Annotated in this window: 47 protein-coding genes and 2 pseudogenes (2 of these 49 running past the window's edge); 22 read left to right on the top strand and 27 right to left on the bottom strand. The window is 70.8% G+C overall.

What is annotated here, in order from left to right:
• The 3 genes from sufD to IE142_RS28330 all read right to left on the bottom strand — a co-directional run.
• Window positions 1–507, bottom strand: the beginning of a protein-coding gene (gene sufD, locus IE142_RS28320; RefSeq protein WP_043374307.1) for a Fe-S cluster assembly protein SufD. It extends 684 nt beyond the left edge of the window; 507 of the gene's 1,191 nt are visible here — the first part of the coding sequence; its start codon is at window positions 505–507; its stop codon lies off the left edge, out of view.
• 83 nt (window positions 508–590) lie between these two features.
• Entirely contained in the window at window positions 591–2,012 is a 1,422-nt protein-coding gene (gene sufB, locus IE142_RS28325) for a Fe-S cluster assembly protein SufB (RefSeq protein WP_191888374.1), read from the bottom strand.
• Complete coding sequence (locus IE142_RS28330) at window positions 2,009–2,767, bottom strand: helix-turn-helix transcriptional regulator (protein WP_191888375.1); 759 nt, start codon at window positions 2,765–2,767, stop codon at window positions 2,009–2,011. The genes sufB and IE142_RS28330 overlap by 4 nt, the downstream gene beginning before the upstream one ends.
• A 160-nt stretch (window positions 2,768–2,927) precedes the next feature.
• On the opposite strand from IE142_RS28330, the gene IE142_RS28335 reads away from it, so the two are divergent.
• The 4 genes from IE142_RS28335 (at window position 2,928) to IE142_RS28350 (ending at window position 6,570) form a co-directional block, all read left to right on the top strand.
• Complete coding sequence (locus tag IE142_RS28335) at window positions 2,928–3,716, top strand: AAC(3) family N-acetyltransferase (RefSeq protein WP_191888376.1); 789 nt, start codon at window positions 2,928–2,930, stop codon at window positions 3,714–3,716.
• Between the two features lie 97 nt (window positions 3,717–3,813).
• Window positions 3,814–4,737, top strand: a complete 924-nt coding sequence (locus tag IE142_RS28340; protein WP_191888377.1) for an ABC transporter ATP-binding protein — start codon at window positions 3,814–3,816, stop codon at window positions 4,735–4,737.
• A complete protein-coding gene (locus IE142_RS28345) occupies window positions 4,734–5,507 on the top strand; it encodes an ABC transporter permease (RefSeq protein ID WP_191888378.1) in 774 nt (257 codons plus the stop codon). The genes IE142_RS28340 and IE142_RS28345 overlap by 4 nt, the downstream gene beginning before the upstream one ends.
• 7 nt (window positions 5,508–5,514) lie before the next feature.
• On the top strand, window positions 5,515–6,570 hold the full coding sequence (locus IE142_RS28350; RefSeq protein WP_191888379.1) for a COX15/CtaA family protein: 1,056 nt from the start codon (window positions 5,515–5,517) through the stop codon (window positions 6,568–6,570).
• On the opposite strand, the gene IE142_RS28355 is transcribed toward IE142_RS28350, so the two are convergent.
• The 3 genes from IE142_RS28355 to IE142_RS28365 all read right to left on the bottom strand — a co-directional run bounded on the left by IE142_RS28355 (window position 6,557) and on the right by IE142_RS28365 (window position 9,185).
• Window positions 6,557–7,714, bottom strand: a complete 1,158-nt coding sequence (locus IE142_RS28355; protein ID WP_191888380.1) for an amidohydrolase family protein — start codon at window positions 7,712–7,714, stop codon at window positions 6,557–6,559. The genes IE142_RS28350 and IE142_RS28355 overlap by 14 nt on opposite strands.
• A 98-nt stretch (window positions 7,715–7,812) precedes the next feature.
• Complete coding sequence (locus tag IE142_RS28360; RefSeq protein WP_043374287.1) at window positions 7,813–8,145, bottom strand: hypothetical protein; 333 nt, start codon at window positions 8,143–8,145, stop codon at window positions 7,813–7,815.
• Between the two features lie 86 nt (window positions 8,146–8,231).
• Complete coding sequence (locus IE142_RS28365; RefSeq protein WP_100047424.1) at window positions 8,232–9,185, bottom strand: heme o synthase; 954 nt, start codon at window positions 9,183–9,185, stop codon at window positions 8,232–8,234.
• Window positions 9,186–9,558: 373 nt separating this feature from the next.
• Here IE142_RS28365 and tkt point away from each other — a divergent pair, with 373 nt between their 5' ends.
• From tkt to pgl, 5 genes are read left to right on the top strand one after another with little or no spacing between them, the layout of a single operon-like run.
• On the top strand, window positions 9,559–11,646 hold the full coding sequence (gene tkt, locus IE142_RS28370) for a transketolase (RefSeq protein ID WP_191888381.1): 2,088 nt from the start codon (window positions 9,559–9,561) through the stop codon (window positions 11,644–11,646).
• A 34-nt stretch (window positions 11,647–11,680) separates the two neighbouring features.
• On the top strand, window positions 11,681–12,799 hold the full coding sequence (tal, locus tag IE142_RS28375; RefSeq protein WP_191888382.1) for a transaldolase: 1,119 nt from the start codon (window positions 11,681–11,683) through the stop codon (window positions 12,797–12,799).
• Window positions 12,800–12,802: 3 nt separating this feature from the next.
• Window positions 12,803–14,326, top strand: coding sequence for a glucose-6-phosphate dehydrogenase (zwf, locus tag IE142_RS28380; RefSeq protein WP_191888383.1), 1,524 nt, complete (start codon window positions 12,803–12,805; stop codon window positions 14,324–14,326).
• A complete protein-coding gene (opcA, locus tag IE142_RS28385) occupies window positions 14,323–15,393 on the top strand; it encodes a glucose-6-phosphate dehydrogenase assembly protein OpcA (protein ID WP_191888384.1) in 1,071 nt (356 codons plus the stop codon). Before zwf ends, opcA begins: the two co-directional genes overlap by 4 nt.
• Window positions 15,390–16,172, top strand: coding sequence for a 6-phosphogluconolactonase (gene pgl / locus IE142_RS28390; protein ID WP_191888385.1), 783 nt, complete (start codon window positions 15,390–15,392; stop codon window positions 16,170–16,172). Before opcA ends, pgl begins: the two co-directional genes overlap by 4 nt.
• A 54-nt stretch (window positions 16,173–16,226) precedes the next feature.
• Here pgl and IE142_RS28395 read toward each other — a convergent pair whose 3' ends face one another.
• From IE142_RS28395 to IE142_RS28415, 5 genes are all read right to left on the bottom strand, one after another.
• Entirely contained in the window at window positions 16,227–17,066 is an 840-nt protein-coding gene (locus tag IE142_RS28395) for a carbohydrate ABC transporter permease (protein WP_191888386.1), read from the bottom strand.
• Between the two features lie 10 nt (window positions 17,067–17,076).
• Window positions 17,077–18,441 (bottom strand): ABC transporter permease, encoded by a 1,365-nt coding sequence (locus IE142_RS28400; protein ID WP_191888387.1) that lies wholly within the window; start codon window positions 18,439–18,441, stop codon window positions 17,077–17,079.
• A 6-nt stretch (window positions 18,442–18,447) separates the two neighbouring features.
• A complete protein-coding gene (locus tag IE142_RS28405) occupies window positions 18,448–19,776 on the bottom strand; it encodes an ABC transporter substrate-binding protein (RefSeq protein WP_191888388.1) in 1,329 nt (442 codons plus the stop codon).
• A gap of 36 nt (window positions 19,777–19,812) precedes the next feature.
• A complete protein-coding gene (locus IE142_RS28410) occupies window positions 19,813–21,435 on the bottom strand; it encodes a glycoside hydrolase family 13 protein (RefSeq protein ID WP_191888389.1) in 1,623 nt (540 codons plus the stop codon).
• Window positions 21,436–21,620: 185 nt separating this feature from the next.
• A complete protein-coding gene (locus IE142_RS28415) occupies window positions 21,621–22,886 on the bottom strand; it encodes an ABC transporter substrate-binding protein (RefSeq protein WP_191888390.1) in 1,266 nt (421 codons plus the stop codon).
• Between the two features lie 159 nt (window positions 22,887–23,045).
• Between IE142_RS28415 and IE142_RS28420 the strand changes: the two genes are divergently transcribed.
• Genes IE142_RS28420 through IE142_RS28430 form a run of 3 tightly spaced genes read left to right on the top strand, consistent with a single transcriptional unit; the run spans window position 23,046 to window position 26,935 of the window.
• Window positions 23,046–23,561: a PadR family transcriptional regulator gene (locus IE142_RS28420; RefSeq protein ID WP_191888391.1), complete on the top strand. Its 516-nt coding sequence runs from the start codon at window positions 23,046–23,048 to the stop codon at window positions 23,559–23,561.
• Entirely contained in the window at window positions 23,558–24,325 is a 768-nt protein-coding gene (locus tag IE142_RS28425) for an ABC transporter ATP-binding protein (protein ID WP_191888392.1), read from the top strand. The genes IE142_RS28420 and IE142_RS28425 overlap by 4 nt, the downstream gene beginning before the upstream one ends.
• Window positions 24,326–24,376: 51 nt before the next feature.
• Window positions 24,377–26,935 carry an FtsX-like permease family protein gene (locus IE142_RS28430; protein ID WP_191888393.1) on the top strand — a complete coding sequence of 853 codons (2,559 nt, stop codon included), beginning with the start codon at window positions 24,377–24,379 and terminating at the stop codon, window positions 26,933–26,935.
• Window positions 26,936–26,968: 33 nt separating this feature from the next.
• On the opposite strand, the gene pgi is transcribed toward IE142_RS28430, so the two are convergent.
• From pgi to uvrC, 11 genes are all read right to left on the bottom strand, one after another.
• Entirely contained in the window at window positions 26,969–28,621 is a 1,653-nt protein-coding gene (gene pgi, locus IE142_RS28435) for a glucose-6-phosphate isomerase (protein WP_191888394.1), read from the bottom strand.
• Between the two features lie 92 nt (window positions 28,622–28,713).
• Window positions 28,714–29,001 (bottom strand): RNA polymerase-binding protein RbpA, encoded by a 288-nt coding sequence (locus tag IE142_RS28440; protein WP_043374262.1) that lies wholly within the window; start codon window positions 28,999–29,001, stop codon window positions 28,714–28,716.
• A gap of 266 nt (window positions 29,002–29,267) precedes the next feature.
• Window positions 29,268–29,498, bottom strand: a complete 231-nt coding sequence (secG, locus tag IE142_RS28445) for a preprotein translocase subunit SecG (protein WP_019331045.1) — start codon at window positions 29,496–29,498, stop codon at window positions 29,268–29,270.
• 130 nt (window positions 29,499–29,628) lie between these two features.
• Window positions 29,629–30,405 (bottom strand): triose-phosphate isomerase, encoded by a 777-nt coding sequence (gene tpiA / locus IE142_RS28450; RefSeq protein ID WP_191888395.1) that lies wholly within the window; start codon window positions 30,403–30,405, stop codon window positions 29,629–29,631.
• 5 nt (window positions 30,406–30,410) lie between these two features.
• On the bottom strand, window positions 30,411–31,622 hold the full coding sequence (locus IE142_RS28455) for a phosphoglycerate kinase (protein ID WP_191888396.1): 1,212 nt from the start codon (window positions 31,620–31,622) through the stop codon (window positions 30,411–30,413).
• A 142-nt stretch (window positions 31,623–31,764) separates the two neighbouring features.
• Window positions 31,765–32,772 carry a type I glyceraldehyde-3-phosphate dehydrogenase gene (gene gap, locus IE142_RS28460; RefSeq protein WP_191888397.1) on the bottom strand — a complete coding sequence of 336 codons (1,008 nt, stop codon included), beginning with the start codon at window positions 32,770–32,772 and terminating at the stop codon, window positions 31,765–31,767.
• Between the two features lie 227 nt (window positions 32,773–32,999).
• Window positions 33,000–35,954, bottom strand: a complete 2,955-nt coding sequence (locus tag IE142_RS28465) for a M14 family metallopeptidase (protein ID WP_191888398.1) — start codon at window positions 35,952–35,954, stop codon at window positions 33,000–33,002.
• 211 nt (window positions 35,955–36,165) lie between these two features.
• On the bottom strand, window positions 36,166–37,158 hold the full coding sequence (gene whiA, locus IE142_RS28470) for a DNA-binding protein WhiA (protein WP_043374250.1): 993 nt from the start codon (window positions 37,156–37,158) through the stop codon (window positions 36,166–36,168).
• Window positions 37,149–38,240 (bottom strand): gluconeogenesis factor YvcK family protein, encoded by a 1,092-nt coding sequence (locus IE142_RS28475; protein WP_191888399.1) that lies wholly within the window; start codon window positions 38,238–38,240, stop codon window positions 37,149–37,151. The genes whiA and IE142_RS28475 overlap by 10 nt, the downstream gene beginning before the upstream one ends.
• Entirely contained in the window at window positions 38,237–39,253 is a 1,017-nt protein-coding gene (gene rapZ, locus IE142_RS28480; RefSeq protein ID WP_191888400.1) for an RNase adapter RapZ, read from the bottom strand. The genes IE142_RS28475 and rapZ overlap by 4 nt, the downstream gene beginning before the upstream one ends.
• On the bottom strand, window positions 39,250–41,391 hold the full coding sequence (gene uvrC / locus IE142_RS28485; RefSeq protein ID WP_191888401.1) for an excinuclease ABC subunit UvrC: 2,142 nt from the start codon (window positions 41,389–41,391) through the stop codon (window positions 39,250–39,252). The genes rapZ and uvrC overlap by 4 nt, the downstream gene beginning before the upstream one ends.
• Window positions 41,392–41,888: 497 nt before the next feature.
• Here uvrC and IE142_RS28490 point away from each other — a divergent pair, with 497 nt between their 5' ends.
• Entirely contained in the window at window positions 41,889–42,839 is a 951-nt protein-coding gene (locus IE142_RS28490; RefSeq protein ID WP_191888402.1) for a hypothetical protein, read from the top strand.
• Window positions 42,840–42,863: 24 nt separating this feature from the next.
• Here the strand turns inward: IE142_RS28490 and IE142_RS28495 are convergent, their stop codons facing one another.
• Window positions 42,864–43,289 (bottom strand): Rieske (2Fe-2S) protein, encoded by a 426-nt coding sequence (locus tag IE142_RS28495; protein WP_191888403.1) that lies wholly within the window; start codon window positions 43,287–43,289, stop codon window positions 42,864–42,866.
• A 259-nt stretch (window positions 43,290–43,548) separates the two neighbouring features.
• On the opposite strand from IE142_RS28495, the gene IE142_RS28500 reads away from it, so the two are divergent.
• Window positions 43,549–44,613: a LacI family DNA-binding transcriptional regulator gene (locus tag IE142_RS28500; protein WP_191888404.1), complete on the top strand. Its 1,065-nt coding sequence runs from the start codon at window positions 43,549–43,551 to the stop codon at window positions 44,611–44,613.
• The gene (locus IE142_RS28505) at window positions 44,610–45,518 is read left to right on the top strand and encodes a carbohydrate kinase family protein (RefSeq protein WP_191888405.1); all 909 of its coding nucleotides are present in this window, start codon (window positions 44,610–44,612) and stop codon (window positions 45,516–45,518) included. The genes IE142_RS28500 and IE142_RS28505 overlap by 4 nt, the downstream gene beginning before the upstream one ends.
• A gap of 152 nt (window positions 45,519–45,670) precedes the next feature.
• On the opposite strand, the gene uvrA is transcribed toward IE142_RS28505, so the two are convergent.
• Entirely contained in the window at window positions 45,671–48,688 is a 3,018-nt protein-coding gene (uvrA, locus tag IE142_RS28510) for an excinuclease ABC subunit UvrA (protein ID WP_191888406.1), read from the bottom strand.
• A gap of 223 nt (window positions 48,689–48,911) precedes the next feature.
• Here uvrA and IE142_RS28515 point away from each other — a divergent pair, with 223 nt between their 5' ends.
• Together IE142_RS28515 and IE142_RS28520 are read left to right on the top strand one after the other, a co-directional pair.
• Window positions 48,912–49,598 (top strand): maleylpyruvate isomerase family mycothiol-dependent enzyme, encoded by a 687-nt coding sequence (locus tag IE142_RS28515; protein ID WP_191888407.1) that lies wholly within the window; start codon window positions 48,912–48,914, stop codon window positions 49,596–49,598.
• Between the two features lie 49 nt (window positions 49,599–49,647).
• A complete protein-coding gene (locus IE142_RS28520; RefSeq protein ID WP_191888408.1) occupies window positions 49,648–50,301 on the top strand; it encodes an MBL fold metallo-hydrolase in 654 nt (217 codons plus the stop codon).
• A gap of 181 nt (window positions 50,302–50,482) precedes the next feature.
• Here IE142_RS28520 and IE142_RS28525 read toward each other — a convergent pair whose 3' ends face one another.
• Both IE142_RS28525 and IE142_RS28530 read right to left on the bottom strand, forming a co-directional pair.
• Complete coding sequence (locus tag IE142_RS28525) at window positions 50,483–51,193, bottom strand: PspA/IM30 family protein (RefSeq protein WP_191888409.1); 711 nt, start codon at window positions 51,191–51,193, stop codon at window positions 50,483–50,485.
• 44 nt (window positions 51,194–51,237) lie between these two features.
• Entirely contained in the window at window positions 51,238–53,280 is a 2,043-nt protein-coding gene (locus IE142_RS28530; RefSeq protein WP_191888410.1) for a TPM domain-containing protein, read from the bottom strand.
• A gap of 493 nt (window positions 53,281–53,773) precedes the next feature.
• On the opposite strand from IE142_RS28530, the gene IE142_RS28535 reads away from it, so the two are divergent.
• The 4 genes and pseudogenes from IE142_RS28535 to IE142_RS28550 all read left to right on the top strand — a co-directional run.
• Window positions 53,774–54,037 (top strand): WGxxGxxG family protein, encoded by a 264-nt coding sequence (locus tag IE142_RS28535; RefSeq protein WP_191888411.1) that lies wholly within the window; start codon window positions 53,774–53,776, stop codon window positions 54,035–54,037.
• 12 nt (window positions 54,038–54,049) lie between these two features.
• Window positions 54,050–54,325, top strand: a complete 276-nt coding sequence (locus tag IE142_RS28540; RefSeq protein WP_191888412.1) for a hypothetical protein — start codon at window positions 54,050–54,052, stop codon at window positions 54,323–54,325.
• Window positions 54,326–55,035: 710 nt separating this feature from the next.
• On the top strand, window positions 55,036–56,136 hold the full coding sequence (locus tag IE142_RS28545) for a YihY/virulence factor BrkB family protein (protein WP_370466430.1): 1,101 nt from the start codon (window positions 55,036–55,038) through the stop codon (window positions 56,134–56,136).
• Between the two features lie 572 nt (window positions 56,137–56,708).
• Window positions 56,709–56,798 (top strand): annotated as a pseudogene (locus IE142_RS28550) (hydrolase); the annotation flags it as partial.
• Window positions 56,799–57,079: 281 nt separating this feature from the next.
• Here the strand turns inward: IE142_RS28550 and aroQ are convergent.
• A complete protein-coding gene (aroQ, locus tag IE142_RS28555) occupies window positions 57,080–57,553 on the bottom strand; it encodes a type II 3-dehydroquinate dehydratase (protein ID WP_191888414.1) in 474 nt (157 codons plus the stop codon).
• A gap of 104 nt (window positions 57,554–57,657) precedes the next feature.
• Here aroQ and IE142_RS28560 point away from each other — a divergent pair.
• Window positions 57,658–57,671 (top strand): annotated as a pseudogene (locus IE142_RS28560) (S66 family peptidase) (it continues 1,034 nt past the right edge of the window).

Genomic DNA, 57,671 nt, shown 5'->3' on the forward strand with positions numbered 1-57,671 from the left:
CACGGCGTCACCGGTGTGGTCGATGACCACGACGGCCTCGGCGAAGGCGCCGAGCTCGATGACCTGGTGGGCGTAGGCCGTGCCGCCCTCACCGTGCACGGAGATGCGGACGGGCTCGGTGAGAACCGTCTCCTTGGGGACGGTGATCACGCCGGCCTGCTCGAAGGCCGAGTACGCCTGGGCGGCGACGCGGTCCACGGGCTTGCCGGTGCGGCCGAGCCGGGCGTCGTCGCGGCCGACGGTCTCGACGGTGACGCCCTCGGGGGCCTCGACGGCGACCTTGACGCCCTCGCCGGTGGCGGTGGCGGTGCCGTCGTGCAGGCCGCGCAGCCGCTCCAGCGGGGTGAAGCGCCACTCCTCCTCGCGGCCGTGCGGGACCGGGAAGTCCGCCACGTCGAAGGACGGGGGCGCGCTCATGCGCGTGGCGACGGTCGAGTCGGCCTCGGCGGCCACCGCGATCGCACCGGCGGTCGTGGAACCGACCGGGATGTTCTGAGCCTCAGCCATGGCTGTCGTAGTGCTCGCTTTCCGTTACGTATGGGGCTGGATGGGAAGGCGGGGCGGCCGGCGGGCCGCCCCCGGGCCGGTGATCAGCCGACCGCGCCTTCCATCTGGAGCTCGATCAGCCGGTTGAGTTCGAGCGCGTACTCCATCGGCAGCTCCTTGGCGATCGGCTCGACGAAGCCGCGCACGATCATCGCCATCGCCTCGTCCTCGGAGAGGCCGCGGCTCATCAGGTAGAAGAGCTGGTCCTCGGAGACCTTGGAGACGGTCGCCTCGTGGCCCATGGACACGTCGTCCTCGCGGACGTCCACGTAGGGGTAGGTGTCCGAGCGGGAGATGGTGTCCACGAGCAGCGCGTCGCACAGCACGTTGGACTTGGCACCCGGGGCGCCCTCGCCGATCTCGATCAGGCCGCGGTACGACGTACGACCGCCGCCTCGCGCCACCGACTTGGAGACGATGTTGGAGGAGGTGTTCGGGGCCATGTGGACCATCTTGGCGCCGGCGTCCTGGTGCTGGCCCTCGCCCGCGAAGGCGATGGACAGCGTCTCGCCCTTGGCGTGCTCGCCCATCAGGTAGACGGCCGGGTACTTCATCGTCACCTTGGAGCCGATGTTGCCGTCGATCCACTCCATGGTCGCGCCCTCGTACGCCACGGCACGCTTGGTGACCAGGTTGTAGACGTTGTTCGACCAGTTCTGGATGGTCGTGTAGCGGCAGCGGGCGTTCTTCTTGACGATGATCTCGACCACGGCGGAGTGGAGCGAGTCCGACTTGTAGATCGGCGCGGTGCAGCCCTCGACGTAGTGCACGTAGGCACCCTCGTCGACGATGATCAGGGTCCGCTCGAACTGGCCCATGTTCTCCGTGTTGATGCGGAAGTAGGCCTGGAGCGGGATCTCCACGTGCACGCCCTTCGGCACGTAGATGAAGGAGCCGCCGGACCACACGGCCGTGTTCAGCGCGGCGAACTTGTTGTCACCGGCCGGGATGACGGTGCCGAAGTACTCCTTGAAGAGCTCCGGGTGCTCCTTCAGCGCCGTGTCGGTGTCGAGGAAGATGACGCCCTGCTCCTCCAGGTCCTCGCGGATCTGGTGGTAGACGACCTCGGACTCGTACTGGGCGGCGACACCGGCGACGAGGCGCTGCTTCTCGGCCTCCGGGATGCCCAGCTTGTCGTAGGTGTTCTTGATGTCCTCGGGCAGGTCCTCCCAGGACTCCGCCTGCTTCTCCGTGGAGCGCACGAAGTACTTGATGTTGTCGAAGTCGATGCCCGACAGGTCCGAGCCCCAGTTGGGCATGGGCTTCTTCTCGAAAAGCTTGAGGCCCTTGAGGCGGAGCTTGGTCATCCACTCCGGCTCGGACTTCTTGCCGGAGATGTCCCGGACCACGTTCTCGTCGATGCCGCGCCTGGCAGAGGCGCCGGCCGTGTCGGAGTCGGCCCAGCCGTACTCGTACTTGCCCAGGCCCTCGAGCTCAGGGTGAGCAGTCTCCGTGGGGAGAGTCATGCGGGGTTCCTCCCGGCCGTGCTGGCAGATGCGTTATCGGTGTTCGTGGCCGCGCGCGACGTGTCCGCCGCGTGCGAGGTCTTGGGAATGAAGGTGGTGCAGACCCCGTCGCCGTGCGCGATGGTCGCGAGCCGCTGCACATGCGTACCGAGCAGCTCGGCGAAAAATTCCGTCTCCGCCTCGCACAGCTGCGGGAACTGCTCGGCGACATGGGCGACCGGGCAGTGGTGCTGACACAGCTGCTCGCCCTGCTGGGGCCGGGGTGCGCTCCGCGCGGTAGCAGCGTACCCGTCCGCGCTCAGGGCCTTGGCCAGCGCTTCCGTGCGCAGGTGCGGGGGCGCCGACTCGACGGCCTTGCGGTACGCGCCCGCCTGCCCGGCGATCCTGGCGCGGGCGAAGGCGGCGATCGCCTTCTCCCCGCCCTCCCGCTCGGCGATCCAGCGCAGGGCGTCCGCGGCCAGCTTGTCGTAGGACTGGTCGAAGGCGTCCCGGCCGCAGTCGGTGAGCGCGAAGACCTTGGCCGGCCGCCCGCGCGTGCGCGTGCCGTAGACCCGCTGCTCACGGGCTTCGACCACGTCGTCGGCGACCAGCGCGTCGAGGTGGCGCCGCACGGCGGCCTGGGTCAGGCCCAGGCGCCCGGCGAGCTCGGCGACGGTCGACGGCCCGTGGTCCAGGATGGAGCGCGCGACGCGGTTGCGGGTGGACCGCTCACCGGTCGCGAGTTCCTCCTGCGGAGCCTCGCCAACGTTTTTCACAACGCCATTGTTGCGTAATTCCTCGGAGCCGGGCAAGCCGCGTCCGGACCGCCGGACGGTGCCCTGCGTCACTTAGGCATACCTAATCCGACCTGCGGAAACGATCTTTGATCGATCAATCCGGTGGCGTCCGGTACCGGGTTGCGGAACACTCCCCGGCATGCCCGCACCCCCTCCCACCGGCCCACTCGTCACCCGCGGCACCATCGCCGCCGGGCTGCGCGAGCTGGGCGTGCGCAGCGACGACACGCTCCTCGTGCACTCCTCCCTCAGCTCCCTCGGATGGGTCTGCGGAGGGCCCGTCGCGGTCGTCCAGGGACTGCTCGACGCGCTCGGTCCGGACGGCACCCTGGTGGTGCCCACCCAGACCGGCGACCTGTCGGATCCCGCGTTGTGGCAGAACCCGCCGGTGCCGCGGGAGTGGTGGGACACCGTCCGCGCCGCGATGCCCGCCTACGACCCCCAGATCACGCCCTCGCGCGGGGTCGGCGTGGTCCCCGAGACCGTGCGCACCTGGCCGGGCGCCCTGCGCAGCGCGCACCCCCAGACGTCCTTCGCCGCCGTCGGCCCCCGCGCCGCCGTGGTCGTCGCCGGACACGCGACGGACTGCCGGCTGGGCGAGCGGAGCCCGCTGGCGACGCTGGAGCGGATGGGCGCCCGGGTGCTGCTGCTCGGCGCCGGCTTCGAGGCGTGCACCGGCTTCCACCTCGCCGAGTACCGGATTCCCTCCCCGCTGGTGGAGGTGGGGCGGCCGGGGCCGGTGGGGTGGGAGCGGGTGACGGAGGTATCGATCACCTCGGAACGGTTCGACGAGCTGGGGCACGACTTCGAACGGGACCGGCCCGTCGTGCGCGGGCGGGTCGGCGCGGCGGTGGTCCGGCTGTTCCCGCTGGCGGACGCGGTGGCCTACGCGGCGCGGTGGCTGCCGCTGCACCGACCCCGGCAGTGAGCACGCCCCTCGGCGGCTACGGCCCGCGTCCCCGTGGGAGGGACTTCCCGCCACCCCCGGGCCCGGGCACTTCCCCGCCTACCTAGACTCGTGTCCCATGCGAAGCGAGCCCGTGGTCCAGGTCCAGGCCCTGGTGAAGCGGTACGGCACGAAGACCGCGGTGGACGGCCTCGACCTGGTGGCCCGGGCGGGTGTCACCGCCGTACTCGGCCCCAACGGAGCCGGCAAGACGACCACGGTCGAGACCTGCGAGGGGTACCGGAGGCCGGACTCCGGCACGGTGCGCGTCCTGGGCCTCGACCCGGTACGGCAGGCCGGTGAGCTGCGGCCCCGGATCGGCGTGATGCTCCAGTCCGGCGGCGTCTACTCCGGCGCCCGCGCGGACGAGATGCTGCGCCACGTCGCGAAGCTGCACGCCCACCCGCTGGACGTCGACGCCCTGATCGAACGGCTCGGGCTCGGCTCGTGCGGCCGGACCGCGTACCGCAGGCTCTCCGGCGGCCAGCAGCAGCGGCTCGCCCTCGCGATGGCCGTGGTCGGCCGACCCGAGCTGGTGTTCCTGGACGAGCCGACCGCCGGCCTGGACCCACAGGCCCGCCGCGCCACCTGGGACCTCGTGCGGGACATGCGCACCGACGGCGTGTCCGTCATCCTCACCACCCACCACATGGACGAGGCCGAACAGCTCGCCGACGACGTCGCCGTCATCGACGCCGGCCGGGTCATCGCGCAGGGCTCCCCCGAGGAGCTGTGCCGCGGCGGCGCCGAGAACACCCTGCGCTTCACCGGCCGCCCCGGACTGGACGTCGCCTCGCTGCTCAAGGCCCTGCCCGCCGACTCCTCGGCCGCCGAGCTGACACCGGGCTCCTACCGGGTCAACGGCAAGGTCGACCCGCAGCTCCTGGCGACCGTCACGTCCTGGTGCGCCCAGCACGGGGTGATGCCGGACCGGATCTCGGTGGAGCGGCACACCCTGGAGGACGTCTTCCTGGAACTCACGGGCAAGGAACTGCGCTCATGACGACGAGCACCGGTACGTACACGCCGAAGCCCGGGGCGGCGCCGCTCGGCCGCATGATCGCCGCCCAGGCCGCGCTCGAGACGAAGATGCTGCTGCGCAACGGCGAGCAGCTGCTGCTCACGGTGATCATCCCGACGCTGCTGCTGGTGCTGTTCAGCACCGTCGACATCGTCGACACCGGGGACGGCGAGGCCGTCGACTTCCTCGCCCCCGGCGTCCTCGCGCTCGCGGTGCTCTCGACGGCGTTCACCGGGCAGGCCATCGCCACCGGCTTCGAGCGCCGGTACGGGGTGCTGAAGCGGCTGGCCGCGTCCCCGCTGCCGCGCTGGGGCCTGATGACCGCGAAGACGGTGGCCGTGCTGGTCACCGAAGTGCTCCAGATCGTGCTGCTGGCCGTGATCGCCTTCGCGCTGGGCTGGTCGCCGCAGGGCAACCCGTTCGCCGTGCTGCTGCTTCTGATCCTCGGCACGGCCGCGTTCTCGGGGCTCGGGCTGCTCATGGCGGGCACGCTGAAGGCCGAGGCGACGCTGGCCGCCGCCAACCTGGTCTTCCTGCTGCTGCTCGTCGGCGGCGGGGTGATCGTGCCGTTGGACAAGTTCCCGGACACGGCACGGAGCGTGCTGGGGCTGCTGCCGATCTCCGCCCTGTCGGACGGCCTGCGGGACGTCCTCCGCAACGGCGCCTCGATGCCCTGGGGCGACCTGGGCATCCTCGCCGCATGGGGTGTCGTGGGAATCGCGGCCGCCGGGAAGTTCTTCCGCTGGGAGTAGGGACGCGATGCCTGGAACCGACCCTCGTGAAAGCGTGCACAAGCAGGCGCCTACGATGGGCGGCGTGCCAAACGTGACCCGCGCCGACGCCGCAGCCGCCGTGCGCAACCCTCTCGCCTTCATCGCCGCACTCTGGACCCCGGATCCCCGGACGGTCCGGCGGGCGGCCCTCGCGCCGCTCGTCATGTCGGTGATCATCGTGGTCACCGGTGGTGCCGTCCGGCTCACCGGTTCCGGACTGGGCTGCCCGACCTGGCCCAAGTGCACCGACGACTCGCTCACCGCGACCAGCGAGATGGGCCTGCACGGCGCCATCGAGTTCGGCAACCGCATGCTGACGTACGTGCTGTGCGCCGCAGTCGGCTGGGCGATCATCGCCGCACGGTCCGAGAAGCCGTACCGGCGCAGCCTCACCCGGCTGGGGTGGGCGCAGTTCTGGATCGTGATGAGCAACGCCGTGCTCGGCGGGATCGTCGTGCTCGTCGGCCTCAACCCGTACACGGTCGCGGCCCACTTCGTGGCGACCACTGCGCTGATCACCGTGGCCGCGGTGATGTGGCAGCGCACCAGGGAGGGCGACGCGGCACCGCGCCCCCTGGTCGGCAAGGCCGTCCGGCAGCTGGTGTGGGTGCTGATCGCCGTCTCCGCGCTGCTGGTCCTGGTCGGCACGGTGGTCACCGGTGCCGGGCCGCACGCGGGTGACTCCAGCGACGTCCCGCGGATGCCGGTCGACTGGGAGACGGTGAGCAAGGTGCACGCGGTGCTGGCGTGGGTCGTGGTGACGCTGACGTTCGCGCTGTGGTTCGTGCTGAAGGCGGTCGACGCGCCGAAGGGGCCGCTGGCCCGTACGCGGGACCTCTTCCTGGTGCTGCTCGCCCAGGGCGTCATCGGCTACGTGCAGTACTTCACCGACCTCCCCGAGGTCCTGGTCGGGCTGCACATGTTCGGTTCGTGCCTGGTGTGGATCGCGACGCTGCGGGTGCTGCTGGCGTTGCGCGAGCGGCCGGAGGAGTCGGCCGTCGCGCCCGGCCCGGCGGTCGAGGCGACGCTCACCCGGGCCTGAGCGGACTCACGTTCCCGGCGAACCGCGCCGGGGCGCGCTCCTCCAGGCCGTACACCCGCCCCGCGTTCCCCGCCGCGATCATCCCCGCCACCCGCTGCGCGTCCCCCAGGGACCACGCCCCCTCGGCCACCCAGGTGCCCAGCACCCGTCCCAGGGCCTCGCGGAACAGGCGGGCGGCGACCACGTGCAGCTCCGGCAGGCCCTGCGCGCCGCTGGAGAACAGGATCTTGCCGAAGGGGGCCAGCTCCAGGATCTCCGCGAGGACCGTCGCCGCGCGGGCGCCGGTGCGCACCAGGGCGGCGCCCGAGTCGGCGTAGACGTGCGGGAAGACGCCGGCCAGGTGGGCGGCGTGGCGGTGGTACGGGTAGCCGTGCAGCAGGACCAGGTCGGTGCCGAGGCCGGCGGTGGCCCGCACGAAGTCGGTGAGCAGGACCGGATCGGTACGGTCGATCCGCAGGCCGGGCTCGCCGAGGCCGGCGTGCAGCTGGACCGGCAGTCCGGAGGCGACGGCGATCCACAGCAGGTGCCGCAGCAGCACCGGGTCGCTCAGCTCCCCGCCGACCTCGCGTCCGCTCAGCCAGCGGGCGGCGGCACCGCGCACCTCCCCCGGCCCCGGTGGCTCGGGCGCCAGCGCCAGACCGTGCCGTACGCCCGCGACCGAGGTGAAGGCGACCGCGTGCGCGGCGGCGCCGTGCACGGCCTCGGCGAGGTTGGCGAGGAAGGACTCGACGGTGCCGGAGGTGTCGGCGACCTGCTCGGCCAGCAGCTCCAGACGGACGGTCTCGTGGGCGTCGGCCGCCGCGGCCGAGGCCATCTCGTCGGGTCCGGTGAGGTCGCCGGGCAGGCCCGCGTCGACCAGATACGTCGTGATGCCGCTGCCGCGCAGCAGCCGGCGGTCGGCCTCCATGACACCCAGCTCGCGGCGCCGGGCCAGGTAGCGGGCGGGCGGGCAGTGCGGTTCCAGACCGAGCAGGGGCGGGCACCAGCGGCGTACCGCGAAGCCGGTCTGCGTGTCGAAGAGGGTGGTGCCCGGGGCGGGCGGACCCTCGGTGCGGGCCAGCTGGGCCTCGAAGGTGCCGAGGCCCAGCTCCGTTCTCAGGACGCCGTGGCAGTACTGGTCCACCAGGGACGGCGTTTCGATCATCCGGACTCCCCGTGCTGGGACCGTGCGCCACATGGCCTGTGCGCCTCACGGCTCGTAGGCCTTGCGGCTCTCTACGGTCCTAACGGGTGAAGCCGGTCTCAGGTGTTGCTCGGCCCGCCGACCTGGATGCCCGCCATGCGCGACCACTCGTAGCGGCCGGTCTCCACCTTGGCCGCGAACTCGCCGTCGAAGTCTTCGTGCACGGTGATCCCGGACTTCTCCACGGCCTTGAGCGCCGTCTCGTAGGAGCGCGCGACCAGGTCTCCCCAGGCGCCGTCCTCGCCGACCAGCACGATCCGGGCACCGCGCTCACCGAGGTAGGCCACCTGGCCCTCGGCACCGCGGTGCGCCTTGGAGAAGGAGTCGATCCGCCGGACGAGTCGCGCCGTCTCGCGCTCGGCCTTCGCGTCAGCCTGCTGCGTGTCTGCCATGGACAGGATGCTACCGACGGGTAGATCGAACGGCGACGGGCGGGGTGCGTGGCCTTGGCCACCCACCCCGCCCGTCCGACGAGACCTCAGCGCAGGAAGGGATCCACCGCGATCGCCAGGAAGAGCACCGACACATAGGTGATCGACCAGTGGAAGAGCCGCATCTCCTTGAGCTTGACGCCCGTCACCTCGGCCTTGGCCCGGTTCTGGAGGCCGTGCGCCTCCCAAAGCCACATGCCGCCGGCCAGCAGGGCGACGGCCGTGTAGAACCAGCCGGTGTAGCCGAGCGGCGTCAGCAGCAGGGACACGGCGACCATCACCCAGCTGTAGATGACGATCTGCCGGGCGACGACCTTGTTGGAGGCTATGACCGGGAGCATCGGCACGCCGACGCGCGCGTAGTCCTCCTTCACCTTCATGGACAGCGGCCAGTAGTGCGGCGGCGTCCAGAAGAACATCACCCCGAAGAGGATGATCGGCGCCCAGGACATCGAGTTCGTCACGGCCGACCAGCCGATGAGCACCGGCAGGCAGCCGGCGATGCCGCCCCAGACGATGTTCTGCGAGGTGCGGCGCTTGAGGATCATCGTGTAGACGACGACGTAGAACAGGAGCGCGCCGAGCGAGAGCCAGGCCGACAGCCAGTTGACGGTGAGGCCGAACAGCAGCGTCGAGACGATCGCCAGGGTGATGCCGAAGGCGAGGCATTCGCGCGGGCTGACCATGCCGGTGACCAGCGGGCGCTGCGAGGTTCGGTCCATCAGCGCGTCGATGTCACGGTCGATGTACATGTTCAGCGCGTTGGCGCCGCCCGCGGAGAGGTAGCCGCCGACGCAGGTCAGCAGCACCAGCTTCAGATCGGGCACACCCTGCTCGGCGAGGAACATCACCGGAACGGTGGTGATCAGCAGAAGCTCGATGATCCGCGGCTTGGTCAGCGCCACGAACGCCTTGACACGGGCCCCGAACGGCCGGTGACTCGGGCTCTGGCTCGTCCCGATTACCCCCGCAGGACGGGATTCAACGGCCGTCACGCACACCCCTGACAGAGACATCCCAGCAAGCCTTCCCGTGTGAAGTGGCGGTAAAGGCTCGCGCGTACCACGCCACTTTAGACGTTGCCCTTACTTCGGCCTTCGCGGGGGTGGGGTCGTGTTGAGAAGGGTGCTCCGACGCGCGTTCGGGGAGTCGATTGAGCGGTCAGATGAGCGGCTGCGCATTCACTTGCCGAATGCGGTTTCACCCAGTCGACAGGCGGACGCGGAAGAGTCCCGGCAGTCTGGTTTCCAGCGGAAAAGCGCACGTACTTACGGGGGTAGGCTCAGCAACGGCCGGCCGACTCAGGACGCGCCGGCAGCCGGTGGGCGCCACGTGCACCGGCATCCGACATGTGGAGAGGAGCCCTGACTCAGGGTGAGCACCAAGCCGACCACCACAGACCTCGAGTGGACCGAACTGGACCAGCGGGCCGTGGACACCGCCCGCGTCCTGGCCGCCGATGCCGTACAGAAGGTTGGCAACGGCCATCCGGGTACGGCGATGAGCCTGGCGCCCGCCGCCTACACCCTCTTCCAGAAGGTGATGCGGCACGACCCCGCCGACGCGAACTGGGTCGGGCGCGACCGTTTCGTGCTGTCCGCCGGCCACTCGTCCCTGACCCTCTACACCCAGCTGTACCTGGCCGGCTTCGGCCTGGAGCTGGACGACCTGAAGTCCTTCAGGACGTGGGGCTCGAAGACCCCCGGTCACCCCGAGTACGGGCACACCACGGGCGTGGAGACCACGACCGGCCCCCTGGGTCAGGGTGTCGCCAACGCGGTGGGCATGGCGATGGCCGCCCGCTACGAGCGCGGCCTGTTCGACCCGGAGGCTCCCGAGGGCGAGTCGCCGTTCGACCACTTCGTCTACTGCATCGCCGGTGACGGCTGCCTCCAGGAGGGCATCTCCGCCGAGGCGTCCTCGATGGCGGGCCACCAGAAGCTGGGCAACCTGGTCCTGCTGTGGGACGACAACCACATCTCGATCGAGGGCGACACCGAGACCGCCGTCTCCGAGGACACCTGCAAGCGGTACGAGGCGTACGGCTGGCACGTGCAGCGCGTCGCCCCGAAGCCGGACGGCGACCTGGACCCGAACGCGCTCTACGACGCGATCGAGGCGGCGAAGAAGGTCACCGACCGCCCCTCCTTCATCGCGATGCGCTCGATCATCGCCTGGCCCGCCCCGAACGCGCAGAACACCGAGGCCGCCCACGGCTCGGCGCTCGGCGACGAAGAGGTCGCCGCGACCAAGCGGGTCATGGGCTTCGACCCGGAGAAGACCTTCGAGGTCTCCGACGAGGTCATCGGGCACACCCGCAAGGCGCTGGAGAAGGGCCAGGCGGCCCGCGCGGTGTGGGAGAAGTCCTTCCAGCAGTGGCGGGACAACAACCCGGAGCGCGCCGCCGAGTACGACCGCGTGGCCAAGGGTGAGCTGCCCAAGGGCTGGGAAGAGAAGATCCCGGTCTTCGAAACCGGCAAGGGTGTCGCCACCCGCGCCGCGTCCGGCAAGGTACTCCAGGCGCTCGGCGCGGTCATCCCGGAGCTGTGGGGCGGCTCGGCCGACCTGGCGGGCTCGAACAACACGACGATCGACAAGACGTCGTCCTTCCTCCCGGCGGGCAACCCGCTGCCGGAGGCCGACCCGTACGGCCGCACCATCCACTTCGGCATCCGCGAGCACGCGATGGCCGCGGAGATGAACGGCATCGCGCTGCACGGGAACACCCGCGTCTACGGCGGAACGTTCCTGGTCTTCTCCGACTACATGCGCAACGCCGTCCGTCTGTCGGCGCTGATGCACCTGCCGGTGACGTACGTGTGGACGCACGACTCCATCGGCCTCGGCGAGGACGGCCCGACCCACCAGCCGGTCGAGCACCTGGCCTCGCTGCGCGCCATCCCGGGCCTGAACGTGGTCCGCCCGGCCGACGCCAACGAGACGGCCATCGCCTGGCGCGAGATCCTCAAGCGCTGGACGAAGGAGTTCGGCAAGGGCCAGCCGCACGGTCTGGCGCTGACCCGCCAGGGCGTGCCGACGTACGAGCCGAACGACGACGCGGCCAAGGGCGGCTACGTCCTGTTCGAGGCCGAGGGCGGCGAGCCGCAGGTCGTGCTGATCGCCACCGGCTCCGAGGTGCACGTGGCCGTCGAGGCCCGCGAGGCGCTGCAGGCCGACGGTGTGCCCACGCGTGTCGTGTCGATGCCGTCCGTCGAGTGGTTCGAGCAGCAGGACCAGGGGTACCGGGACAGCGTCCTGCCCCCGTCCGTGAAGGCTCGGGTCGCGGTCGAGGCCGGGATCGGTCTGACCTGGCACAAGTACGTGGGGGACGCCGGCCGCATCGTTTCCCTGGAGCACTTCGGTGCTTCGGCGGACGGCAAGGTGCTCTTCCGGGAGTTCGGCTTCACTGCCGAGAACGTGGCCGCCGCTGCCCGGGAATCGATCGCCGCAGCCCAGCGCTGACGCTCACACACGACACGTAGGAGATGCATTTTCCATGACAGACGCACTCAAGCGCCTCTCCGATGAAGGCGTCGCGATCTGGCTGGACGACCTGTCGCGCAAGCGGATCACGTCCGGCAACCTCGCCGAGCTGATCGACCAGCAGCACGTCGTGGGCGTCACCACCAACCCGTCGATCTTCCAGAAGGCGATCTCGCAGGGCGACGGCTACGACCAGCAGCTCTCCGACCTGGCCTTCCGCGAGGTCACGGTCGAAGAGGCCATCCGCATGATCACCACGGCGGACGTCCGCGACGCCGCCGACATCCTGCGCCCGGTGTTCGACGACACCGGCGGCAAGGACGGCCGGGTCTCCATCGAGGTCGACCCGCGCCTGGCGCACAACACCAAGGCGACGGTCGCCGAGGCCAAGCAGCTCGCCTGGCTGGTGGACCGGCCCAACACGCTGATCAAGATCCCGGCGACCGAGGCCGGCATCCCGGCGATCGCCGAGACCATCGGCCTGGGCATCAGCGTCAACGTCACGCTGATCTTCTCGCTGGAGCGCTACCGCAAGGTCATGGACGCCTTCCTGACCGGCCTGGAGAAGGCCAAGGAGCGCGGCCTGGACCTCTCCCGGATCCACTCGGTGGCGTCCTTCTTCGTGTCCCGCGTGGACACCGAGATCGACAAGCGGATCGACGCGCTCGGCACCGACGAGGCCAAGGCGCTGCGCGGCAAGGCCGCCGTCGCCAACGCCCGTCTCGCCTACCAGGCGTACGAGGAGGTCTTCTCCTCCGACCGCTGGGCCGCCCTGGAGAAGGCCGGCGCCAACAAGCAGCGTCCGCTGTGGGCGTCGACCGGCGTGAAGGACAAGGCGTACAGCGACACCATGTACGTCACCGACCTGGTCGCGCCCAACACGGTGAACACGATGCCGGAGGCGACGTTGTTCGCCACCGAGGACCACGGCGAGATCACCGGTGACACCGTCGCCGGCACCTACGAGCAGGCCCGCGCGGACCTCGACGCGGTCGAGAAGCTGGGGATCTCCTACGACGAGGTGGTCCGGCTCCTCGAGAAGGAGGGCGTCGAGAAGTTCGAGGACTCCTGGAACGACCTGCTCAAGTCGACGGAGGCAGAGCTCAAGCGCCTCGCTCCCTCGGAGGGCTAGAAATTGTCAAGCAGCAACCCGCTGCGTGACCCCGCAGACCGACGGCTCCCGCGCATCGCGGGGCCGTCGGGTCTGGTCATTTTCGGCGTCACCGGTGACCTCTCCCGCAAGAAGCTCATGCCCGCCGTGTACGACCTCGCCAACCGGGGTCTGCTGCCGCCGGGCTTCTCGCTCGTCGGGTTCGCGCGCCGCGACTGGGAGCACGAGGACTTCGCCCAGGTCGTGCACGACGCCGTCAAGGAGCACTCGCGCACACCGTTCCGTGAGGAGGTCTGGCAGCAGCTCATCCAGGGGATGCGCTTCGTCCAGGGCACCTTCGACGACGACGACGCGTTCGAGCGGCTGCGCGCCACCATCGACGACCTGGACAAGGCGCAGGGCACGGGCGGCAACTTCGCCTTCTACCTGTCGGTGCCGCCGAAGTCCTTCCCGGTGGTCATCCAGCAGCTGAAGAAGCACCAGCTGGCCGACCAGTCGAGCGGTTCCTGGCGCCGCGCGGTGATCGAGAAGCCGTTCGGCCACGACCTGAAGTCGGCCGAGGAGCTCAACGCGATCGTCCACGAGGTCTTCGCCCCGGACCAGGTCTTCCGCATCGACCACTACCTGGGCAAGGAGACCGTCCAGAACATCCTGGCGCTGCGCTTCGCCAACACGATGTTCGAGCCGATCTGGAACCGGTCCTACGTGGACCACGTGCAGATCACCATGGCCGAGGACATCGGCATCGGCGGCCGGGCCGGCTACTACGACGGCATCGGCGCCGCCCGCGACGTCATCCAGAACCACCTGCTCCAGCTCCTCGCGCTGACCGCGATGGAGGAGCCGGCCTCCTTCGACGCGGACGCGCTGGCCGCCGAGAAGACCAAGGTGCTCGGCGCTGTCCGCCTGCCGAAGGACCTGGGCCGCGACACCGTGCACGCCCAGTACGCGGCGGGCTGGCAGGGCGGCGCGAAAGTCATCGGCTACCTCGAAGAGGACGGCATCGACGCCAAGTCGAAGACCGACACCTACGCCGCGATCAAGGTCGGGATCGACAACCGCCGCTGGGCGGGGGTTCCCTTCTACCTGCGCACCGGCAAGCGCCTGGGCCGCCGGGTCACGGAGATCGCGGTCGTGTTCCAGCGGGCCCCGCACTCCCCCTTCGACACGACGGCCACCGAGGAGCTGGGGTCGAACGCGATCGTCATCCGCGTCCAGCCCGACGAGGGCGTCACCGTCCGCTTCGGCTCCAAGGTGCCGGGCACCTCGATGGAGATCCGGGACGTGTCGATGGACTTCGCGTACGGCGAGTCCTTCACGGAGTCCAGCCCGGAGGCGTACGAACGCCTGATCCTGGACGTGCTCCTGGGCGACGCGAACCTCTTCCCGCGCACCGAGGAGGTCGAGCTGTCCTGGAAGATCCTCGACCCGATCGAGGAGTACTGGGACAAGCACTGCGTCCCGGCCCGGTACCCGGCCGGCACCTGGGGACCCGTCGAGGCGGACGAAATGCTCGAGCGAGACGGACGGAGCTGGCGTCGGCCATGAAGACAGACCTCACGGACACCACGGCCAGCAAGATCAACAAGGCGCTGGTGCTGGGTCGCCGGGCGATCGGCACTCCGGCCATCGGCATGGTGCTCACGCTGGTCATCGTCACCGACGAGGAGAACGCCTACGACGCGCTGAAGGCCGCGAGCGACGCCGCACACGAGCACCCCTCGCGCACGCTCGTCGTCATCAAGCGCGTCTCCCGCTCCCCCCGGGACCGCACGAAGTCCCGCCTGGACGCGGAGGTCCGCCTCGGCGCCGACGCGGGCACCGGCGAGACGATCGTGCTGCGGCTGTACGGCGACGTGGTCGACCACGCCCAGTCGGTCGTCCTGCCGCTGCTGCTGCCGGACGCGCCGGTCGTGGTGTGGTGGCCGGTGAACGCGCCGCTGGACCCGGCCGGGGACCCGCTGGGTGCCCTGGCCCAGCGCCGGGTCACCGACACGTACGCCTGCGAGGAGCCGATCCGGGAGCTGGCGGCCCGCGCGGAGGCATACGCGCCGGGCGACACGGACCTGTCCTGGACCCGCATCACGCCGTGGCGTTCGATGCTGGCGGCGGCCCTGGACCAGGTCGACTGCGAGGTGCGGTCGGTCGAGGTGGAGGGCGAGGAGTACAACCCGAGCTGCGAGCTGCTGGCGATGTGGCTGGCGGACCGGCTGGACGTCCCGGTGCAGCGGACCGCGTCCGAGGGGCCCGGTCTGACCGCCGTGCGCATGGACACGGACTGCGGCCCGGTGGTCCTGGACCGGGCCGACGGTTCGCTAGCGACGCTGTCCGTCAAGGGCCAGCCGTCACGGGCGGTGGCGCTGAAGCGGCGCGAGACGGCCGAGCTGATCGCGGAGGAGCTGCGGCGCCTGGACCCGGACGACACGTACGCGTCGGCGCTGCGGTACGGGGTGAACCGGCTCAACGCGCCGGGCACTTCGGCCAAAGGGAACTCCGGCGACGGCGACGGTGACGGGGCGGTCGCCGTCCCCGCTCCCGTCGAGGCGGCCGCGAAAGCTCCCGCGAAGGAAGCGGCGCGGGAGAAGGCACCGGTGAAGAAGGCGGCGGCGAAGTGAGTACTCCCCAACTGGTCGTGCACCGCGACAAGGAGCTGATGGCCGAGGCCGCGGCGGCACGGCTGATCACGAGGATCGTGGACGCGCAGGCCTCCCGGGGCTCTGCGTCGGTGGTCCTCACCGGCGGCCGCAACGGCAACGGCCTGCTGACCGCGATCGCGGGCTCCCCGGCCCGGGACGCCATCGACTGGAGCCGCATCGACCTGTGGTGGGGCGACGAGCGCTACCTGCCGGAGGGCGACCCGGAGCGCAACGTCACCCAGGCGCGGGAAGTCCTGCTGGACTCGTTGCCGCTGGACCCGAAGCGGGTGCACGCGATGCCGGCGTCCGACGGCCCGCACGGCTCGGACGTGGAGGCGGCGGCCGCCGCGTACGCGCGGGAACTTGCCGAGGCCTCGGTCCCCGAGAACCACGCGTCGGTCCCGTCCTTCGACGTCCTCCTCCTGGGCGTCGGCCCGGACACACACGTGGCGTCCCTGTTCCCGGAGCACCCGGGCGTACGGGAGACGGACCGTACGGTCATCGGCGTCCACGGCTCCCCCAAGCCCCCGCCCACCCGTGTCTCCCTCACCCTCCCCGCCATCCGCGCCGCCCGCGAGGTGTGGCTGCTCGCGGCGGGCGAGGACAAGGCGAACGCGGTGGCGATGGCCCTCTCGGGCGCGGGCGAGATCCAGGCCCCGGCGGCGGGGGCGCGGGGGCGGTCCCGCACGCTGTGGCTCCTGGACACGGCGGCGGCATCGCAGTTGCCGAGGTCGCTGTATCCGCCGGCGTCGGCCTGATCCAGCCCGTCCGAGGGGGCGGCGGGGGCGAAACCCGCCCCGCCGCCCCCTCCGTCACTTCACGGACCCCGCCATAACCCCTTGCACGAAGTGCCGTTGGAACGCGAAGAACACCACCACCGGCACCACCAGCGACAGGAACGCCCCCGGTGCCAGCACGTCGATGTTGCTGCCGAACTGCCGGATCTGCGACTGGAGCTCCACCGTCAGCGGCTGCGACGAGCTGTCCGCGAACAGCAGCGCGACCAGCATGTCGTTCCACACCCACAGGAACTGGAAGATGGCGAGGCTGGCGATCGCCGGCTTCCCCACCGGCAGCACGAGCCGCGTGAAGATCCGCCACTCGTTGCCGCCGTCCATCCGCGCGGCCTCCAGCATCTCCTTGGGCATCTCGGCGAAGTAGTTCCGCAGCAGGAACACGGCGAACGGCAGCCCGTACGCCACGTGGAAGAGCACCACACCCGGGATCGTCCCGAACAGGCCCAACTGCCCGAACAGCTTGGCGACCGGCAGCAGGCCGATCTGCACGGGCACCACCAACAGCGCGACGACGACCAGGAAGACCGCCTCGCGCCCCGGGAAGTCCAGCCAGGCGAAGGCGTACCCGGCGAGCGCCCCGACGACCACGACGAGCACGGTCGTCGGCACGGAGATCAGCACCGTGTTCCAGAACGCCTGAGTGATGCCCGCGTTGCCGAGCAGAGCCGAGTAGTTGTCGAGGGAGAGCTGCCCGGGGGCGGCCAGGGCCGTCCACCAGCCGCCCTTCGCCGTGTCCTCGGCCGACCGCAGCGAGGACAGGAACAGCCCGGCCAGCGGCGTCATCCACACCAGCCCGATGAGCACGAGGAAGGCCTGGACGATCCCGTTGCCCAGATACCGCCGCACGGCGTTCATCGCTGACTCCTCATCGCTGACTCCTCTTGAAACGGCGGACGTTGAAGACCATGGCCGGGACGACGAGCAGCAGGAGCAGCACACCCAGCGCGCTGCCGAGCCCCTGGTTGTTGCCGCCGCCGAAGGACACCAGCCACATCTGCGTCGCGAGCACCGTCGCGTCCTCCTGCACGGGTCCGGGCGCGATGACGTAGACGAGGTCGAAGACCTTCATCACGTTGATCACGAGGGTGATGAAGACGACCGTGAGCACCGGTGCCAGCAGCGGCACGGTGATCCGCCGGAAGATCTGCCACTCGTTGGCACCGTCCATCCGCGCCGCCTCCAGCGCGTCGCGCGGCAGTGAGGACAGTCCGGCGCCGATCAGCACCATCGCGAAGCCGGTCCAGATCCACAGGTACGCCCCGATGATCGCGGGCGTGACCAGCGCGGGTCCGAGCCAGGAGACGCCCTCGTAGGGCGGGGCGAAGTTCGAAGCGGGCAGCTCGACGGCGTACGAACCCCCGGTCAGCCCCTCGAACCGGAAGGAGCCGTCGTCCCCGGTCGTCGTGGTCGCGACCGTACGGCCGTCGCGCACCGCCTCGACCGTCATCTCGGGCAGCCCGCTCTCGCGCCGGTCCACCGTTCCCTGCTTCCCTCCCCCACCGGGCGTGAAGTCCAGGTAGACGACGCCGCGCACCTCACCGTCGGATGCCTCGCGCCCGGCCGCTTCGTACGCGGTCTTCGCGCCGGGCGGGAGGTCGTCGGGCCCCACCCCGACCAGGCCGAGCACCACCGTGTCGCCGGGTGACACTCCCGCACCGGTCCGGTACGAGCCGTCGGCCCCCTTGACCAGGCCGCCGTCCTGGCCCTCCCGGGCCCGGGCGGTCGGGTAGGACGACGTACCGGTGAAGGCGTCGTGCACCCCGGTCACGGCGGCGTTGAGGACGCCCTTGTCCGGGTCGTGGTCGTAGGCGAGCCGGAAGATGATGCCGGCGGCGAGGAAGGAGACCGCCATCGGCATGAAGAGGAGCAGCTTGAAGGCCGTGGCCCAGCGGACCTTCTCGACCAGGACGGCGAGGATCAGGCCGAGGCCGGTCAGCGAAGTGGGCGCGACGACGACCCAGATCGCCGTGTTGCGGATGGCCTTGAGGGTGGCCGGGTCGCGGAACATCTCGGTGTAGTTGTCGCCGCCCACGAAGCGCGTCCCGGAGGCGTCGAGGAAGCTGCGGCCCACGGAGAACAGCACGGGGTACACGACGAGGGTGCCCAGCAGGAGCAGCGCGGGCAGCACGAAGAGCGCGGCGACGGCCGCCCGGCGCCGCCGGGGGCGCCGGGCGGGCGCCGGGCCGGGGGCTGCGGGCTGCCTCGCCTCTTTCACCAGTGTGGAGGTCATGGCCGGTCAGCCCTTGTAGGCCTTGGCCGCCGCGGCCTCCAGCTCGGCGGCGGTCGCCTTCGGGTCGGAGGGGTCGCGCAGGAAGTCCTGGAGGATCTTCCACTCGCCCGTGCCCTTGGTGCCGCCGAAGGCCGCGGGAGCCTGGTCGGACATGTCGAAGCGGACCGAGTTCCCGGCCCCGACGAGGGACTCGGCGGTGGCCCGGGTGACGTCGTCGCCGTAGGAGGCGGGGGCGAGGTTCTTGTTCGGCGACAGGAAGCCGCCCGCCTCGGCCCACACGGCCGCGGCCTCCGGCGTGGCGAGGTACTCCAGGAGCGCCATGCCGGCCTCGGAGTTCTCGCCGTCCTTCAGGACTACGGCCGCGTCACCGCCGCTGACGACCGGTGCCTCACCGTCGTCGACCGCGGGGAACGGGAAGAAGTTCGCGTCCTTGCCGATGTCCTTGCCGAACTGGTCCTTGGCGACCCCGGCGACGAAGTCCCCCTCGTAGACCATGCCGGCCTCGGGCTCGGGACCGAAGACCTTCTCCACGGAGCCCGGGAAGTCGGTGTTCAGGGCTCCGTTCCGGCCGCCCTCGATGAGCTGCTTGTCCTTGAACAGCTTGCCGAGGGTGGTGAGCGCCTCGACCACGCTCGGGTCGGTCCACTTCAGCTCGTGGGCGGCGAGCGCGTCGTACTTCTCGGGTCCGGCCTGGGAGAGGTAGACGTTCTCGAACCAGTCGGTCAGCGTCCAGCCGTCCTGCCCGGCGACCGAGAAGGCGGCGAGCCCGGAGTCGGAGACGGTCTGCCCTGCCTTCAGCATCTCGTCGTACGTCTTCGGCGGCTCGACCCCGGCCTGGGCGAGGGCGTCGGGGCTGTACCAGACGGTCGACTTGTGGGCCGCCTTGAAGTAGAGGCCGTAGAGGGTGCCGTCGACGCTGCCGTACGTCTTCCAGACGTCCGCGAAGTTGGAGTCGACGGACTTCTGGGCCGTCTTGGACAGCGGCTTCAGCCAGCCGTTGCCGGCGAACTGCTTGAGCACGCCGACCTGCGGGACCATCACGACGTCGGGGGCGTTGCCGCCCTCGATCTTGCTGCCGACGACGGTGGAGACGTTGTCGCCGGTGGAGACGAAGGAAGTCTCGGCACCGGTCTTCTCGGTGAAGGCGTCCAGCACCTTCTGGAAGTTCTCCTGCTCGGTGCCGGACCAGACGCCGGCCACGGTGACCGACTGTCCGCTGAGCGCCTTGTCGCCGCCGCCCGCCGTGACGGGTCCCGAGCCGCCGCAGGCGGTGGCGCCGAGGGCGAGGACGAGGGCGGTGCAGCCGGTGAGCAAGGTGGTACGTCGTCGCATCATCGTCGATGTCCCTTCGAAGGGTGGGTCAAGCAGGGGTCAGAGGTCGGCGATCCACCAGGCGGCGGTGGAGCCGGGCAGGACGCCGGGTGGGCAGGAGCCGCTGGAGAGGAGCGGGGTGCCGGGTACCGGTGCGGGCGTGGGCGCGGTGCCGAAGTTGACGGCGCAGACCAGGCCGTCGCCGCGGACGAAGGCCAGCACGCCGGGCGGGGTCTCCAACCAGCGCAGGGTGCCCTCGCCCAGCTGGGGCAGCTCGGAGCGGAGTTGCAGGCCGTCGCGGTACAGGTGCCAGAAGGAGCGGGTGTCGGCGAGGGCGCGGTCGGTGGCGTACTCGGCGAAGTACTCCGGCTGCGGCAGCCAGGGCTTGGCGGTCCCGTCGCCGGAGGTGAAACCGAACGGGGAGGCCTGGCCCGACCAGGGCAGCGGCACCCGGCAGCCGTCGCGAACGCGGGCGCGGCTGCCGGTGCGGTGGAAGATCGGGTCGGTGAGCACGTCGTCGGGCAGGTCGACGACCTCGGGCAGGCCCAGTTCCTCGCCCTGGTAGATGTACGCGGCACCGGGCAGCGCCAGCATCAGCAGCGCGGCGGCGCGGGCGCGGGCGGTGCCGAGGCCGCTGCCGTCGGTGGCGGGTTCGCCGTAGCGGGTGACGGTGCGGACCTGGTCGTGGTTGTTGAGCACCCAGGTGACCGTGGAGCCGGTGCCGGCGATGTCCTGCATGGCCTCGGAGATGACCTTGCGGAAGGCGTCGGGGTCCCAGGGGGCGCCGAGGAGGTCGAAGAAGAACGCCTGGTGCAACTCGTCCGGGCGGACGTACCGCGCGTGCTCGCGGGCGGTGGGGACCGAGACCTCGCCGACGAGGAGGCGCTCGCGGCCGTCGCGGGCGGTGTACTCCTCGCAGACCGCGCGCCAGTGCCGCCACACGTCGTGCACCTCGGGCTGGTTCCAGGCGAGCGGGTTGACCGAGTCGCGGGTGCGGGCGTCGGCCTCCGGGTCCGGGGAGTCGGGCAGGTCGGGGTGCTTGTAGAGGCCGGCGGCGACGTCGATGCGGAAGCCGTCGACGCCCCGGTCCAGCCAGAAGCGGAGTATGCGGTCGAACTCGGCGGCGACCTCGGGGGTACGCCAGTTCCAGTCCGGCTGCTCGGGCGTGAACATGTGCAGGTACCACTGGCCGGGACGGCCGTCGGGCTCCGTCACGCGGGTCCAGGCGGGGCCGCCGAACATGGCGTGCCAGTTGTTGGGCGGCTCGTCCCCGTCCGGTCCGCGGCCGTCGGCGAAGTGAAAGCGGGCGCGGGCCGGGCTGCCGGGTGGGGAGGCCAGGGCCTCGCGGAACCACGGGTGCTCGCTGGAGCAGTGGTTGGGGACGATGTCCAGCAGGATCCGGATGCCGAGGCGCCGGGCCGCGGCGACCAGCGCGTCGAACTCGTCGAGGTCGCCGAAGAGCGGGTCGACACCGCGGTAGTCGGCGACATCGTAGCCGTGGTCGTGCTGCGGTGACGGGTAGAAGGGGCTCAGCCAGATCCCGTCCACGCCGAGTTTGCGCAGGTACGGCAGTCCGGCCCGGACACCGGCGAGATCGCCGACGCCGTCGCCGGTGCTGTCGAGAAAGCTGCGGACATAGACCTGGTAGATCACCGCGTCACGCCACCAGTGGTGCCTGTTCACCCCGGGAACCTGTCTCTAGAGGGGCCGCTGTTATGCATGCATGTTATGTAGCGGTGACGCGCGGGTGTCAACGAACGGAACGGAGGCTACTGAGCAGTTGGGCGTTCATATCCTGACTTTTCACCGCACTACGGGTGCAGATGAGACGTCGGCGTTACCTAACACGCAACTAGAAGCGGAGGAGACTAGGAGATGGCCGCCAGCTCGCGCGCCAGCCGCCGTACCGCCGCCTCGGGCGTCTGCCGTCCGGTCATCGCGTCGCGCACGACCGCCTGCACGGCCAGGCTGACCTGGTCGTAGCGCGGGCTCTTGGGTCGTGGGGCGGCGGCGAGCACGCTCTCGCGCAGGGTCGGCAGGTAGGGGAACGCCCCGACGAGCGCGGGGTCCTCGTACAGGTCGGCCCGTACGGGCGGCAGCGCGCCGCGCGTGAGGACCTGGCGCTGAACGCGCTCGCTGGTGAGGTACGCGATGAGGCGCGCGGCGGAGTCGGGGTGCCGGGCCTGGGCACCCACGGCCAGGTTGGAGCCGCCCAGGACGCTGGTCCCGGGGCCGTGGGGACCCGGCAGCGGTACGGCGCCGACCTTCCCTGCGACCTCGGAGTCCGGGGCCGAGGCACTGACGTAGGCGTAGGGCCAGTTACGCAGGAAGAGCAGGCGGCCGTCCTGGAAGGCCCGCTTGGACTCCTCCTCCTTGTGGGTCAGCGCGTACTTCGGTATCCAGCCCTCGCGCACCCCGCGCGCCAGGAATCCGATGCCCTCGCGGGCCGCCGCCGAGTCCACGGTGACGCGTGCGCCCTCGTCGCCGAGGATGCTGCCGCCGGCCGAGTAGACGGCCTCGGCGGCGTTCACGGTCAGGCCCTCGTAGGGCAGGAACTGTCCGGCGTAGCCGTCCAGTCCGTGCTTCGGGGCGATCGTCTCGGCGTACCGCTCCAGCTCCGCCCAGGTGCGCGGCGGCGGGACGCCCTCGGCGTCCAGGACGTCCGTGCGGTACAGGAGCAGGCCGGCATTGGTGACGTAGGGGACGGCGTACAGCCGCCCGTCGTAGGTTGCCGTGTCGACGACCGGCGGCAGGAAGGCGCCGAGCGGGAAGCGGTCGCGGGGCAGCGGGCGTATCCAGTCGGCGGCGGCGAACTCGGAGGTCCAGTTGACGTCGATGTTGAGGACGTCGAAGCGGTGCCGTCCGCCGTCGCGCAGGTCGGTGGCCATCTGTGCGCGGGTCTCGTCGGCGGAGTCGGGCAGTTCCACGAGGGTGACCCGCTCGTCGGGGTGAGCGCGGTTCCAGCCCTCCAGCAACGGGCCGAGGTAGCCGGTGAGGTCACCCGCGGTGGCCAGGGTGAGCGGCCCGCGACCGCTCGCGGCACCCTCGTCGGCGCGGGCGCCGGAGGCGGCGTACCCGGTCAGAACGACGACGAGGACGAGGAGGCCCCTGCCGGCGGCGTGGATCCACCGCATAGGTTCCTCCCTGTACACCCTCGTACACCGGGCCCGTTCGTCCGCACCGGCACCGGGCGTCCTCGCCCGGGTCAAAGGCCATGTATACCTGTTAGGTATGCGCGATACTAGGGCCTGGAGCACATCCGGGGACTCGAACAGAAGCGGGAGGACGGCTGAGTGCGCTTGCACCTCCTGGCTCTCCTGGCCCGCGGTCCGGCCCACGGCTACGAGCTGAAGCAGGACCTTGAGCAACTGCTGGGCTCCGCGTACCCTCAGCCGAACGTCGGCCAGATCTACGTCACCCTCGGCCGTCTCGAGAAGACGGGACTGATCGAGGGCGAGGACATCGAGCAGTCGAGCCGGCCCAACAAGAAGGTCTACCACCTCACCGACGCCGGGCGCGACGAGTTGCGGGCCTGGTACGAGGAGACGGCGGACGAGCCGCGGGTTCGGGACGAGTTCTTCATGAAGCTCGCCCTGGCTCCGCAGACCGGGCTCGCCGACCAGATCGTCCTGATCAACAAGCAGCGGCGCCAGTACCTGAACACGATGCGGCAGCTGTCGAAGCTGGCCGCCGCCGAAGACCGCGACAACCGCATCGCCCACCTCCTCATCGAGGGCGCGATGCTGCACCTCCAGGCCGACCTCGACTGGCTGGAACGGTGCCAGGAAGAGCTGGAGGAGCTGGAGTGAGCGCTGGGGCGAGTGCGGACCCCGCTCCGGTGCTGCGCGCCGAGGGCCTGGTCAAGACGCACCACGGCGAGGGCGCACCGGCGCACGCCGTGCGCGGGGTCGACCTGTGCGTGCGGCGGGGCGAGTTCGTGGCGATCACCGGGCCGTCCGGCGCGGGCAAGTCGACGCTGCTGCATCTGCTAGGCGGGCTCCAGCGGCCGGACGCCGGCAGCGTCTGGCTGGACGGGAAGTGCACCGACGCGTACAGCGAGGCGCGCTGGGCCGTCGCGCGCAGGAAGCACATCGGGATCGTCTTCCAGTTCTTCAACCTCGTCTCCGACCTCTCCGTCGCCGACAACGTCGAGCTACCCGCCCTGCTCGCCGGGGTGCCGCCGAAGCGAGCGCGCGCCGAGCGGGAGGAGCTGCTGGCCGAGTTGGGGCTGGTGGGCAAGGAGCGCAGCATGCCCGGGGAACTGTCCGGCGGCGAGCAGCAGCGGGTGGCGCTCGCCCGGGCTTTGGTCAACCATCCGCCGGTGCTCCTCGCGGACGAGCCCGCGGGCAGCCTGGACAGCAAGGGCACCCGCGAGGTGATGCGGCTGCTGTCCCGCTTCCACCGGCGCGGCCAGACGATCCTGCTGGTCACCCACGACGCGCGGCTCGCGAGCGCCGCCGACCGGGTGATCAGCTTCTTCGACGGACGGGTAGCCGACGACGTCGAACTCGACGCCGGTGTGCCACCGCGCCGCCGCCCGGGGGCGTCCGCCGTGCTGGAGCTCAAGGACTGACATGCGGGCGTACGACCACCGCGCGCACCGCGCACCGGAGGGCTGAGGCCCGTGCGAGCCACCCTGCGCTGGGCCCACTCCGATCTGCGCACGCACCGGGGCGAGGCCCTGTTCCTCGTCCTCGCCACCGTCGGCATCGTCGCGTCGCTGCTGCTGGCCACGGCCCTGTTCGGGTACGCGACCAATCCCTGGCAGCGGGTCTTCACACAGGCCCGGGGCGCACACGTCTGGCTGCACACCGACCGCGCCGCCGACACCGGTGAGCTGGCCGCGCTGGACGGCGTCCAGTCCGTCGCCGGCCCCTATCCGACCGCCTCCGCCACCGTCGCCGTACGCGGCACCCGGGCCTCGGTCGAGCTGCGCGGCACCGCCGAGGTGCCCGAGGTGGGGCGGCCGCTGCTCACCGCCGGGCACTGGCTCGACGCCGACGAGCCCGACGGAGTGGTGCTGGAGAGCCGGCTCGCCCGCGCGCTGCTGGCCCAGCCCGGCGACACCCTCACGCTGCCCGGCACGGCGCGGACCCTCACCGTGCTCGGCGTCGCCGACAGCCCCGAACGCCGCTACCGGCCGGGCGAGCAGCCGGGCCTCGTGTGGGCACCGCCGGCCGCGGTGCCCGACCCCGGCGGGCAGGTGATCGGGCTGCGGCTGGCCGATCCCGGGGAGACGGACTACGCCGTGCAGCGGGCGGTGACCGTGCTGGGCGCCGGTGCGATCGGGCAGGTCTCCACCTGGGAGCAGGCCCGTGCGGAGGCGCAGGGCGACAACCGGCTGCTCGGTCAGGTCCTCGGCCTGTTCGGGCTGGGTGCGCTGCTCGCCGCGGGGCTGGCGGTGCACGGGGCGATCGGCACCCGTATCCGCGGTCATCTGCGGGACATCTCGGTACTGAAGGCGATCGGCTTCACGCCGGGGCAGGTGGTGCGGGTCTTCCTGCTCCAGCACCTCGCCTACGCGCTGCTCGGCGCGGTGGCCGCCGCAGGGCTCACCCAGGCCCTCGGCAGCCGGGTGCCGGGGCGGCTCGGGGACGCGGTCGGCGTGTGGCAGGGGCTGCCCGGACACACCGTCGCGCTGTTCGCCGTGCCGGCGTGCGCGGTCCTGTTCATCGGCGCCACCACCGGCCTCGCGGCGTGGCGGGCGGGCCGGGTGCCACCGGTTCCGCTGCCGCGTCCGGCGGCGGCACGGGGCGGCGGGCTGTCCGGGGCGACCCGCGGGGCGCTGGGGTTGCGGGTGTTCCGGGTGCGGGGGCGGGGCGACGGGGGTGCCGGGGAGCCCGGCGTCCGGACCGCCACGGTCTCCGGCACGCCCGCCCCGGCGAAGCCCGGAACCAAGGACCCCGGGGACGCCGACCTCTCGGGCAGCGGAGGCAGCGACAGCCCGGGCACCGGAGAGATCGACGTCCCGAGCCCTGCCGAGCCCGGGGGCCCGGGCAGCCAAGGGGCCGGCACCGGTCACCGCGGAGCGGCCGGTGAGCAGGCAGCCGACACGCACCGACTGGAGCTGCGCGTGCCGCCCGCGCTCGTCCTCGGCTGGCACAAGGCGTTCGCCCGCCGCCCGCGTGCGTTCGCCACGGTAGCCCGGCTCACGCTGCCGCTGCTGCTGATCGTGGTGGCGATGAGCGCGTGGACCACCATCGACCGCTTCCACGACCACCCCGAGCGGATCGGCCTGCCGACCGCCCTCACCGTCCGCGCCGAGACCGGTCCCGGCGACCGCGGCACGCGGGCCCTGCTGGAGCGCGACCCCGAGGTCGCCGCCGCCTACCCGGGTGTCGAGGTGGCCGCCCTGGTGCCGGGTCAGACCGCGACGATCGCCCTGCGCGGGCTCGGCACCCGCGAGGACCCGTACCCGTACGCCCTGGCCGAGGGCCGCCGCGCGCACGGACTGGACGAGGCGGTGGCGGGGCAGGGGCTGCTGGACCTGTTGGAGGTGGAGGTCGGCGACTGGGTGCGGCTGACCGTCGGGGACCAACCGCAGGTCCTGCACATCGTGGGCCGCAGCATCGAGCCCGAGAACGCGGGCCGAGTCATCTCCACCTCACTGGACACCCTCCGGGAGAACGACCCGCGGCTCGAGCCGACCCTCCACCAGCTGCGCCTGCGCGCCGGCGCCGACCCGGACGAGGTGGCCGGGCGGCTCGCCGAGGCCGGGCACGGACGGCTCGACGTGCACGCCGTGGCGAACCCGGCCGACGGGCTCTCCCCGCTGCGCGGAGTCGTCCTCGGGCTGATCGCCGTCCTCGCCCTCGTCGGGCTGATCGAACTGCTCACCGCGATCGGCGGCACCGTCCGGGAGAGCGAACGTGACCTGCTCGCCCTCAAGGCGATCGGACTGTCACCGCACCAGATCACCGGCATCACGGTCACGGCCACCGGGTGCACCGCCCTGGCGGCCGTGCTCCTCGCCGCCGCCCTCGGGCTGCCGCTCGCGCACTGGCTGATCGACGCCCAAGGCGCCGCCAGCGGCATCGGCGCGGGCATCGCGCAGGCCCCCTCCCCCGTTCTCCTCGTGCTCGTGGGCGCGGCGGCCGTGCTCGGTGCGGCGGCGCTGGCCGCGGTGCCCGCGGCGCGGGCGGCCCGGCGCCGCCTCGCGGACACGCTGAGCGCGGTGGCCTGACCGGGAGGACCGGCCGGGCCGCCGCGCCCAGGCTCACTGCCGGCCGCGCAGCTCCCGGTAGGCGGCGACCAGCGCCTCGGTGGAGGCGTCCAGGCCCGGGACCTCGGCGCCCTCGGTGAGGGCGGGTTCGACGCGCTTGGCGAGGACCTTGCCCAGTTCGACGCCCCACTGGTCGAAGGAGTCGATGTTCCAGACCGCGCCCTGCACGAGCACCTTGTGCTCGTAGAGGGCGACGAGCTGGCCGAGCACCGACGGGGTCAGCTCGCGGGCGAGGATCGTGGTCGTCGGGTGGTCGCCCTTGAACGTCCTGTGCGGGACCAACTCCTCCGGGACGCCCTCGGCGCGTACCTCGTCGGACGTCTTGCCGAAGGCGAGGGCCTGGGTCTGGGCGAAGAAGTTGGCCATCAGCAGGTCGTGCTGGGCCTTCAGCTCGTCGCTGAGCTCGGCGACCGGCTCGGCGAAACCGATGAAGTCCGCCGGGATCAGCTTCGTGCCCTGGTGGATCAACTGGTAGTAGGCGTGCTGCCCGTTGGTGCCGGGCGTGCCCCACACGACCGGGCCGGTCTGCCACTCCACCTCGCGCCCGTCCCGGCCGACGTACTTGCCGTTGGACTCCATGTCGAGCTGCTGGAGGTAGGCGGTGAACTTCGACAGGTAGTGGCTGTACGGCAGTACCGCGTGCGACTGGGCGCCCATGAAGTTGCCGTACCAGATGCCCAGCAGGCCCATCAGGAGGGGCACGTTGGACTCGGCGGGGGCGGTGCGGAAGTGCTCGTCGACGAGGCGGAAGCCGTCGAGCATTTCCCGGAAGCGGTCCGGACCGATGGCGATCATCAGGGACAGCCCGATCGCCGAGTCGTAGGAGTAGCGGCCGCCGACCCAGTCCCAGAACTCGAACATGTTGGCCGTGTCGATGCCGAAGTCGGCGACCTTCCCGGCATTGGTCGAGAGGGCGACGAAGTGCTTGGCGACCGCCTTCTCGTCACCGAGTGCGTTCAGCAGCCAGGTTCGGGCGGAGGTGGCGTTGGTGACCGTCTCGATGGTGGTGAAGGTCTTGGAGGCGATGATGAACAGCGTCTCGGCGGGGTCCAGGTCACGGGTCGCCTCGTGCAGGTCGGCGCCGTCGACGTTGGAGACGAAACGGACCGTCAGGTCTCGGTCGGTGAAGCTGCGCAGCACCTCGTGGGCCATGGCGGGGCCCAGGTCGGAGCCGCCGATGCCGACGTTGACGACGTTCCGGATGCGCTTGCCGGTGTGGCCCTTCCACTCCCCCGCGCGGACCCGGTCGGCGAAGCCCGCCATCTTGTCCAGCACGGCGTGCACCTTGGGCACGACGTTCTCGCCGTCGACCTCGATCACCGCGTCCCGAGGGGCCCGCAGCGCGGTGTGCAGGACCGCCCGGTCCTCGGTGGTGTTGATCTTCTCGCCGCGGAACATGGCGTCACGCAGGCCGAAGACGTCGGTGGCGGCGGCCAGCTCGCGCAGCAGCCGCAGGGTCTCGTCGGTGACGAGGTGCTTGGAGTAGTCGACGTACAGGTCTCCCACCCGGAGCGTGCAGCCGGTACCGCGAGCCGGGTCGGCGGCGAACAGCTCGCGCAGCCGCAACTCGCCGAGTTCCTCGCGGTGCTTGGCCAGCGCGGCCCATTCGGGCGTCTGGTTGAGCCTGGTACGGCCGTCTGCGTTCATGTCGGACGTCAGCCTTCTTCCTTGGGTGTCCCAGCTGTCCCGGCTGGTCCAACCTAATTGATCAGTACGGAAGAAGACCGACAGTGCGGGAACTAGAGCTCGCCCCGCAGCTTGGCGAGCGCCTCCGCGAGGATCGCCTCGCCGTCGGCGTCGCTGCGCCGCTCGCGCACGTACGCCAGGTGCGTCTTGTAGGGCTCGGTGCGCGGCGGGTCCGGCGGGTTGTCCCGGTCCTGTCCGGCGGGGAAGCCGCAGCGCGGGCAGTCCCAGGTCTCCGGTACCTGTGCGTCGCTCGCGAAGCTCGGCTGTGTCTCGTGTCCGTTGGAGCACCAGAAGGAGATGCGCAGACGCGGCGCGGACTCGCCGCGCTCGGCCTCACCCATCGGCCCCGCCCCGACCCGGCTCCCCCGGATCGCGTTGCCACTTGCCACGGTGTAACTCCCTGCGTGATGGTGCCGCGAAGCGAGTCGGCGTTTCGCTCCGCTGCGAGGCGCCTCAGTCTACGTAAGGCCCAACGCGCGTCCAGTGGTTGGAGTTACAAGCCCAAGCGCCCAGACGCAAGCCCCATGATAGGCGGCGCCGTGCGGCGCGTACCGAACATGGGGCTTTACGTGTGGAAGTGCGTGGCGTGTCAGAAGTTCGCCACGTGTCAGTTGTTCGCCTTCATCAGCAGGCCGAGCACCATGATGCACGCGAACCACAGCAGACCGACCACCACGGTGATCCGGTCGAGGTTGCGCTCGGCGACCGAGGAGCCGCCGACGGAGGACTGCATGCCGCCACCGAACATGTCGGAGAGGCCGCCGCCCTTCCCCTTGTGCATCAGCACCAGCAGCATCAGCAGCGCGCTGAAGACGATCAGGGCGATCGAGAACCCCAAAACCACGGCTGGACCAACTTCCTCGGATTCGGATGAACGACGGGGGCACGGTGCAACAGGCCACCATGCCCCCGCAAGGGTACGACGTATCGCCGCTACCGCATACTCACCGGTCGACCTGCCGGCCGGCTCACTGGTCGCTGAAGCGCACGATCTTGACGAACTCGTCCGAGTCCAGCGAGGCACCGCCGACCAGGGCGCCGTCGATGTCGGCCTGCGCCATGATCTCGGCGACGTTGCCGGACTTGACGGAGCCGCCGTACTGGATGCGGACCTTGTCGGCCAGCTCCTGGGAGTACAGCTCGGCGAGCTTGCCGCGGACGGCCGCGCAGACCTCCTGGGCGTCCTCGGCGCCGCAGACCTTGCCGGTGCCGATCGCCCACACGGGCTCGTAGGCGATCACGATCGTCTCGGCCTGCTCGGCCGGGAGGTCCTTCAGGCCGCCCTCGACCTGGGCGAGGGTGTGGGCGACGTGGTTGCCCGCCTCGCGGACGTCGAGCTCCTCGCCGACGCACAGGATCGGGGTCAGACCGTGCTTGTAGGCGGCCTTGACCTTGGCGTTCACCAGCTCGTCGGTCTCGGCGTGGTACTGCCGGCGCTCCGAGTGGCCGATCGCGACGTAGGTGCAGCGCAGCTTGGCCAGCATCGGGCCGGAGATCTCGCCGGTGTAAGCGCCGCCGTCGTGGGCGGAGACGTCCTGGGCGCCGTACTTGATCTTCAGCTTGTCGTGCTCGACCAGGGTCTGCACCGAGCGCAGGTCGGTGAAGGGGACGAGGACGGCGACCTCGACGGCGTCGTAGTCCTTGTCCGCGAGGGCGAAGGCGAGCTTCTGGACGTGGGCGATGGCCTCGAGGTGGTTGAGGTTCATCTTCCAGTTGCCCGCCATCAGCGGCGTGCGGGTGGTCATCGGGGTCAGTCCTCCAGTGCGGCGAGGCCGGGGAGCGTCTTGCCCTCGAGGTATTCGAGGGAGGCGCCGCCGCCGGTCGAGATGTGGCCGAATGCGTTCTCGTCGAAGCCGAGTGTGCGGACGGCCGCGGCGGAGTCGCCGCCGCCGACCACGGTGAAGCCCGGGGCGTCGACGAGGGCCTGGGCGACCGCCTTGGTGCCCTCGGCGTAGTCGGGGTGCTCGAAGACGCCCATGGGGCCGTTCCAGAAGACGGTGGCGGCGTCGGCGAGCTTCGAGGCGTACAGCTTGCGGGTCTCGGGACCGATGTCCAGACCCTCCTGGTCGGCGGGGATGGCGTCCGCGGCGACGGTGGTGGGGTTGGCGGGGGCCTTGGTCTTCAGGTCCGGGAACTCGGAGGAGACCAGCACGTCGACGGGGAGGACCAGCTCGACGCCGTTCTTCTCCGCGCGCTCGATGTACTCCTTGACGGCCGGGATCTGGTCCTCCTGGAGGAGGGAGATGCCGACCTCGTAGCCCTTGGCCTTGAGGAAGGTGTAGGCCATGCCGCCGCCGATGAGCAGCCGGTCGGCCTTGCCGAGCAGCTGGTCGATGACGGCGAGCTTGTCGGAGACCTTGGCGCCGCCGAGTGCCACGACGTAGGGCCGCTTGACGTCGTCGGTGAGCTTCTTCAGGACGCCGACCTCGGTGGCGATGAGGTAGCCGGCGTAGTGCGGCAGCCGCTTCGGCAGGTCGAAGACGGAGGCGTGCTTGCGGTGCACGGCGCCGAAGCCGTCGCCGACGTAGACGTCCGCGAGGCCGGCCAGCTTGTCGGCGAAGGCGGCGCGCTCGCTCTCGTCCTTGCTGGTCTCGCCGGCGTTGAAGCGCAGGTTCTCGATGACCGCGACCCGGCCGTCGGAGAGGCCGGAGACGGTGGCCTCGGCGGAGATGCCGACCGTGTCCTCGGCGCAGGCGACGTCGGCGCCGAGCAGCTCACCGAGGCGGGCGGCGGCGGGGCCGAGGGAGAAGGCCGGGTCCGGGGCGCCCTTGGGGCGGCCCAGGTGCGAGGCGACGATCACGCGCGCGCCCGCGTCGGCCAGGGCCTTGACGGTGGGCACCACGGCGCGGATGCGGCCGTCGTCGGTGATGGTGGTGCCGTCCAGCGGCACGTTGAGGTCGGCGCGGACGAAGACGCGCTTGCCGGTGACGCCTTCGGAGAGCAGTTCGTCGATCGTCTTCATGCAGTGGGCTCCTGGGTTCTCGGATCGCTCGTGATCCTACGAGGGCTGGTCGCTGCGGACGCGACGCAGGGCCCGGACAGCGCGGCCTTGCGCTGCCCGAGCCCTGCTGTCACATGCGAGGTGCCTGCTGAGTCCGGCTGGATCAGAGCTGGTTGCCGACGAAGACCGTGAGATCGACGAGGCGGTTGGAGTAGCCCCACTCGTTGTCGTACCAGCCGATGACCTTCACGTTCTTGCCGTCCTGGACCATGGTCAGGGACGAGTCGAAGGTGCAGGACGCAGGGGCGTTGACGATGTCCGAGGAGACGATCGCGTCCTCGGTGTACTCCATGATGCCCTTGAGCTCGCCCTCGGCGGCCTTCTGGAAAGCGGCGTTGACCTCTTCCTTGGTGACCTCGCGGCCGAGCTCCAGGACGAGGTCGGTGACCGAGCCGGTCGGGACCGGGACGCGCATGGCGATGCCGTCCAGCTTGCCCTTGAGCTGCGGGAGGACCAGCGCGGTGGCCTTGGCGGCACCCGTGGTGGTCGGGATGATGTTCTCCGCGGCGGCACGGGCGCGGCGCAGGTCCTTGTGCGGGAAGTCCAGGATGCGCTGGTCGTTCGTGTACGCGTGGACCGTCGTCATCAGGCCCTTGACGATGCCGAAGTTCTCGTCGAGGACCTTGGCCATCGGCGCCACACAGTTGGTGGTGCAGGAGGCGTTGGAGATGACGTGGTGGTTCGCCGGGTCGTACTTGTCCTGGTTGACGCCCATCACGATGGTGACGTCCTCGTCCTTGGCCGGGGCCGAGATGAGGACCTTCTTCGCGCCGCCCGCGATGTGCTTCTCGGCGTCGGCCTTCTTGGTGAAGATGCCGGTCGACTCGATGACGATGTCGACACCCAGCTCGCCCCACGGGATGTCGGCGGGGTTGCGCTCGGCGAGGACCTTGATGGTCCTGTCGCCGACGGTGATGGTGTCCTCGGTGTGCGAGACCTCGTACGGGAGGCGCCCGAGGATGGTGTCGTACTTCAGCAGATGCGCGGTGGTCGCGGTGTCACCCAGGTCGTTGACAGCCACGATCTCGATGTCTGCACCCTGCTCCAGCAGCGCGCGGAAGTAGTTACGACCGATGCGGCCAAAGCCGTTGATGCCTACGCGGATCGTCACGAACCGATCTCCTCGTTGGTACGCCGGCCCGATGTGCCGGCGAGCTGTGTTTGGGATGTCCCCGACCACCTCCGACCCTACCTCTCCGGGGCCTCGGGGGTGACATCGAGACGGCCCATTCCCGGCAGGGCGGCCCGTACCCGCCAGTAGGGGTACGGACCGCCCAGGGTCACGGGGACCGGTCACCCGATTTCGCTACACCGTGCCGGTCCCCCACGTCCGGGATTTCACTCGTCCAGGGCACGCAACGCCTGCCGGACCAGAGCGGTCCGGGCGGCCGGCTCGGTGAGGTGTTCCAGACCGAAGCCGAGCAGCACGGTGTCGTCCGTGGTGATGGCGCCGTAAGTCTGGAACAGGGTCCCGGTGCGGGTCCAGTCCTTCAGTACGGCGGGGCTGCCGGCGGGCGGTCCGGCCACCTGCCAGGCGCCGAGCGAGGTCTCGAAACCCTCGGTCTGCGTCGCCGTGCCGCCGACCACGAGCGAGGCGTCGTCGGCGAGTATGCCGCGTCCGCCGCTGCCCGGGTCGGTGACGTAGGCGATCGACACCTCGACGGACTTCCCGGCGTAGGCACTCAGGTCGAACTCGACCTGCCGCCAGCCCCCGGAGGAGCCGGTGAGGCCGTGCCACTGCCCGGTGGTGCCGGTGGCGGTGCAGCCGTCGTCGGACAGGGTGAGGTAGTGCTCCAGCCAGGGGTGCTCGCCCATGTAGAAGCCGGCCCCGCACTCGGACGGCACGGCGGTGCCGGTCGCGCCTCCGGCCTCGGGGAGCGTGGTCCAGTCGTCGGCGCCGGTGGTGTGCGCCTCGACCAGGGCGTGGTCGTAGCCCCGCTCGGTGTCCCACAGGAGCTGGGTGCGCAGAGTGGGACGGTCGGCGGCGGTGACGCCGGTGAGGTCGACGGTGCGGGTGAGGCGCTTGTAGGCGTCGTCGGTGTGGACGGCGGCGGCCATCCACTCGCCCGCGTAGGGCCCGTACGGGTTGACGGTCCCGGCGAACTTCCCGGCGCCCGCGCCGGCGAACTGGGGGTAGGTGTCGGCGGGCAGCTGGTCCGAGGTGACGCTGTAGGTTCCGGCGGCGTCCAGCGGGTTGCCGGGGGCGTCGCCGAGCTTTCCGGTGGTGCCGCCGAGCTTTCCGGAGCCGGTGAATCCGGTGGCTCCGGGGGTGGCGGTGCGGGTGTAGGCGCCCAGGTAGTACTGGCTGAAGTCGTCGGAGGGGGTGCCGTCTCCGAGGTCGACGCTGCCGCCGGCCCGTTCGCCCGCCTCGATCAGCCGGCCGCCCTCGTTGAGGTAGGCGCGCAGCTGGAGCTGGGTGGCGTTGCCGGGGTCGGCAGCGCCGGTGTAGTGAACGACGGTGCCGAAGTGGCCGAGGACGCCGAGCGCGTCGGGCGCACCCTGGGTGGCGACGTCCCAGACGGCCGCCCGCTTGCCGTTGGCCTCGAGCGCGTCCACGTAGATCTTGGTCTGCGTGACCCTGGCTCCCTCCTCGGCTACGACGAGGACGTCCGCGCGGGGCCGCTCGGCGATCGTGTACGTGAAGTGCTCGCTCTCGGTCCGCCTGCCCTGCTTCGTCTGGCCGGTGAACCAGACCTCGACCTCGTCGCCGGTGCCACCGTCCTTGACCTCGGCGCGGTACTCGTCGAAGTGGAGGTTGTCCTCGCCGCCGTACGTCTCGCCGCCCCGCCAGGGCTTCAGGGCCATGTCGTGGACGCGTCCGCCGTTGACGCGGTACTTCAGCTCCTTGTCGCGCACCGATTTGCGCGCGACGACGGAGACCTCCTGGTCGGCGCCGCGCGAGTAGGACGTGGTGAAGGGGTCCGGGGTGAAGTCGGCGGCCTCGATGCCGACGGAGGAGGACGGCCGGTCGGGGTGCGCGGCGCTCTCGGCGACGGAGAGTGCGAAGGGGACGTTCTTCTGGAACTCCTCCTCGATCAGCTTCTCGTCGTCGGGGAAGTTGAAGCCGGACCGGCAGTCGTTCGCCTTCCACTCGTCGTCGGGGTACTGGTCGGAGATGGTCTGGCAGGTGGACATCTCCGGGGTGAACATCGCCATGCCGTTGACGTTGGCGGCGTGGCCGTCCGCCTCGCCGTTGGTGGTGTACAGCTCCGAGGAGACCTGCGGGCGGTAGCCCGGGATCGCGGAGTTCTCGGGCGTGCCGGCGAGCGCCTCGTAGAGGACGTCGTCCGGGGTGCGGGTGGCGACCTGCCAGCCGACGCCGTAGAGGAGCAGTTCGGCGGCGGAGTGGTAGTTGATGCCGTAAGCGAAGCCGACGCGCTTCTGGAAGGCGTCCAGGGCCTTGGTCTCGGGCTCGGAGTTCGGGCCCGCGCCGCGGTAGGTCTGGCTGGTGGGGTTCGGGGACGAGCCCTCGTCGTCGTAGCCCCACTTGTAGGCGAAGTTGCGGTTGAGGTCGACGCCGTCGCCGGTGCTGATGGTTCCGTCGCCGTTGACGTCCCGCAGGTTCTTGCGCCACAGACGGTTGTCGGTGTCCTCGAAGGTGTAGTCGTACCCGTCGGGGTTGGCCGACAGCAGGAACCACAGCTCGGTGGAGTCGACCAGCTTCCTGATCCGCCGGTCCTTCTCGTAGTTGTCCAGGTAGTGGTGCATCAGCCGGCGGGTCATCTCCGGGGTGATCCACTCTCGCGCGTGCTGGTTGGACATGTAGAGAACGGCGGGCTTGGAGCCGTCCCGGGACCTGTCCGCGTGCTTGGTGAGCTTGAGGGCGAGGATGTCTTTGCCGTTCACCGTCCTGCCGATGGAGACGACCTTGGTGAGGCGGGGGTGCTCCTGCGCGGTGCGCAGGATCTCCTCCCTGAGGCCGCCGCTGCCGCTGTACGGGCGGAAGACGCCGTCGGCGGCGTCCTCGACGCGCTCGGCGGCCCGGGTGGAGAGGGTGTGCTCCTTGAGGTCCACGCCCTGTTTCTCCAGCTTCCCGGCCTGCTGGTCGGTGAGGTAGACCTCGACGGTGGCGGTGCCCTGGTCGGGGACCTGCTCGCCGAGTTCGTGGCCGTCCTGGCCGGCGGCCAGCAACAGGGGTACCTGCTCCTGGGTGACGTCGGCGCGGAAGACCCTCACCTCGTCCGCGTCCGTGTCCGCGGGACCCGAGGGTTGTGCCTGGGCGATGGGTGCGAAGCTCGCTCCGCCGATCAGGAGCGCGCCGACGGCGAGGATCGATCTCGCTCTTCGTCTCATGAACCCCCCTAGATGGGGCCTGTCCGACAGGCCTGGGTTCGCCACAGCAGCGAACAGATGCCAGGCTCATGACAGCTCATGATCGAGTCAAGAGCACGGCAAGGACACGCGAAAAGCCGGTGCGGGTCACCCGAGAGGGCGCTCGCACCGGCTTGTTGCCGACCGGTGTGGGGTGGGGGCCGGCGGGTGCGGCGGGTCGGCGCGCGTTCGGTCAGCCGACGAGGTTGTCCGCCAGCTCCTCTTCGCCGAGGTTGGCGTCCGTGCCGGGAATGCCGAGGTCGGAGGCCCGCTTGTCGGCCATGGCCAGCAGGCGGCGGATGCGGCCGGCAACCGCGTCCTTGGTCAGCGGCGGATCGGCGAGGGCGCCCAGCTCCTCCAGGGAGGCCTGCTTGTGCTCCATGCGCAGCCGGCCCGCGGCGGCGAGGTGCTCCGGCACGTCGTCGGCGAGGATCTCCAGAGCCCGCTGGACCCGGGCACCGGCGGCGACGGCCGCGCGGGCCGAGCGGCGCAGGTTGGCGTCGTCGAAGTTGGCCAGGCGGTTGGCGGTGGCCCGGACCTCGCGGCGCATCCGTCGCTCCTCCCAGGCCAGCACGGAGTCGTGGGCGCCGAGCCGGGTGAGCAGGGCGCCGATCGCGTCGCCGTCGCGGACGACGACGCGGTCCACGCCGCGCACCTCGCGGGCCTTGGCGGCGATCGACAGTCGGCGGGCGGCGCCGACCAGGGCGAGCGCGGCCTCGGGGCCCGGGCAGGTGACCTCCAGGGAGGAGGACCGGCCGGGCTCGGTGAGCGAACCGTGTGCCAGGAACGCGCCGCGCCAGGCGGCCTCGGCGTCGCACGTGGCCCCCGAGACCACCTGCGGCGGCAGACCGCGGATCGGCCGGCCCCGCCCGTCGACCAGGCCGGTCTGCCGGGCGAGCTGGTCACCGCCCGCGACCACCCGAACGACGTAACGCGAACCGCGGCGCAGCCCGCCGGGCGCCATCACGATCAGCTCGGAACTGTGCCCGAAGATCTCCAGGATGTCCCGCTTGAGCCGCCGCGCCGCGTTCGCGGTGTCCAGCTCCGCCTCGATCACGATGCGCCCGCTCACCAGGTGAAGGCCGCCGGCGAACCGCAGGACGGCGGAGACCTCCGCCTTTCTGCAGCAGGTCCGGGTGACGGGGAGCCGGGAGATCTCGTCCTTCACCGCTGCCGTCATCGCCATGGGCCGATCCTTCCATGCATCCGAAAAATACGGTCGTACGCGGCGGCCAGCAGCTCCGGGTCGTGCCTCGGGGTCCCGTCGGTCCGGGCGACCGGAGCCAGTTCGACCGCGGCGCCGAACCGTTTCGCGGCGTCGGTGAGCGAGTCACGGTCGGGCACGGCGGCCTCGTCGGCCAGCACCACGTCCAGGGCGAGTTTAGGGGCGTGTCGTCCCAAAACCTCCAAATGACGCTGCGGGGAGAAGCCCTCGGTTTCTCCGGGCTGCGGAGCGAGGTTCAGGGAGAGCACTCGGCGTGCCTTGGTCTCGACGAGGGCGTCGAGCAGGGCGGGCACGAGCAGGTGCGGGATGACCGAGGAGAACCAGGAACCAGGGCCGAGCACCACCCAGTCCGCGTCCAGGACGGCGTCGACCGCCTCGGGGACGGCCGGCGGGTCGTTCGGCACCAGGTGCACGGACTGGACCTCGCCGGGGGTGAGCGCCACGGTCGCCTGCCCGCGCACGGTGTCCACCTCGTCGGACCGGTCCGGGTCGTGCCCCTTGACCAGGGCCTGGAGCTCCAGCGGCACCGCGGACATGGGCAGCACTCGCCCGTGCGCGCCGAGCAGCTTGCCGACCAGGTCCAGGGCCTGCACATGGTCGCCGAGCTGCTCCCACAGGGCGACGATCAGCAGATTGCCGACCGCGTGCTCGTGCAGGTCGCCCTGGGACTGGAAGCGGTGCTGGATGACGCGGGCCCAGGTCTGGCCCCAGTCGTCGTCCCCGCACAGCGCGGCCAGCGCCTTGCGCAGGTCGCCGGGCGGCAGGACGCCCAGCTCGTCACGGAGGCGGCCGCTGGAACCGCCGTCGTCGGCCACCGTGACGACGGCGGTGAGGTCGCCGGTGATCCGGCGCAGTGCGGCGAGCGAGGCGGACAGGCCCATGCCGCCGCCGAGCGCGACGACCTTGGGCTGGGCGCCCCGGCGGCGCGGCTTGCCGCCGCGCGCCTGCTCGGGCCGGGCGGCGCGGGTCTCGGCGGGTCTGCCGCCGCGCCCTTCGGGCACCACCCGGCGCAGCCTGCTCAGCCGCGGAGTACGTCTTGTCATTCCCGTCCCATGTCCCGGTGGACGACCACCGTCTCCACGCCTTCGGCGGCGAGCCGGGCGGCGAGCTTCTCCGACATGGCCACGGACCGGTGCTTGCCGCCGGTGCACCCGACGGCGACGGTCACATAGCGCTTGCCCTCCCGACGGTAACCCGCGGCGATCATCTGGAGCAGCTCGGTGTAGCGGTCGAGGAACTCCTTGGCCCCCGGCTGGTTGAGGACGTACGAGGACACCTCCTCGTTCAGGCCGGTGAACGGGCGCAGCTCCGGGACCCAGTGCGGGTTGGGCAGGAAGCGCATGTCCACGACCAGATCGGCGTCGACCGGCAGGCCGTACTTGAAGCCGAAGGACATGACGGTGGCCCGCAGCTCGGGCTCCTCCTCGCCGGCGAACTGGGCGTCCATCTTGGCGCGCAGCTCGTGCACGTTGAGGCTGGAGGTGTCGATCACCAGGTCGGCGTCGCCGCGCAGCTCGCGCAGCAGTTCCCGCTCTGCGGCGATGCCGTCGACGATGCGGCCGTCGCCCTGGAGGGGGTGCGGTCGGCGCACCGACTCGAAGCGGCGCACCAGCGCCTCGTCGGAGGACTCCAGGAAGACGATCCGACGGGTGACGCCGCGGGAGTCGAGGTCGGCGAGGGATTCGCGCAGGTTGTCGAAGAAGCGCCGGCCGCGGACGTCGACGACGACCGCGATCCGCGCCACGTTGCCCTGCGAGCGGGCGCCGAGCTCCACCATGGTGGGGATCAGCGCGGGCGGGAGGTTGTCCACGACGAACCAGCCGAGGTCCTCCAGACACTTGGCTGCCGTCGAGCGGCCGGCTCCGGACATGCCGGAGATGATCACCAGCTCGGGGATGGCCGTTTCGTGCGCCCCGGCTGTTTCCTTGCCCGTACTCACCTGTGCTCCGTCGTTCTGGCGCGAGTCCGGTCCGGCCGTCCGCGGGTCCGCGTCCTCGCCGGCCGTGTCGTGGGCCTGTTCTCGTTCCGCTGTGGGCTGTGCCTCGTGCTCGGTCATCTCTCCTGCCCCCGTCGTTCGTCCGGGGTGCCCGCGGACACGGGCTCCCCCGGGGCATCCGCCCTCGTCTCGGGTGCCCCGTCCTCGTCTCCTATGATCTCTCCGGTCGCCGTGTTCACGGCGGGTGCGGCCGGGGTGGCCCGGGCGAGTGCCACGGCAACGGTCTCCGCCGTCTTGCGGCCTATGCCGGGCACCTCGCAGATCTGGTCGATCGTCGCCGACCTGAGCTTCTTCACCGAACCGAAGTGCTTGATCAGCGCCTGCTTGCGGGTCTCCCCGAGGCCCGGCACATCGTCCAGCGGGCTCGACCGGAAGCGCTTGGCCCGCTTGGTGCGCTGGTAGGTGATCGCGAAACGGTGGGCCTCGTCGCGGACCCGCTGGAGCAGGTAGAGGCCCTCGCTGGTGCGGGGCAGGACGACCGGGTCGTCCTCGCCGGGCACCCACACCTCCTCCAGTCGCTTGGCGAGACCGCAGACGGCGATGTCGTCGATGCCGAGCTCGTCCAGCGCCCGCCGGGCCGCCGCGACCTGCGGCTGCCCGCCGTCGACGACGACGAGCTGGGGCGGGTAGGCGAAGCGCTTGGGGCGGCCGTCGTCGTCCTTCAGGGCCGGGCCGTCGGTGAGGACGTCGCCGTCGTCCGGGGCCACCGGGCCGTCCGTGAGGTCCAGTCCGTATGGGCGCTGCTCGTCGCCGCCCGCATCCGCCCCGTTCGGACCGTCCGCCCACTCGCCGGTCCTCTCCTTCTCGGCGAGGTAGCGGCGGAAGCGGCGTGTGATGACCTCGTGCATGGAACGGACGTCGTCCTGACCGCGGAAGCCCTTGATCTGGAACCGGCGGTATTCGCTCTTCCGGGCCAGTCCGTCCTCGAAGACGACCATGGAGGCCACTACGTCGTCGCCCTGGAGGTGGGAGATGTCGTAGCACTCGATCCGCAGCGGGGCGCTTTCCAGGTCCAGCGCCTCGGCGATCTCCTCCAGCGCGCGCGAGCGGGTGGTCAGGTCGGAGGCGCGCTTGGTCTTGTGCAGGACGAGCGCCTGCTGGGCGTTGCGCTGGACGGTCTCCATCAGCGCCTTCTTGTCGCCGCGCTGCGGGATGCGCAGCGACACGCCCGACCCCCGGCGCTCCGTCAGCCACTGCTGGACCGGCTCCACCGGGTCGGGCAGGGCCGGGACCAGGACCTCCTTGGGGACGGCGTCCCCCCTCTCCTCGCCGTACAGCTGCTGGAGGGCGTGCTCGACCAGGGCTCCGGTGGTGATCTCCTCCACCTTGTCCGTGACCCAGCCGCGCTGACCGCGCACGCGCCCTCCGCGCACGTGGAAGATCTGGACGGCCGCCTCCAGCTCGTCCTCGGCGACCGCGATCAGGTCGGCGTCGGTGGCGTCGGCGAGGACGACCGCGCTCTTCTCCATGGCCTTCTTCAGGGCACCGATGTCGTCGCGCAGGCGCGCCGCCCGCTCGTACTCCATATCCTCGGCCGCCTCTGCCATCTTCCGCTCCAGGCGGCGCAGGTAGGTGCCGGTGCGGCCGGCCATGAAGTCGCAGAACTCCTCGGCGAGCTCCTGGTGGTCCTCGGCGGAGATCCGTTCCACACAGGGTGCCGAGCACTTGCCGATGTAGCCGAGCAGGCAGGGGCGGCCGGTGCGGGCCGCGTTCTTGAAGACGCCGGCGGAGCAGGTGCGCACCGGGAAGACGCGGAGGAGGAGGTCGACCGTGTCGCGGATCGCCCAGGCGTGTGTGTACGGTCCGAAGTAGCGAACGCCCTTCTTCTTGTGGCCGCGCATCACCTGCACGCGCGGGAACTCCTCGTTCATCGTCACCGCGAGGTACGGGTAGCTCTTGTCGTCGCGGTACTTGACGTTGAACCGGGGGTCGTACTCCTTGATCCAGGAGTACTCCAGCTGCAGCGCCTCGACCTCCGTGGACACCACCGTCCACTCCACGGACGCGGCGATGGTGACCATGGTGCGGGTGCGGGGGTGCAGGTTCGCCAGGTCCTGGAAGTAGTTGGCAAGGCGCTGGCGCAGGCTCTTCGCCTTTCCGACGTAGATCACCCGGCGGTGCTCGTCGCGGAACCTGTACACCCCCGGGGAGTCCGGGATCTCTCCCGGCCTGGGGCGGTAGCTGGAGGGGTCGGCCATGACTCACACCCTACTGGCGGGGACCGACACCGCGGCGGGGCTGTGGACGACGGACCGGGGGTCCTGTGGACAACTCTCCCCCGGGCCTGTGGGAGCCCTGCGGCGGGGACCTCCCGGGACGCGTGGACGACGATCCGAGGGACGCGTGTACGACCGTCCCGGGGGTGCGGGGACGACTGACCCAAGAGCGCACACGCCACTCCCGGGGACGCGTGTACGACGCTTCGCGCGACCGGGGGAGGAACAGTCCGGGGCCGGTCGGTCACGCCGGGTTCCCCTGGAGTGCCGGGCCGGTGCGTTCTCGGCCAGGAGCGCGTCACGGTCGGGCTTCCGGTGTTGTCGGGGCTCGGCCAACACGCTTCAATGCGGGGGAATCGGGGCCCAGAAGCACGGCGTACGGATGTGCAGACCGCTGCGCCGCGACCCGGGGGCGGTTCCGGTCGCTCCGCGTCGAACGGTCTGACCAGCCGTCGTGTCCTTCACAGAAAGGCCCCTGCATGCCGCACGCCACCCAGCATCTGGACGCCGCCACCGCGGAACTCGACTCGGCCCTGCGCGGTGGCCCCTTCCACGTGGCACTGCGCGCCGCGATCGCCGCTCGCGGACTGCCGCTGCAGCGCGTGCAGCACCATCTGTCGCGCTACGGCGTGAAGGTGGGCGTCACAAGTCTCAGCTACTGGCAGCAGGGCGCCCGGCGCCCGCAGCGCCCGGAGTCGCTGCGGGCCGTGCGGGCCCTGGAGGAGATACTCAAGCTGCCCGAGGAGTCGCTGATACGCCTGCTCGCCGAGGCCGAGGAGCACCCCACGGACCAGCGGCCCGCCGCCCGCTCCTACCGCGCCCGTGTGGAGGCCTCCGGCGTCCTGGAGCGGCTGCTGGCCGAGCTGGACCATCCGTCGTCGGACGGGGGGATGCACACCATCGCGCACCACGAACGGATCCGGATCGGAGCCCGCCGCGAGCTCACCGGCCGTGAGTCGCACCACATCGTCCGCGCCCACCGCGACGACGTCGACCGCTTCGTCGCCGTCCACCACGGCGACCCGGGCTGCGCTCCCGCGCGCATGGCCGTCCACGCGCTGGAGAACTGCCGCACCGGACGTGTCCGCACCCACCACGACACCGGCGTGCTCGTGACCGAGCTGCTCTTCGACACGCGTCTGCGGGCCGGGGACACCTACCTCTTCCGCTACGGCGTCGAGGACGGCACGGCCGGTGAGAGCCGCGAGTACGTCCGCGGGTTCGGCGGCGCGGGCGGGCAGTACGCCCTCCAGGTGCGGTTCGACGCGGCGGCCCTGCCGGTGCGCTGCCACCGGTTCACGCAGCACTCGCCTGCGGCTCCGCGCGGCGGCCGTCAGGAGCTGGTCCTCAGCGGGCGGCACCACTCGGTGCACCTCGTGGAGCCGCGGGTGCGGTCGGGGATGCTGGGGATCGGGTGGGACTGGGAGTGAGCGGGCCGCTCCGGCACCGACCGGTCAGGTCCCCGGGCTCGCGACGATCCGGCCCTGCTTCACCTCGACCGGCAGTTCGATGAGCGGCACGGTCGCCGGGGCGTGCAGCACCTCGCCGGTCCGGGCGTCGAACTCGCTGCCGTGACAGGGGCAGACGAGTCTCGTTCCGTCCAGCTTCCTGATGGGGCACCCCGCGTGCGTGCAGACCGTGCTGAACGCCTTCAAGGTGCCGTCCTCGGCCCGGCTGACCACCACGTTGTGATCCCGGTCCAGCTCGGTCGCCCCCTTGGCGACCGCACCGTCGGCGCCGAGGTCCACGGGTGCGGTGGGCCGGGCGGGCGCGGCACCGTCGTCGCCCGGCGAACAGGCGGCCGCGCCGAGTCCTGCGACGGGCGTGAGGGCCGCCGTGCGCAGGACGGTACGGCGGCTCGGGGCGGGACGGCCGGGCATGCGGGCTCCACTGGGTCAGGGGGTGTGCAGGGCGACGATATCCGGCGGCCGGAGCCGTCCCGCGGGGTGGGTCGCGGGGCGGGCCGGGCGGATCCGGTGGCCCACGGAGCGAGTTGCGCAAGCGATTGCGCAAGCGTTTACGCGCCCGCCGGTGATGGGGTACGGTCCCGGCCAGTACGCGGTGGCGGTGCGGCGGCCGATGCGGGCGTACGCGGGAACGGGCGGCCCACGCGGCCGTACGCGGAGAGGGGAGCCGTCGATGCCCACCATGGCCGATGTCGCGCGGAGCGCCGGGGTCTCCGTGGCGACCGTCTCGCACGTGCTCAACGACACCCGTCCGGTTCTCCCCCACACCCGCCAGGCGGTGCTGGACGCCGTCGAAGAACTCGGTTACACCCCCAACACCCTCGCCCGCTCCCTGGTGACCTCCCGTACCCGTTCCATCGGGCTCGCGGTGTCGGCGATCAGCAACCCGTACTTCACGGAGATCCTCCAGGGCGTGGAGGCAGCCGCTCTGGAACAGGGCTACGGTCTGCTCATCGCCGACCCGCACGACGACCCCGGACACGAGCGCGAGGTCGTCCGGCTGCTGCACGAGCGGCGCGTGGACGGCATGATCGTCGCGCCCTCCGCCGACCCGAGCGCTCTCCTCGCCTTCCTCGGCCGCCACCGCGTTCCCGCCGTGTTCCTGGACCGGGTCGTGGACGCCCCGGACGGCGACGGCGCTCCGCGCTTCGACCAGGTCTGTGCCGAGGGCGCCGAGCCGACGGCCCAACTGGTCACCCATCTCGCCGGGCTCGGTCACCGCCGGATCGGCCTGGTCGCCGGCCGGCCGGGGCTGAGCACGACGCGCGAGCGGATCACCGGGTACCGGCGCGGCCTCGCCGCCGCCGGGGTGCCCCACGACGAACGGCTCCTGGTCCACGGCGATTCCGAGGCGGCCGGCGGGGAACGGGTCACGGCTGCCCTGCTGTCCCTGGCGGTGCCGCCCACCGCGCTGGTCACCGCCAACAACGCGATGACCATCGGAGCGCTGCGCGCCCTGCGGGACCGCGGTCTGTCCGTGCCCGGTGACCTCGCCCTGTGCTGCTTCGACGACTTCCCCTGGGCGGACCTCTTCTCCCCCCGGCTCACGGCCGTGGCGCAGCCCAGCAGGGAGCTCGGCGCCCTGGCCGTCGAGCTGCTGCTGGAACGCCTCGCCGCGCCGGACCGGCCCGCGCGGACCGTGCGGCTGCCGTGTGCCTTCGTCCACCGCACCTCGTGCGGCTGCCCCGAGCAGCCCGAGCAAGTCCCCGTAATGGTTCACGAAAGGACACGCCCGTGATCGTCGTCGCCGGTGAGGCTCTGATCGACCTGGTACCGCAGGGCACGGGCGCCCTCGCCGCGCTGCGGCCGGCGCTCGGTGGCGGGCCGTACAACACGGCCGTCGCGCTGGGCCGGCTCGGTTCCCCCGCCGCCTTCTGCTCCCGGGTGTCGTACGACGCCTTCGGCACGGCGCTGCTGGACCGGCTGCGCGAGACCGGCGTGGACGTGTCGCCCGTGCAGCGCGGGGCCGAGCCGACAACCCTCGCCGTCGCCTCGGTCGACGCGGACGGCTCGGCCGCGTACTCCTTCTACGTGGAAGGGACGGCGGACAGGCTGTTCTCGGTGCCCGCCGCACTGCCGCCCGGTACTCGGGCGGTCTCCTTCGGGACCTGCTCGCTGGTGCTGGAGCCGGGGGCGAGCGCCTACGAGGAGCTGCTGCGCGAGACGGCCGCGCGGGGCGTGTTCACGGCACTGGACCCGAACATCCGGGCCGGGCTGATCCCGGACCCGGACGCCTACCGGGCCCGGTTCAGGAGCTGGCTGCCGTCGGTGTCGCTGCTGAAGCTGTCCGCCGAGGACGCCGAGTGGCTCGGCGGAAGCCCGCGCGAGTGGTTGGCGGCGGGCCCGGCTGCGGTCGTCGTCACCCGCGGCGGCGCCGGGCTGACGGCGTACACCCGTGACGGGGGCGAGTACGCGGTGGCGGGCGAACGGGTCGCCGTGGTCGACACGATCGGCGCGGGCGACACGGTGAACGCGGCGCTGCTGCACGGCCTCGCGGTGCGGGACGCGCTCAGTGAGGAGGCGGTGGCCGGGCTGCGGGCGGAAGGCTGGGCGGGGCTGCTGGGCTTCGCCGCCCGGGCGGCGGCGGTCACCTGCTCGCGGGCGGGCGCGGAGCCGCCGTACGCGCACGAGGTCGCCGTCTGACGCCCGGCGGTGCGGGCCTGAGCGGTCGTGCCGCGGGTCGGCCTCGTGAACGACGCCGGACCCGGATCGCGTGAACGGCACGCCGGGCCCTCACGGGATGATCGTCCGTGGGGCCCGGCGTGCCGGTGTGTCGGGCGCGGTGCCGGCTCGGCTCAGGCCTTGGCCGTCCGCGCGGTCCTCTTCGCGGCGGGCTCGGCGGCCTTGGTGACGGCCTTCTTCGCCGTCGTGCCGGTGACCGCCCTGGTGGTGGTCTTCCTGGCGGACGCCTTCGCGGCCACCGTCTTCGCCGCCTTGCGCGGGGCCTTCACCGGGGCCGCGTCGCTGATGCGGTCGGCGCCGAGGATGTCCCGCAGGAACTTGCCGGTGTGGCTGGCGGGCACGGCGGCGACCTGCTCGGGCGTGCCCTCGGCGACCACCAGGCCACCTCCGGCGCCGCCCTCGGGCCCCATGTCGACGACCCAGTCGGCGGTCTTGATCACGTCGAGGTTGTGCTCGATGACGATGACCGAGTTGCCCTTGTCGACCAGGCCGGACAGGACGGTCAGCAGCTTGCTTATGTCCTCGAAGTGAAGGCCGGTGGTCGGCTCGTCCAGGACGTAGACCGTGCGTCCGGTGGAGCGGCGCTGCAGCTCGCTGGCGAGCTTGACGCGCTGGGCCTCGCCGCCGGACAGGGTGGTCGCGGACTGGCCGAGCCGGACGTAGCCGAGTCCGACGTCCTTGAGCGTCCTCATGTGCCGGGAGATCGAGGGAACCGCCTCGAAGAAGTCCGTGGCCTCCTCGATCGGCATGTTCAGGACGTCGGCGATGGACTTGCCCTTGTAGTGGACCTCCAGGGTCTCCCGGTTGTACCGGGCGCCGTGGCAGACCTCGCACGGGACGTAGACGTCCGGGAGGAAGTTCATCTCGATCTTGATCGTTCCGTCGCCCGCGCAGTTCTCGCAGCGGCCGCCCTTGACGTTGAAGGAGAAGCGGCCGGGCAGGTAGCCACGGACCTTCGCCTCGGTCGTCTCGGCGAAGAGCTTGCGGATGTGGTCGAAGACACCGGTGTACGTCGCCGGGTTGGACCGCGGGGTGCGGCCGATGGGCGACTGGTCGACGTGGACGACCTTGTCGACGAGGTCGTCGCCGTCCACGCGCGTGTGCCGGCCGGGCACGTTGCGCGCGCCGTTGAGCTCGCGGGCCAGGTGGGTGTACAGGATGTCGTTGACCAGGGTCGACTTGCCGGAGCCGGAGACGCCCGTGACCGCTGTGAAGACGCCGAGCGGGAAGGAGACGTCGATGTCCTGGAGGTTGTTCTCCCGGGCGCCGTGCACCGTGAGCTGCCGGGCCGGGTCGCGGGGGCGCCGGATGTCGGGCAGCGGAATGGCCTTCTTGCCGGACAGGTACAGACCGGTCTGCGAATCGGCGTTGTCGAGCAGCTCCTTCAGGGAGCCGCTGTGCACCACCTTGCCGCCGTGCTCGCCGGCGCCGGGGCCGATGTCGACGATCCAGTCGGCGACCTTGATGGTGTCCTCGTCGTGCTCGACGACGATGAGGGTGTTGCCCATGTCGCGCAGCCGGACGAGGGTCTCGATCAGCCGGTGGTTGTCGCGCTGGTGCAGGCCGATGGACGGCTCGTCGAGGACGTAGAGCACGCCGACGAGCCCGGAGCCGATCTGGGTGGCCAGGCGGATGCGCTGGGCCTCGCCGCCGGAGAGGGTGCCGGCCGCGCGGTTCAGTGAGAGGTAGTCCAGGCCGACGTCGACCAGGAAGCGCAGCCGCTCGTTGACCTCCTTCAGCACACGCTCGGCGATCTTCTTGTCGCGGGCGTTGAGCTTCAGCTCGCCCAGGAAGTCCGCGCAGTCGCTGATGGACATCCCCGAGACCTCGGCGATCGACTTGCCCATGACCGTGACCGCGAGGACGAGGGGCTTCAGTCGCGTGCCCTCACAGGTCGGGCAGGGCACCTCGCGCATGTAGCCCTCGAAGCGCTCGCGGCTGGCGTCGCTCTCGGCCTCGCTGTGCCGGCGCTTGACGAACGGGATCGCGCCCTCGAAGGCCGTGGTGTACCGGCGCTCACGCCCGTACCGATTGCGGTAGCGGACCTCGACCTGGGTCTTGTGCCCGTTCAGCAGGGCCCTGCGGGCGCGCAGCGGGAGGCCGGCGAAGGGGATGTCCGTCCGGAAGCCGAGCGCGTCGGCGAGGGCACCGATCAGGCGGCCGAAGTAGTCCTTGGTGTGTCCGTGCGACCAGGGGTGGATGGCGCCCTCGTCGAGGGACTTCTCCTCGTCGGGGACGATCAGCTCGGGGTCGACCTCCATGCGCGTGCCGATGCCGGAGCAGTCGGGGCAGGCACCGAAGGGCGAGTTGAAGGAGAAGGAGCGGGGCTCCAGCTCCTCGAAGGACAGGTCGTCGTACGGGCAGTACAAGTGCTCGGAGTACATGCGCTCGCGCTCGGGGTCGTCCTCCGGGAGGTCGACGAAGTCGAGGACGACCATGCCCCCGGAGAGGCCGAGGGCGGTCTCCACGGAGTCGGTGAGGCGGCGCTTGGCGGAGTCCTTCACCGTGAGGCGGTCGACGACCACCTCGATGGTGTGCTTCTCCTGCTTCTTGAGCGTGGGCGGGTTCGAGAGCTGGATCGTCTCGCCGTCGACCCGCGCGCGGGAATAGCCCTTGGTCTGGAGGTCCGCGAAAAGGTCGGCGAACTCGCCCTTGCGCTCGCGCACCAGCGGCGACAGCACCTGGAAGCGGCTGCCCTCCGGCAGCTCCAGGACCTTGTCGACGATGGCCTGCGGCGACTGGCGCGAGATCGGCCGGGAGCACTCCGGGCAGTGCGGCTTGCCGATCCGCGCGAAGAGCAGGCGCAGGTAGTCGTAGACCTCGGTGATGGTGCCGACCGTGGAGCGCGGGTTGCGGGAGGTCGACTTCTGGTCGATGGAGACCGCCGGGGAGAGTCCCTCGATGAAGTCGACGTCCGGCTTGTCCATCTGGCCGAGGAACTGCCGGGCGTAGGAGGAGAGCGACTCCACGTAGCGCCGCTGGCCCTCGGCGAAGATGGTGTCGAAGGCCAGGGAGGACTTGCCCGACCCGGACAGACCCGTGAAGACGATGAGCGAGTCACGAGGCAGGTCGAGCGAGACGTTCTTCAGGTTGTGCTCGCGCGCGCCACGGACGATGAGACGGTCGGCCACGCCGGTCCGCACCTTTCTTGAGAGAAGTGACAGGGGCGAGGCCCCCGTCTTCCTCAGACTAGGGGGAGCCACTGACAACGCCGGTCGGATTCACCGGTTGTCAACAAACCCCGACTACCCAGCATGCCCGACGCCGCCTCAGACCATATAGCACATGCATTCGAATTGTGGGCGTCGTCCACAACCTTCACCCGAAGGTGTGGCGCGGTCTAAGGTCAGCACCATGATTGATCACGCTCATGACCTGGAGTCTGTACGTGACGCTACCGAGCGGCTGCTCACCGCGGTCGGGAAACTGGACAACGCGTCCGTGACGAAGTCGTCACGGCTTCCCGGCTGGACCCGCGGCCACGTCCTCGCCCACCTCGCCCGCAACGCGGACGCCCTCGTGAACGTCCTCGAAGGACGTCCCATGTACGTCTCCGGCGAAGTCCGGGACGCCGACATCGAGCGGGACGCCCCGCGACCCCTCGACGTCCAGCTCGCCGACGTGCGCGAGAGTGCGGCGCGGTTCCAGGACGTCTGCGCCGTCCCCGCGGACTGGTCCCGCACGGTGGAGCTGCGCAACGGGGTCACCGACACCGCCTCCCGGGTGCCGTTCCGCCGGTGGGTCGAGATCGAGCTGCACCACGTCGACCTGGGCATCGGGTACGAGCTGGAGGATCTTCCGGCGGAGTTCACGGAGCGGGCAACCGACGCCCTCGCCGCTCGGTTCGCCGGGCACCCGGCCGTGGCGCCCACCCGGCTCACGGACGGCACGCGCGCGTGGTGCACGGGCCGGGAGGCGGACGGTCACGAGGCGACCGTCACCGGGCGCCCGGCCGACCTGCTCGGCTGGCTCGCCGGACGCCGTGCGGGCTCCGCGCTGACGGTGGAGGGCGGCCCCCTGCCCTCGCTGCCTCCGTTGTAGCCCCTAAGAGGCGGTCTGCGGGCCGCCTCCCGGCGCTAGGCTGGCGGTCATGACGTACAGCGGAGAGGTCAGGGTCGGCGGACCCGCCGACGTGCACGAACTCAAGGACCTGATGATCACCAAGGTCGCGGTCGGTCCGATGGACAACAACGCCTATCTGCTGCGCTGCCGGGCCACCGACGAGCAGCTGCTGATCGACGCCGCCGACGACGCGCACACGCTGCTCGGCACGATCGGCGACGACGGCATCGCCTCGGTCGTCACCACCCACCGGCACGGCGACCACTGGCAGGCGCTCGCCGAGGTCGTCGCGGCGACCGGGGCCCGCACCCACGCCGGACGGCACGATGCCGAGGGCATTCCCGTGCCGACCGACGTCCCGGTCGACGACGGTGACACCATCCGGGTCGGTCAGGTGGAGCTCACCGCACGCCACCTGGTGGGGCACACGCCGGGCTCCATCGTCCTGGTGTACGACGACCCGCACGGGCATCCCCATGTGTTCACCGGGGACTGCCTCTTCCCGGGCGGACCTGGCCGGACAACACGTCCGGAAGAGTTCACCTCCCTGATGGACGGCCTGGAGACCAAGGTATTCGACGTCCTGCCCGACGAGACGTGGGTGTACCCCGGCCACGGAAACGACACCACCCTCGGCACGGAGCGGCCCCACCTCGCGGAGTGGCGCGCACGAGGCTGGTAACCCTCCAACGACGACCGCCCCCGTTCCGCAACCGAAGCGGGGGCGGTCGCGCGTTCACCGCAGTTACCGGACCTGGCAGCGCACTGGTCAGTGGACCCGATCGCCGTGAAGGCAGCGGACCTCGTCCGCCGCCGCGGCTTCCCCTCTTGGTTCCCAGGCGGCGAGTGGTGACTGCTGGCGGTCATGCGGCTTTCAGTGCAGCCAGCCGCGTTTCGATCTCGGTCGCGTCGCCGAGTCCTTCGAGCTGCTCGAACTGCGTGTCCAGGGAGGAGGCGGCGAGTTCTTCCTTGCCCATGGCCCGGGCCTCTTCGCGGCGCACCTTGTCCTCGAACCGGCTGAGTTCGCTTGTCGGGTCGAGTACGTCGATGCTTTTGACGGCGTCCAGCATGCGGTTCTGCGCTTCGGCGGACTTCGCCCGTGCCACGAGTTGGTCGCGCTTGCTGTGCAGTTCGCCGAGTTTGAGCTGCATCTGGTCGAGGCCGGTTTTGAGTTTGTCCACGACGGCCGTATTGGAGGCGATGGCCGGCTCGGCTGTCGTGGCCTCCCTTTCGGACTGCAGTTGCCTGCTCAGGGCGACCTTGGCCAAGGTGTCGAACCTGTCCGCGTCCACGGGGTCTCCCGCAGCGCGGAGTTCGTCTGCCTTCTTGCTGGCTGCGAGTGCCTTGCGGCCCCACTCGGTGGCGGCTTCCTTGTCCTCCTTGTAGTCCTGTTCCATCAGGCGCAGGTTGCCGATGGTGGTGGCCACCGCCTGCTCCGCTTCCCTGATGTTGTTGGTGTAGTCGCGGATCAGCTGGTCCATCATCAGCTGAGGATCTTCCGCTTGGTCGATGAGTGCGTTGATGTTGGCCCGGGCGAGCTGAGCGACCCGTCCCAGGATCGTCTGCTTGGTCATAACACCTCTCCTTTGCGCATCTGGGTGAGGGAAAATCGGTGGTGTCAGAAACGGCCGCCGCCCATCCGGGCGCGTGTTCCGCCGCCTCCGAAACTGACCGGCCCGGCGCTGTAGCCACCTCCGAAGCCGCCGAGCAGGATCCCGCCGAGCATGGCGCCCGCCAGGCCGCTGCCGCCGCTTCCGACCGCGTACACACCGGGCTCGATGGCGACGCCGAAACCCTCTACGTCCTCTTGGGCCAGGAGCAGCGCATCCTGCGCCAGCGCGTCGGCCTGCTGCGCCTCCGCCAGGGCGCTGTGCGCATCCGCCCCGGCAGCCCGGCCGGAGAAGGCCTCGGCCCGCTGCAGCCTGCGCTGTGCCTCCGCGAGCCGTGTGCGGGCCTCGCTGCCGACGGCTCCCCTGTTGGTGACGATGTAGTCAATGGCCTCGCCGACGCTGGATTGCGCACTGAGCACCGTCCGCCCGAGCAGCGATCGAGCGTGCCGCGTGCCCTGCTCGTTCTCCTGCGCCCCCAAGAGGGCTTCGTCGAGCCCGGCATCGGCCTCCTCCACCCGGCGCAGCGCGTCGATGGGGTCATACCGGCCACTGTCCATGGCCCTGCGTACCTCGGTCGCCACAGTCTCGGCGCGTGCGATGCGCCCCTGCAGGGCGGCGGTCGGAAGCTCTTTGGCTCCCTGCAGCAGGCCACGCGCCTCCGCCAGATCCGCGTCCGTCTCGGTCAGTGCGGCTGGCAGCGCGCCGGCCGCGTCCGCGAGTTCCTGTGCCCGCCGGTCGATGGCTTCGATCAGCCGGTTGGCCTGCGCCACGGCCGCCTCTGCGGCCCGCACCTGAATCGCGGTCGTGCCGTTGTCGTTGCCTTCCACGGCCTGCCGCGCCTGTTGCAGGCTGTTCTGCGCGAACTGCAGTCGGCTGCGCGCCTGCTCCACGTCAGTGCCTACCGGTTCGGTGGCTGAGGAGGCGTACTGCTCGCGCATGGCGGCCAAGGTGTCCTGCGCGAGCGCCACTCGGCTGCTCGCGGTGTCGAAAGCGGCCTGAGCCGCGGCCAGGGCTTGAGGTGCGTTGCGTTCGAAGCCACGCAACTGGTCGAAGTCCTCGGCCTTCTCGTCCAGGACGCGATTGGCCTGCGCGCACCGGGCAAGGATTTCCTGAACCATCCGGAGGCGGGTCGAATCGTCCTCAGGGTAGGCGTCATCGAGTTGCTGCCGCAGCCGGAACGCCGCGGTCAGCTCCCGCTTCGCCGCCTCCACCGCTTCAGTGAACGGCTGGGTCGCCTCGTCGCCGAACTGCGCCGCGGCGAAGCCCAGTTCCTCCTGGCTGGTGCGCACCGCGTCGTCGGTTCGCACCAGAGCCTGGCGCGCCTTCGCGTCGAGGTCCACCAGCGAGCTGGGAGACGGCCCGCCCCGTGTCTCTTCGCCGCCGCGCGGCCCGGCGGCCCTGGGCGACCTTCGTCTGATCAGGGCGAACACGACCAGACCCACTGGAAGGAGCACTAGCAGCAGAAGGAGCCAGCCGCCTGTGCCGACGCCTACCTGCTCGCCCTGGCCCGGGTCCGCCTCTCCGGGCGTCACGTCCAGCGTGGGCACGGGCTGACCTGAGAGCACCGCGTCGTATCCTCGGGCTGCGCCGATCGCCGCTCCCGCCCAGTCGTTCTGCCGCAGCGCCGGCGCGACGGCTGTCGCGTCGACCTCGCTCAGGGCCTGCCGCGTCAGCGGCGAGCCGGCGTCCACGTAGTAGGAGTACTGCCGGTCGCCGGTGGCGACGGCGAGCAGTGCGTCGTCGGCGCCGAACCCGTTCCTCACGGCTGTCGCGTTCGCCCACTGCTGTGGGGAGCGGCCGGAGAAATCGCTTACGTACACAACGAACAGTTCGAGTTGGTGTTCGTCGGCCAGCCGGGCCAGCGCCCGGGCGACTTCAGGTTCCCGGTTGCCGAGTGCCCCGACCCGGTCGGTGACCTGCCCTTCCCGCGACAGGTCGACCGGGGCGTCGGCCCAGGCGGCGTTCGCGGAGGCCAGGACCGGGGCCGCAGTCGTCAGCAGCACAGCTATAAGGAATCGCACAAGGGCACGGATCACGGTATTCGACGCCATACACCCGCGGGCCCTTCGGCGACCGGACGGTTGCGGACGCATTCGCCGGGCCGCCACGGCCGGCCGGGAATCCTGACGACTGTGCACCCCGGGCGAGAAGGGGCCGACGCCACCCGTCGACCCCTCACCCTTCCGTTCCGGCCCGCTCATCGCCGCCCCTTTCGTGCTGGCGCTTCAAAGGGCCGCGTACCCGCCCCGTACGAGCTGATTCATCCCGAAAGGTCACTTATCTTTCATTCATTCACAGCCCGGATGGATGCACGGGCGGAAGACGAGCCCCCGCCAGGGCGTCAGTGGAGATGCTCGCGGCCACCAGGCATCACGCAGCCGAAGGCGAGGATGCCAACCCAAGGAGCCATCCCCGGCATTTGGACTAAAAACATACCTAAACGTGCATACCTTCGGAGAGTATGTGCTACTTAACGTATCGGGACATGCAGGATCTATCCAGCGGCTGTCAGGTCAACCGGGGGGCCGAACCAGAGGAGACACCATGCGTAGAACCGCCAGTACGGCACTCGTCGCCCTTCTGCTCGCTCTCGCGCCGGCAGGGACGGCGTTCAGTCAGGACACTGCCGAGCAGGCGATGCCGCCGGCCGCCACCGCGACGGTTCAGGCCCAGGACAACCAGAACGAGGACGACGACAACACGGGTCTGTGGGGTCTCTTGGGTCTCCTCGGCCTGGCCGGTCTCATCCCGTGGCGCAAGAAGCGTGAGGGCCACCGGGAGACCAACACCCGTTCCACCGGCATGTAGGCGCAGGGCACCATGATGGTCGAGAAGATGCACGAGATGGGCGTCCGCAGCGAGCACGCCTACACGGCCGCCTTCGCCTCCATCGGTCTGACCGTCGCCGCATGGGCAGTCTCACTCGCAGCGGAACGGGGAACCGGGCTCGCACGCGCCGACCGGTGGGGCATTTTCGTGGGCGAGTGGGCTCCGACCTTCTTCGGCCTCGGTCTCGCCCTGTCCCACTACGAACAGCAAGACGGCACGCTCACCGCCAGCACCCGCGATCTCGGGCAGCACCAGCAGGCGAGCTGAAAACGGGCAGCCCCGCCGCGATGCGGCGGGGCTCGCCCTCACCACGAGCGCCGCCACGACCGCCGGCACTTCGCTGAGCAAGCGGACAGACCCGGGCCGCGGAGCACTACGTGCAGAGGCTCGCAAGCCGGGTACGGGCAGTCGACTTGCGTACCGCTCTGGCACGACCGGCAGCAAGAACTTCGTGCCCGAACGTTGCCGCACACCGCCCCAGCAGCCTTTCCCACAGTCCTGAACCTGTGACGGTGAGGAGGGGGGTGAGCAGGCATCAGCTGAAACACCTGCCCACCGCGCCTGCCGGGGACAGCAGGCCCCGGGTGGTGGCCATTGGCCACGCATGGCAGCGCACGCGTCACACCAGTGCCGACCCGTCCGCCGGCCCGTCATGTCGTCACGTTGATCAGGGGCTCACCACCTACACGCCGCAGTACGAAGTCACCGTCGCCTGGCCGGAGGCTCACCACCCGACCTGCCGCAATCTCTGCTTGCAATCCGTCGTTGCGCCTCTCGGGTGCGGAGGCCCGTATCACTGGTGAGGTCCGCGGAGGACGCCGCACCGGCCCTTCGTCCGACGGGTTCCACGGAAGGTTTCATCCAGCTGGTTCCGCCACCTGCCGTCTGCGGGGACCCGGCCCGCGTACCTATGTGTATGGAGCTGCCACCACATGAGACCGCGACGAAGGCACGACGCCGCTCATCGTGGCCGAAGGTTGACTCCACCGCTGCATCACGGACGAGGAGACCACCGGGACCAGCGAAGCCGTACGTCAGGAGCGGCCGCCGACTCCCCAACCGATCTCCCCGAGGCCGGAGGCGAGGACGAGCAGCAGTACGGCCCCGGTGAGCAGGTGGAGGCAGCGGCGCCGAACTGGCCGACCGAACTGCCCAAGCAGTCCTGGCGCAAGGTACTCCGGGGCACGCTGCGGGAGTTCAGGGACGACGAACTCGCTGACCGCGCCGCGGCCATGACCTACTACGGGATACTGTCGCTGTTCCCGGCACTTCTCGTGCTGGTCTCCCTGCTGGGCCTCGCCGGCCAGTCGGCCACCAGCACAGTGCTGGACAACCTCAGGCAGCTCACTCCCGGCATGGCCCGGGACATCATCACCCGCGCCGTGGAGCAGCTCAGAAACAACCCTGATGTCGGTTCGATCATGGCCATCACCGGCATCGCGCTGGCGGTGTGGTCGGCCTCCGGTTATGTAGCGGCGTTCATCCGCACCTCCAACGCCGTCTACGACATGCCCGAAGGCCGCCCGATGTGGAAGATCCTTGTTCTGCGCATCGCGCTGACGGCCATGCTGATGGTCACGGCGGTGCTCAGCACGCTGATCGTCGTTTTCACCGGCGGCCTGGCCCGCCTGGCCGGTCAGGCGCTTGGTTTCCGGGACACGGCACTGTCGGTGTGGTCCATCACCAAGTGGCCCGTCCTGGTCATCTTGGTCCTGCTCATGATCGCCGTCCTGTACTGGGCAAGCCCCAACGCCAACGTGAAGGGATTCAGGTGGATCACCCCGGGCAGTTTCCTGGCCCTGGTGCTCTGGATGATCGCTTCCGCTGGATTCGCGTTGTACGTCGCACACTTCGCGTCCTACAACAGAACCTACGGCACCATGGCCGGCGTCATCGTGTTCCTGATCTGGCTGTGGATCACCAACCTCGCGATCCTGCTGGGCCTGGAGTTCGACGCCGAAGCGCTACGCCAGCGGGCGGTCGCCGGCGGCTACCCACCCGACGCCGAGCCCTACACCCAGCCCCGCGACACCGATAAGTGGGACACCGGAGACCGGCGCCGCATGGACGAGAGCTGACCGCACACCGCACCTGCACATCGTCGGAATGACCGTCGCCACCGGGATCCCGCAAGCCGTGAACGTGCTGGCGAGGCTTCGGGCGCTCAAGCGGATGGAGACGCACGATGATGCGACTCCACCTCACAAGTCCTGCAGGACATCGTGAGCGCTTACAGCGACGTTCAGCACGTTGTCCGCTTCGAGAAGCTCCGGATCTGGTTGGGAGGTGACCAAGGTGCCGACGACGAGGGCGGCACCGGGCTCCGCGCGCAGCGAGCCGAATTCGCCGGAAGGGTCCTGTTCGTCGCGGTCGCGCAGCGGTCGCCGCTGTCATGGGGGCGTGTCGGGCTCCGCGTCCGACGGAGACATGTTTCCGGGCGGGTGCATCGGGGTGGGCCGGGCTCTGACCGGCGGCGAGGGGCGCGCCCTGGCACAGGGGAAGAACCTGTCCCCCAGTGTCAGGGGTCGGTCACGGTTCCGTCAGGGGCGGCGGGAACTCGCCGGCGGATGGGCTTCAGGGGTGGGAGCGAGGCGAGGCGTCCACCAGGTCCTCAGGGCGTTCCCCGTCCGCTGCCAGGAGGGAGGTCAGGGTTTCAGACGTGCTCCCGGACGAGACCTGGGTCTACCCCGGGCACGGCGAGGACACCGCGCTCGGCGCGGAACGGCCGCACCTGCCGGAGCGAGTGACGCGCGCGGGGCTGGTGAGCCCGCCGACACCGCGGGCCGACCGGTTCCCGGCGCGGAGGGCAAGTGCCCGGCGCTCGGACGCCGTACGCACCCCGTGCAGGGGTTTCGCACGCACCGAGAAGCTGCGCACGCTCCCTGCCCGCGGGGACGGCACGGTCAACTGGAGAACGTCCCGCGCAGGACGCCGGGCCCGGCGCGGCACGTGCCGCCGGTCCCCGATCCCGCCCTCGACCGGCGGCCCCGGCGCCTTGGGCGGGCCGGCCCGCCGAATTCCTCAGGCCTGGGCCCGCCCCGTGCCGGCCAGCACCGCGATCCGCTCCACGCCGAACACGTAGCCCTGCACACCGCACCCCGCGATCACCCCGTCGGCGCGCTGCGAGACGTAGGAGTGGTGCCGGAACGACTCACGCTGATGGATGTTGGAGATGTGGACCTCCACCACCGGCAGGCCGTCGCAAGTGTTGAGCGCATCCAGGATCGCGACGGACGTGTGTGAGTAGGCGGCGGGGTTGATCACGATCCCGCAGTGGTTGAGCCGGGCCTCATGGATCCAGTCGACCAGTTCGCCCTCGTGGTTGGACTGGCGGAAGTCCACCGTGCCGCCGTGTGCCGCCGCCGCCTTCACGCACCGCGCCTCGACGTCGGCGAGGGTGTCGGAGCCGTAGATCTCCGGCTGGCGCTGGCCCAGCAGGTTCAGGTTGGGGCCGTTCAGGATCATGATCGGGGCGTTGGCCAGGGTGCGGGGCACGGTTCCTCCGGTCCGTTCGGGGCACGGTGGCCCTTGCGCGGCCGCCGCTCGGTCCCCGGTTTATCACGGTGCGCCGGCTGTCCGGCCGGCCCTACCCTCCGTCCATGACGATGATCGC

This window comes from Streptomyces mutabilis, from assembly GCF_014649815.1.
Taxonomy (GTDB): Bacteria; Actinomycetota; Actinomycetes; order Streptomycetales; family Streptomycetaceae; genus Streptomyces; species Streptomyces mutabilis.

Coding starts and splice junctions, on each gene's coding strand:
- sufB (WP_191888374.1), bottom strand. CDS start 2,012: ATGACTCTCCCCACGGAGACTGCTCACCCTGAGCTCGAGGGCCTGGGC.
- IE142_RS28335 (WP_191888376.1), top strand. CDS start 2,928: ATGCCCGCACCCCCTCCCACCGGCCCACTCGTCACCCGCGGCACCATC.
- IE142_RS28340 (WP_191888377.1), top strand. CDS start 3,814: ATGCGAAGCGAGCCCGTGGTCCAGGTCCAGGCCCTGGTGAAGCGGTAC.
- IE142_RS28345 (WP_191888378.1), top strand. CDS start 4,734: ATGACGACGAGCACCGGTACGTACACGCCGAAGCCCGGGGCGGCGCCG.
- IE142_RS28350 (WP_191888379.1), top strand. CDS start 5,515: ATGCCTGGAACCGACCCTCGTGAAAGCGTGCACAAGCAGGCGCCTACG.
- IE142_RS28355 (WP_191888380.1), bottom strand. CDS start 7,714: ATGATCGAAACGCCGTCCCTGGTGGACCAGTACTGCCACGGCGTCCTG.
- IE142_RS28360 (WP_043374287.1), bottom strand. CDS start 8,145: ATGGCAGACACGCAGCAGGCTGACGCGAAGGCCGAGCGCGAGACGGCG.
- tal (WP_191888382.1), top strand. CDS start 11,681: ATGACAGACGCACTCAAGCGCCTCTCCGATGAAGGCGTCGCGATCTGG.
- opcA (WP_191888384.1), top strand. CDS start 14,323: ATGAAGACAGACCTCACGGACACCACGGCCAGCAAGATCAACAAGGCG.
- IE142_RS28395 (WP_191888386.1), bottom strand. CDS start 17,066: ATGAACGCCGTGCGGCGGTATCTGGGCAACGGGATCGTCCAGGCCTTC.
- IE142_RS28400 (WP_191888387.1), bottom strand. CDS start 18,441: ATGACCTCCACACTGGTGAAAGAGGCGAGGCAGCCCGCAGCCCCCGGC.
- IE142_RS28405 (WP_191888388.1), bottom strand. CDS start 19,776: ATGATGCGACGACGTACCACCTTGCTCACCGGCTGCACCGCCCTCGTC.
- IE142_RS28415 (WP_191888390.1), bottom strand. CDS start 22,886: ATGCGGTGGATCCACGCCGCCGGCAGGGGCCTCCTCGTCCTCGTCGTC.
- pgi (WP_191888394.1), bottom strand. CDS start 28,621: ATGAACGCAGACGGCCGTACCAGGCTCAACCAGACGCCCGAATGGGCC.
- IE142_RS28440 (WP_043374262.1), bottom strand. CDS start 29,001: ATGGGTGAGGCCGAGCGCGGCGAGTCCGCGCCGCGTCTGCGCATCTCC.
- tpiA (WP_191888395.1), bottom strand. CDS start 30,405: ATGACCACCCGCACGCCGCTGATGGCGGGCAACTGGAAGATGAACCTC.
- IE142_RS28455 (WP_191888396.1), bottom strand. CDS start 31,622: ATGAAGACGATCGACGAACTGCTCTCCGAAGGCGTCACCGGCAAGCGC.
- IE142_RS28465 (WP_191888398.1), bottom strand. CDS start 35,954: ATGAGACGAAGAGCGAGATCGATCCTCGCCGTCGGCGCGCTCCTGATC.
- whiA (WP_043374250.1), bottom strand. CDS start 37,158: ATGGCGATGACGGCAGCGGTGAAGGACGAGATCTCCCGGCTCCCCGTC.
- IE142_RS28475 (WP_191888399.1), bottom strand. CDS start 38,240: ATGACAAGACGTACTCCGCGGCTGAGCAGGCTGCGCCGGGTGGTGCCC.
- rapZ (WP_191888400.1), bottom strand. CDS start 39,253: ATGACCGAGCACGAGGCACAGCCCACAGCGGAACGAGAACAGGCCCAC.
- uvrC (WP_191888401.1), bottom strand. CDS start 41,391: ATGGCCGACCCCTCCAGCTACCGCCCCAGGCCGGGAGAGATCCCGGAC.
- IE142_RS28490 (WP_191888402.1), top strand. CDS start 41,889: ATGCCGCACGCCACCCAGCATCTGGACGCCGCCACCGCGGAACTCGAC.
- IE142_RS28495 (WP_191888403.1), bottom strand. CDS start 43,289: ATGCCCGGCCGTCCCGCCCCGAGCCGCCGTACCGTCCTGCGCACGGCG.
- IE142_RS28500 (WP_191888404.1), top strand. CDS start 43,549: ATGCCCACCATGGCCGATGTCGCGCGGAGCGCCGGGGTCTCCGTGGCG.
- IE142_RS28515 (WP_191888407.1), top strand. CDS start 48,912: ATGATTGATCACGCTCATGACCTGGAGTCTGTACGTGACGCTACCGAG.
- IE142_RS28520 (WP_191888408.1), top strand. CDS start 49,648: ATGACGTACAGCGGAGAGGTCAGGGTCGGCGGACCCGCCGACGTGCAC.
- IE142_RS28525 (WP_191888409.1), bottom strand. CDS start 51,193: ATGACCAAGCAGACGATCCTGGGACGGGTCGCTCAGCTCGCCCGGGCC.
- IE142_RS28530 (WP_191888410.1), bottom strand. CDS start 53,280: ATGGCGTCGAATACCGTGATCCGTGCCCTTGTGCGATTCCTTATAGCT.
- IE142_RS28535 (WP_191888411.1), top strand. CDS start 53,774: ATGCGTAGAACCGCCAGTACGGCACTCGTCGCCCTTCTGCTCGCTCTC.
- IE142_RS28540 (WP_191888412.1), top strand. CDS start 54,050: ATGATGGTCGAGAAGATGCACGAGATGGGCGTCCGCAGCGAGCACGCC.